This is a genomic window from Pseudonocardia sp. P-1, assembly GCF_058111925.1.
In genome coordinates, this window is the sequence record NZ_CM176614.1 from 3,781,038 (window position 1) to 3,836,792 (window position 55,755).

Sequence of the window (55,755 nt, forward strand, 5' to 3'; positions counted from 1 at the left end):
CGTGCCGCGGCAGAACAGCTCGACGTAGGCCTCCACGCCCGGGCCCTGCTCGACGTCGGGGTCCACCTGCACGGTGAAGCCCCGCACCACGCCGCGGGTGGTCAGCCGGTCCACCCGGCGTCGCACCGCCGACGCCGACAGGCCCACCCGCTCGCCCAGCTCGGCCCAGCCGGCCCGCCCGTCGACCCGGAGGAGGTCCAGCAGTCTGCGGTCGATCGCGTCGATCCCGTCCACGACGCCGGATGCTAGACCGGAGCGCGCGGAACCAGCGCCGAACCGGGACGGCACGCGCAGATCGTGCGCCCGAAGCCGAGAAACGCACGGGGTAGGCGCGCCATGCTGTGCCCATGACCTCTGTGCTGATGTGCCGCCCCGAGCACTTCACGGTGAGCTACCGGATCAACCCCTGGATGCGTCCGGAGCAGGCGACCGACACCCGGCTCGCGCTGGCGCAGTGGGAGACCCTGCACGCGGTCTACCGCGACCTCGGGTTCGACGTCCGGCTCGTCGACCCGCTGCCCGGGTACCCGGACATGGTCTACGCCGCCAACGGCGGCACCGTGATCGACGGGACCGCGCTCACCGCCCGGTTCCGGCACACCGAGCGCGCCGCCGAGGGGCCTGCGTACGGCGCGTGGTTCCGGGCCGCCGGGTTCGCCGTGCACGAGGCCCGCCACGTCAACGAGGGCGAAGGCGACCTGCTGCTCGTCGGCGACACCGTCTACGCCGGCACCGGGTTCCGCACCGACCCGCGCGGGCACGCCGAGGCCGCGGAGGTGTTCGGCCGCGAGGTCGTGTCCCTGCAGCTGGTCGACCCGCGTTACTACCACCTCGACACCGCGTTCGCGGTGCTCGACCCGGCCGGCGGGCCGGGCGCGGTCGCCTACCTGCCCGGCGCGTTCGACGACGCCTCCCAGGAGGTGCTGCGGTTCCGCTTCCCCGACGCGGTGGTCGTCTCCGACGACGACGCGGCGGTGCTGGGCCTGAACTGCTTCTCCGACGGGCGCACCGTCGTCCACGCGCCCCAGGCCGAGAAGTTCGCCGCCGACCTGGCCGAGCGCGGGTTCGGCACCGTCGGCGTCGACACCTCGGAGCTGCGCCGGGGCGGCGGCGGGATCAAGTGCGCCACGCTGGAGCTGCGGTCGTGACCGCCGTGGTCCCGGGCACCGACCCGCAGATCGCCCTCGCCGAGGAGTTCGGCGTACGGAACTACGCGCCGTTGCCGGTCGTGCTGTCCCACGGCGACGGCGCCTGGGTCACCGACGTCGACGGCGTCCGCTACCTCGACGCGCTGGCGGGCTACTCCGCGCTCAACTTCGGGCACCGCCACCCCGCGCTCACCGCGGCCGCGCACGCCCAGCTCGACACGCTCACCCTGACCGCGCGGGCGTTCCACAACGACCGGCTGCCGGCGTTCCAGCGCGACCTCGCCGCGCTGACCGGCACCGAGGCCGTCCTGCCGATGAACACCGGCGCGGAGGCCGTCGAGTCCGCGGTGAAGGTCGCCCGCGCCTGGGGGTACCGGGTGAAGGGCGTGCGGCCGGGGACGGCGCGGATCGTCGTCGCCGGGGGGAACTTCCACGGCCGCACGACGACGGTGGTCTCCTTCTCCGACGACCCGGTCGCCCGCGACGACTTCGGCCCGTTCACCCCCGGCTTCGACCGCGTCCCCTACGGCGACGCCGACGCGCTGGCCGCCGCGCTCACCGACGACACCGTCGCGGTGCTGCTCGAACCGGTCCAGGGCGAGGCCGGGGTGCTCGTGCCGCCACCCGGTTACCTGCGCGCGGTCCGCGAGCTCACCCAGCGGCGGGGCGTGCTGCTGGTCTGCGACGAGATCCAGTCCGGGCTCGGCCGGGCCGGGGCCACGCTGTGCACCGACCTGTCGGGGGTGCGCGCCGACCTCTACACCCTCGGCAAGGCGCTCGGCGGTGGGATCGTGCCGGTCAGCGCCGTCGTCGGGCGGCGCGACGTGCTCGGCGTGCTGCGCCTCGGCGAGCACGGCTCCACCTTCGGCGGCAACCCGCTCGCCGCCGCCGTCGGGTCCGCGGTGTGCGCGCTGCTGGCGACGGGGGAGTACCAGGCGCGGGCCCGTGAGCTCGGCGCGCACCTGGACGGGCGGCTGCGCGCGCTGCCCGGGCTCACCGCCGTGCGCGGGGTGGGGCTGTGGTCCGGCGTCGACGTCGACCCGCGGATCGGCACCGGCCGCGACGTGTGCGTCGCACTCGCCCGGCGGGGGGTGCTGGCCAAGGAGACCCACGGCGTGACCGTGCGGCTGTCCCCGCCGCTGGTGGTCACCCACGACGAGGTGGACGTGCTGGTGGACACGTTCGGGGCGGTGCTCGCCGACCTCTCCCGCGGGTAGGTGGCAGGCTGTCCGCCATGCCGACCCTCGTACTGCTGCGTCACGGTCAGAGCGACTGGAACGCGAAGAACCTGTTCACCGGCTGGGTGGACGTGCCGCTCTCCTCCCAGGGCGAGGCGGAGGCCCGCCGGGGCGGCGAGCTGCTGGCCGAGGCGGGCGTCGCGCCCGACGTCGTGCACACCTCGCTGCTGCGCCGGGCCATCTCCACCGCGAACATCGCCCTCGACGCCGCCGACCGGCACTGGATCCCGGTCAAGCGCGACTGGCGCCTCAACGAGCGCCACTACGGCGCGCTGCAGGGCAAGGACAAGAAGCAGACCCTGGAGCAGTACGGCGAGGAGCAGTTCATGCTCTGGCGCCGCTCCTACGACACCCCGCCGCCCGCGATCGAGAAGGGCTCGGAGTTCTCCCAGGACGCCGACCCGCGCTACGCCGGCGTCGACGCCCCGCTGACCGAGTGCCTGGCCGACGTCGTCGACCGGTTCCTGCCCTACTGGACCGAGGCCGTGGTGCCGGACCTGCGCGAAGGGAAGGTCGTGCTGCTCGCCGCGCACGGCAACTCGCTGCGCGCGCTGGTGAAGTACCTCGACGGCATCTCCGACGCCGACATCGCCGGCCTGAACATCCCCACCGGCATCCCGCTGGTCTACGACCTCGACGACGACCTGACGCCGACGAACCCGGGCGGGCGCTACCTCGACCCGGCCGCGGCGCAGGAGGCCATCGCCGGGGTGGCGAACCAGGGTCGCTGACCCCACCGCCCCCGCCAGCTGCACCCCCGGGGATGTCCCCAGGGTCACTTTCGTGGCTTAGAGCGCTACGAGAGTGACCCTGGGAGCACCCCGGGTCGGGTGGGGTAGGGGTTCGCTGAACCCACGGTGAACGGGGACCGAACAGTGTCGCGCGGAGGGGTCGCGGGCGTCACCATCCGGTGTCCTGCGCTGGTCAGAGGGTACCCCCGGCTGCCTACCATGCACCCGTGACCACGCTCGCGTGGCTGATCACGGCCCTCGCCCTGCTCCTCGGTCTCACCGCCGGGGCCGCACTGGCGCGACGGCCGTCGCACGGCCGACCCAGCCCCGGCACCGGCCGCCCCCCGGCGGACCCCGTGGCCGCCGATGGACCCACCCTCGGCGAGCTGCTGCACCGCACGTTCCGCCAGTCGAGCTCCGGGCTCGCCGTGGTCGGGGCCGGCGGTGAGGTGCTCCTGCACAACCCGCGGGCCGCCGCGCTCGGCGCCGTCGCCGGTGAGCGGCTCGACCCGCGCGCGCTCGCCGCCTGCCGGCGCGTGCAGGGCAGGGACCGGCTGCTCGCCTCCGGCGACTACACCGTCGACCTCTCGCCGCTGGACCGGACGCCCCGCGGCCCGGTCGCGGTGCAGGCCAGGGTCCGCTCCCTCGGCGACGGCTTCGCGCTGGTCGAGGCCGTCGACACCTCCGAGGTGGCCCGGCTGGAGGCGACCCGGCGCGACTTCGTCGCCAACGTCTCGCACGAACTCAAGACCCCGGTCGGCGCGGTCGCGCTGCTGGCCGAGGCCCTGCTCGACAGCCTCGACGGCCTGGAGCCCGCCGACGGCGGCGAGCCCGACCCCGACGCCGTCCGTGAGGTCCGCCGGTTCGGCGACAAGCTGCTGCGCGAGGCCACCCGGATGGGGAACCTGGTCTCGGAGCTGATCGCGCTGTCCCGGCTGACCGGCGCCGAACGGCTCCCCGCGCTGGCCGCCGTCGACGTCGACGAGATCGTCTCCGAGGCGCTGGCCCGCAGCCGCACCTCCGCCGAGTCGCACGCCGTCGAGATCACCGCCGACGAGACCTCGGGGCTGGTCGTCGACGGCGACCGCACGCTGCTCGTCACCGCGCTGACGAACCTGCTGGAGAACGCGATCGCCTACTCCGCGGCGGACTCGTCGGTGTCGGTGAGCCGCCGCTCGGTCGACGGCTCGATCGAGATCGCGGTGACCGACCGCGGCATCGGCATCGCCCCCGAGCACCAGCAGCGGGTCTTCGAGCGCTTCTTCCGGGTCGACCCGGCCCGCTCGCGGGCCACCGGCGGCACCGGTCTCGGCCTGGCGATCGTCAAGCACGTCTGCGCCAACCACGGTGGCGAGGTGCGGCTGTGGAGCCGTCCCGGCACCGGATCGACCTTCACCATGCGCCTGCCCGCCCGGATGGGCATCGGCGGCGCCCCCCACGGTGAGGCTGCCGCCGGCAGCTCCCCCCAGACCGCCGGAACCGGAGGATGAGATGACCAGGGTGCTGATCGTCGAGGACGAGGAGTCCTTCGCCGACCCGCTCGCGTTCATGCTGCGCAAGGAGGGGTTCACCACCGCCGTCGCGGCCAACGGCAACGACGCGCTGAGCGAGTTCGACCGCAACGGCGCCGACATCGTGCTGCTGGACCTGATGCTGCCCGGCATGAGCGGTACCGACGTCTGCAAGGCGCTGCGTTCCCGCTCCGCCGTGCCGGTGATCATGGTGACCGCCCGCGACAGCGAGATCGACAAGGTCGTCGGGCTGGAGCTCGGCGCCGACGACTACGTCACCAAGCCCTACTCGGCGCGCGAGCTCATCGCCCGCGTCCGCGCGGTGCTGCGCCGCGGGGGCGAGACCGGCGGCGAGACCGAGGGCGGCACCGGTGTGCTGGAGGCCGGGCCGGTGCGGATGGACGTCGAGCGGCACGTCGTGTCGGTCAACGGCGACGAGGTCGCGCTCCCGCTCAAGGAGTTCGACCTGCTGGAGTACCTGCTGCGCAACGTCGGGCGGGTGCTCACCCGCGCCCAGCTGATCGACCGGGTGTGGGGCGCGGACTACGTCGGCGACACCAAGACCCTCGACGTGCACGTCAAGCGGCTGCGGTCCAAGGTCGAGGGCGACCCCTCGACGCCCAAGCACCTGGTCACGGTGCGCGGGCTCGGCTACAAGTTCGACGTGTGAGCCAGGGGTTGCCCGACCGTCGATAACGGCTCGGTAACCTGATCGGGTGCGCCTGGCCGTTCTCGACGTGGGGTCCAACACCGTTCACCTCCTGGTGGTGGACGCCCACCGCGGTGCTCACCCGAAGCCCATGTCGTCGGAGAAGGACCAGCTGCGCCTGGCCGAGCACCTCGACCGCAGGGGAGCGCTGGGCCGCGACGGCGTGAAGGCGCTGCTGGAGAGCGTGCACCGGGCCCGGGACACCGCCCGGGCCGCCGGCTGCGACGACCTCCTGGCGTTCGCCACGTCCGCGCTGCGCGACGCGACGAACTCCGCCGAGTTCCTCGCCCGGGTGCAGCGCGAGACCGGGGTGGCGCTGGAGGTCCTGCCCGGCGAGGACGAGGCCCGCTGGACCTTCCTCGCCGTCCGCCGCTGGTGCGGCTGGTCGGCCGGGCGGCTGCTCGTGCTCGACATCGGCGGCGGCTCGCTGGAGCTGGCCGTCGGGCGCGACGAGACCCCCGACGTCGCCGCGTCGGTGCCGCTGGGTGCGGGCCGGCTGACCCGCGAGGCGTTCACCTCCGACCCGCCGTCGCGGGCGGAGGTCGCCGTGCTGACCGAGCGCGTCCGCGACGAGATCGCCCCCGTCGCCGGACGGCTGCGTGCCGCGGGGCGCCCGGACCGGGCCGTCGGCACCTCCAAGACCTTCCGGACGCTGGCCCGGCTCGCCGGTGCCGCGCCGTCCAGCGCCGGGCCGGGCGCCCGCCGCACGCTGACCGCGCAGGGCCTGCGCCAGCTGTCGGCGTTCATCACCCGGATGTCGGGTCCCGACCTCGCCGAGCTCGACGGTGTGAGCGCCAGCCGGGCGCACCAGCTCGTCGCCGGGGCGGTCGTCGCGCAGGCCGCGATGGACGCCCTCGGCGTGACCGAACTCGAGATCTGTCCGTGGGCGTTGCGCGAGGGAGTGATCCTCCGGCGCTTCGACATGCTCGATGGGACGAACGGGGACGACCGCTCGGCGCAGACATCCCCGGGCGGGCTTGGACCCTTGACAACACACAGGGCACGGTGGTCGTGATGAGTGTGGACAGCGGAGAGCCTCGCCAGCGGACGGTCGCGGAGCTCCTGGCCGCCAACGGCGGCCAGCAGCCCGGACGACGCCGCCGTCGTCGCGCCGCGGAGGACGACGAAGGGCCCGGCGCCCCGTCGCCCGCGGCACCCGCGCGGACGGACGTGGCGGCCCCGCCGCGACGCCCCGCGGTCGCCGACCGTGTCCGCCCGCCCGAGGGCGCGGGCGGGTTCGCCCCGCGCGGCGGCGACGGCCCGCCCCCCGTCGAGCACCCCTCGTTCCCGCCCGCGCGCCGCCCCGACCCCTCCGAGGGGCAGGCCGGGCGCGCACCGGAGCCGTTCGTGCCGAACGGCAACGCCCCGAACGGTGGTGCCCCCACGGCGGCGCTCCGAACGGCGGCAGCCCGAACGGTGGCAGCCCGAACGGCGGCAGCCCGAACGGTGCTGCGCCCCACGGGGCCACGGCCTTCGGTGGCGCCCCGAACGGTGCCCCGCCCCGCAGGCCGCAGGGCCCGCCCCCCGGTCAGTGGTCCGCGGGTCCCGGCCCGGCCCCGCAGGCCCGTCCGCTCCCGCCCGAGCCGCAGGGCCCGCCGAACGGCCGCCCCTACGGTCACGACGACGGCCCCGCCACCCAGGCCTGGGGTCCCCGCGACGCCCCGCGCCCGGGCGGCCCGTACGGCCCCCCGCCCGGCGCGGCCGACGACGGCCCCGACGAGATCCCCACCAGCCGGCTCGGCGCCCGCCGCCCGGCCCCCACGGCCGACGACGACGGCGGCCCGCCCACCCAGTTCGGCGCCCCGCCGCTGGACGACGAGCACGACGGCCCTCGTCCGCATCCGGCCGACGCGGGCCCGCCGACCGGCGCCTACGACCCGTACACCGACGACTACGACGACCGGCAGGGTGACGACGACCTGGGCCGTGACGACCGGGGCCACGAGGGTCGGGGCTACGACGCCGACCCCCGCTACGACGACCGCCACGGCCCCGCCGGGTACGACGACGGACCCGGCTCCGCCGACGGTGGCCGCACCGGCGTGCTCGCCCCCGAGCGCCCGCAGGACGACGACTACGACGACTACGAGGACCACGGCGAGCTCGCCGCCGGCGCCGTCGAGGAGGACGAGCCCCCGCGTCGCCGCTCCGGACGCCGCGGTGCCGTCACCGACAGCGGTGCGCAGCCGCCCGCGGGCCTCGACGGCGACACCCCGGCCGGTGCGGCCGGAACCGGCCAGGCCTGGGCGGTCGTCATCGCCCAGTGGATCGGCGGCGCCGTCGCCGGTGCGGCGATCTGGGTGCTGTTCCGCTACCTGTGGACCTCGCTGCCGATCGTGGCGCTGTCGCTCGCGGTCGTGCTGACCGTCGGGCTCGTGCTCGGCGTGCGGGCCCTGCTGCGCAACGACGACCTGAGGACCACGTTGTTCGCGGTGCTCGTCGGGCTGCTGCTGACCGTGTCCCCGGCGATCCTGGTGTTGTTGGACCGGTAACGATGAGCGACGGTGTGACGACTCGACGATTCGTGACACCGTCGCGCCCGTCCACCGCCGACCTGCCCGGGGCGGCACCCGTCGCGCTGTCCACGGCCTCGGTCTACCCGGAGGGCGTCGCCGCCGGGTTCGAGATCGCCGGTGAGCTGGGCTACGACGGCGTCGAGCTCATGATCTGGACCGACCCGGTCAGCCAGGACCCGCGTGCGGTCGAGCGCCTCGCGCACCGCCACGGGGTGCCGATCCTCGCCGTGCACGCCCCCTGCCTGGCCGTCACCCAGCGCGTCTGGGGGGCCGATCCGGTGCACCGGTTGCGCCGTACCGTCGAGGTCGCGGCCCGGCTCGGCGCACGCACCGTGGTGGTGCACCCGCCGTTCCGCTGGCAGCGCCGCTACGCCGGGGTCTTCGCCGACGAGGTCGCCCGCGCCCGCGAGTTCCACGACGTCACGCTCCCGGTCGAGAACATGTTCCCGGTGACCCGCGGCGCGATCAGAACCGTGCCCTACGCGCTCGGCCACGACCCGACCGAGGTCGGGTTCGGCGCCTACACCCTGGACCTGTCGCACACCGCCGCGGCCGGCGTCGACGCCCTCGACCTCGCCGGGCGGATGGGGGACCGGCTCACCCACCTGCACCTCACCGACGGCTCCGGTGCCCCGCGCGACGAGCACCTGGTCCCCGGCCGCGGGGCGCAGCCGTGCGCCGAGGTGTGCCAGCGCCTGGCCGACTCCCGGTTCGCCGCGGACGGCGGCACCGTCGTCCTGGAGGTGTCGACCCGGCGCTGCCGGACCCGGCAGGAGCGCACGGCACTGCTCGCCGAGTCGCTGCTGTTCGCCCGGCTGCACCTCACCCCGACGATGTCCGCCGCCGCCCCTACCCGTGGGTAACATGCCCGCATGAGCAGTACGACGGTCCGGCCCTTCGCCGACTCGCACGTGATCGAGCACCTCGGGGACGGCCGGTTCCGCGCCCGGCTCGACGGGACCTGGGCGATCGGGGACAAGGCCTTCGGCGGCCTGCTGATGGTCCTCATGGCCAAGTCCGGGCTGGCCCGCCTCGCGGCCGACGACGCCCCCGCGCCCGACCCGCTGGCCGTCGCCGTGGACTTCCTGCGCGCGCCCGACCTGGGCCCGGTCGAGATCACGACCGACCCGCTCAAGGTCGGGCGGACGGTGTCCACGGTCGCCGTGCGGCTGCACCAGGAGGGCAGGCTCATGCTGCACTCCACCGTCACCGCCGGCGTGCTGCCGACCGAGGCCCCACGCCTGGACGACGGCTCCGCGCTCGCCGTCGAACCGGACCCGGACGCGCTCGACCCGGCGTCGGCCGAGGGCGGCGCGCGCGGCCTGGCCGCCGCCTGCGAGCTGCGCTACCCGCGCGGCGCGCTGCCGTTCCTGCGCGGCGAGACCGGGCCGCCGGAGATGACCGGCTGGGTCCGCCCGCGCGGCGAGGAGCCGGACGTGTTGTTCGCGCTGATGGCCGGCGACATCCTGCCCCCGACCGTGTTCAACCTCGGCGGGACGTTCGGCTGGGCGCCGACGGTGCAGCTCACCGCGCTGCTGCGGGCCCGACCCGCCCCGGGCTGGCTGCGGGTCGGGTCCCGCTCGCGTGCGGTGTCGAGCCCGCCCGCCGGCGGCGGGGTGTCGAGCGCGCAGTTCGACGAGGACGTCACCGTCGTCGACGCGCGCGGCCGCACCGTCTGCCAGGCCCGCCAGCTCGCCCTGGCCCCGCTGGCCCGCTGAGGGGTTCCTACGCTGCCCCCATGACGAGGATCGCGGTACTGGGCGGGGGACGGATCGGCGAGGCGCTGCTCGGCGGGCTGCTGGCGGCCGGACGGGACGCCGGTGACCTGGTGGTCGCCGAGCGGTACCCGGCGCGGGCGCAGGAGCTGACCGCGTCGCTGGGGGTCACCGCGGCCCCGGTCGACGAGGCGGTGCGCGGGGCCGGGACGGTCGTCGTCGCCGTCAAGCCGCAGGACGTCGTCACGCTGCTCGGCGAGGTCGCCGGGGCGCTGGAGCCGGGCGCGCTCGTCGTGTCGCTGTGCGCGGGCCTGCCGACCTCGCTGTTCGAGGGCGCCCTGCCCGACGGCACGCCGGTCGTGCGGGTCATGCCGAACACCCCGATGCTGCTCGGCGCGGCGATGTGCGCGATCTCCCCGGGTGCGCACGCGACCCCCGCGCACCTCGACGAGACCGAGGCACTGCTGTCCACCGTCGGCGCGGTGCTGCGCCTGGACGAGGCGAAGCAGGACGCCGCGACCGCGCTGTCCGGCTCCGGGCCCGCGTACTTCTTCCTCGTCGCCGAGGCGATGATCGAGGCGGGCGTCGGGCTGGGCCTGACCCGCCCCGACGCGACCGAGCTGACCGTGCAGACCGCGCTCGGTGCCGCGCGGATGCTGCGCGAGACCGGCGAGCACCCCGCGGTGCTGCGGGAGAACGTCACCTCGCCGGCCGGGACGACGGCGGCCGCCCTGCGCGAGCTGGAGCGGCACGGGCTGCGTGCGGCCCTGGCCGACGCGGTCGCCGCGGCGCACGACCGCTCGGTGGCGCTCGGTCGCGGCTGACCCGGGCCGCCGGTACCTCGTTCAGCTCATCGTATGACGCAAAGTCACACGGACGCGCCGTGCTGTAGCACGATCGGGCCCCCTCTGGCGGACCGATCGTCACATCCGCCCCGGTAGACTGCACCTGCATCCCCCACCACCGGGCGAACCGGGGAACCCGTCTCGGGGGAGGAAGGCGGTGCCCCATGGCGGCGGAACGTCCCGAGCCCCTACGGCCGTCCCAGGTCCAGTTCCTGACGGTGGCCGAGGTCGCGTCGATGATGCGCGTCTCGAAGATGACCGTGTACCGGCTCGTCCACTCCGGCGAGCTGCCCGCCGCGCGGGTCGGTCGTTCGTTCCGCGTGCCGCAGCGCGCGGTCGAGGACTACCTGCGCAACGCCTACTTCGACGCGGGCTGATCCCCGGTGGGGTGAAGGCCGGTACGCCCGGGTAGACTGGTGAACCGGCTGCCGACCCCCACCGGTCGCATCGCGTCGTCGCCCCGCTCCGGCGGGCGTCGCCCGGCCCGCGCCTCGTGTCCACGTGCACGGATCGTGCGGGCGGCCCACTCCGAGGTCACCCGGTGGAGCGGTCGCTGACGATCTGCGTCGACACAGGAGGAGCACCCACATGGGCTCGGTCATCAAGAAGCGCCGCAAGCGGATGTCGAAGAAGAAGCACCGCAAGCTGCTGCGCAAGACCCGGGTGCAGCGCCGCAAGCTCGGCAAGTGACTCGCGCACCGGCCGCGCCCCCGCCTCCCCGCGGGTGCGCGGCCGGTGTCGTTGTGGCGGTCCGCCCCCCGGACGGACGCGTCGCGCACCTCACGTGTCCGCGTACCTGCCCGGTGTGACGGGGCGGGACTACGATCGGCACGATCTCGCGTCAGCACCCGGTGAACGGAGCTCCCATGGACCGGCCGACCCCGAACGTCGTGCTGGTCACCGGGGTCAGCGGCTTCCTCGGCGGGCACCTCGCGGCCCGGCTGGCGGCCGACCCGGCCATCGACCGGGTGCTGGGCGTGGACACCGTCCCCCCGCCCCGGGACCTGCTGAAGCGGATGGGCCGCGCCGAGTTCGTGCGCGCCGACATCCGGAACCCGCTCATCGCGAAGGTCATCTCCTCGGCGAACGTCGACACCGTCGTGCACGCGTCGCTCTCGGCCAGCCCCGCCTCGGCGGGCGGCCGCGCGACGATGAAGGAGATGAACGTCATCGGCACGATGCAGCTCCTCGCCGCGTGCCAGAAGGCGACCAGCGTGCGCCGGGTCGTGCTCAAGTCGACGACCGCGGTCTACGGCTCCAGCTCCCGCGACCCCGCCGTGTTCGACGAGGCCATCGGGGCCAAGGACCTGCCCTCGGGCGGGTACGCCAAGGACGCCGCGGAGATCGAGGGCTACCTGCGCGGGTTCAGCCGTCGCCGCCCGGACGTCACCACCACGGTCCTGCGGTTCGCCAACTTCATCGGCCCGCGGATGGACACCGTGCTGTCGCGCTACTTCGCGCTTCCGGTCGTCCCCACCGTGCTGGGCTACGACGCCCGGATCCAGCTGCTGCACGAGGAGGACGGCCTCGCCGTGCTCGAGCGTGCCGCCACCCACGAGCTGCCGGGCGTGTTCAACGTCGCCGCGCACGGGGTGCTGATGCTGTCCCAGGCCATCCGGCGCGCGGGCAAGATCGCCGTCCCGGTGCCGAGCGGCGCGGTCGGCCCGGTCAGCCGGGTGCTGCGCGGCGCGCGCGTCGTCGACTTCTCCCCGGAGCAGATGCGCTTCCTCAACTTCGGCCGGGTCGTGGACCTCACCCGGCTGATCGACGACTTCGGCTTCGAGCCGCGGTGGACGACCACCCAGGCGTTCGACGACTTCGTACGCGGCAAGGCGCTGGCGCCGGTGCTCGGCCCGGAGCGGATCGCCTCGCTCGAACGGGGCGTGCTCGGCCTGGCCCGGTCGCTGCGGTGACGGGTCGGGACGGCGGCATGCGGGCACGCGAGCAGGGACGGCCGGACGGCCGCGGTGGTACGACGAAGGGCGACGGCATGGCCGAGGCGCGGGTGATCCCGATCCGGGGCAACCGGGGGCCTGCCCGGCCCGCGCGGGCGGAGGAGCCGTCGCGGCCCGCGCCGGTCGCCTCCGCACCCGAGCCCGAGGACGACGAGGGCCCGGCCTGGGAGGCCGCGCTGGAGCAGGTCCTGGAGTTCCTGCGCCGCCGGCTCGCGGGCGACTACCCGATCGACGAGTTCGGGTTCGACCGCGAGCTCACCGACGCGATGGTGCTGCCCGCCCTGCGCCCGCTCTACAAGCGCTGGTTCCGCGTCGAGACCATCGGCACCCACCACATCCCCGAGACCGGTGGCGCGCTGATCGTCGCCAACCACTCCGGGACGCTGCCGCTCGACGCGGTGATGACGACCGTCGCGGTGCACGACGACCACCCGTCGCACCGGCACCTGCGGCTGCTCGGCGCCGACCTCATGTTCACCATGCCGGTCTCCGGCTCGCTGGCCCGCAAGGCCGGTGCGACGCTGGCCTGCAACCCCGACGCCGAGCGGCTCATGACCTCCGGCGAGCTCGTCGGGGTGTTCCCCGAGGGGTTCAAGGGCATCGGCAAGCCGTTCCGGGACCGCTACAAGCTGCAGCGGTTCGGCCGCGGCGGGTTCGTCTCCGCCGCGCTCCGCACCGGGGTCCCGATCATCCCGTGCTCGATCGTCGGCGCCGAGGAGATCTACCCCAAGATCGGCGACCTCGCACCGCTGGCCCGGCTGTTCGGCGCGCCGTACTTCCCGGTCACGCCGACCTTCCCGCTGCTCGGCCCGGCGGGGCTGATCCCGCTGCCGTCGAAGTGGTACATCGAGTTCGGCGAGCCGATCCGCACCGACGACCACACCCCGGCCGACGCCGACGACCCGATGCTCGTGTTCAACCTGACCGACCAGGTCCGGGAGACCATCCAGCACACGCTGTACCGGCTGCTGTCCCAGCGGCGCAACGTGTTCCTGGGATGATCCGGCGGCCGGACCCGCTGCGGTAACTCTGGTAGGCCGCCGGCGGACGGCTGCCCGCGCGGTACCGCGGGTGGGTGCTGCACGACACGACCTGCCGCACCTGGCACCTGCGCCACTTCGCGCGCACGGCGGCGGTGCTGACGCTGCTGTCGGTGCCGCTGGCGCTCGCCGTCCCCGGCCCGCTGTGGCTGCGGCTCACCGCCCTGCTGCTGGGCTGGCTGGTGTCGCTGCAGTACGCGCTGTTCGTGATGGAGGAGTCCGTCGAGCACCGCGTGACGAAGGCCGGCTACCCCGCGGGCACCGCCCGCGCGACGCGACGGGAGGCCACCGCCGACGAGCGGGCCGAGGCCGCCCGCCGCTACGCCGAGCGCTACCGCGGAGCCCCGCCGCCCTGAGCGGCCGGGCGGGTCAGCGCTTGCGGTAGGCCATGCCGGCCGCCACCGCCCCGGCGACGGCGCCCGCGCCGAGCACCGAGGGCACCCCGATCCGGGCGGCCTTGCGCCCGGTCCGGAAGTCGCGGATCTGCCAGTTGCGGGCCTTCGCGACGTCACGCAGCTCGGAGTCCGGGTTCACCGCGACCGCGGTGCCGACCGCCGAGAGCATCGGGACGTCGTTCACCGAGTCCGAGTACGCGGTGCAGCGACGCAGGTCCAACCCCTCCGACGCGGCCAGTGCGCGGACAGCGTGCGCCTTGGCCGGGCCGTGCAGGATCTCGCCGACCAGCCGTCCGGTGTAGAGCCCGTCGACGGACTCCGCGACGGTGCCCAGCGCCCCGGTCAGCCCGAGCCGCCGCGCGATGATGCGGGCCAGCTCGATCGGCGTCGCGGTGACCAGCCAGACCCGCTGGCCGGCGTCGAGGTGCATCTGGGCCAGCGCCCGGGTCCCCGCCCAGATCCGGTCCGACATCAGCTCGTCGTAGATCTCCTCGCCGAGCGCGACGACCTCGTCGACCGGACGGCCCGCGACGAACGACAGCGCGGTGTCGCGGTGTCCCGCGATGCCGCCCTTGTCCTCCCGGCCGCCGACCCGGAACTTGATCTGCTGCCAGGCGAAGCCGGCCATGTCGGAGGTGGTGAAGAACTTGCGCGCGGCCAGGCCGCGGGCGAAGTGGAAGATCGACGCGCCGACCATCATCGTGTTGTCGCAGTCGAAGAACGCGGCGGCGGTGAGGTCGGGCGGCGCGCCGTCCCCGCCCTCCGGGCCGTCGGGGTGGTCGTCGGCCTCGGCGGCGACGGCCGCGGCGGCGGAGGCCTGACCGGCCCGCTGCGCGGAGTCGAGGGCGGTCGCCCGCTCCAGCACCCCCGGCTCCTCGGAGAGCCCGGTGTGGGTGGGCGGGTGAGACTCGCGGGTCCCGCTCTGGTCGAGAGGGGGGACGGACCCGGGATCACTCACCACGGCGGCCTTCCTGGTGCGACGGCGTCTCGCGTCCCGAGGGGATCGGGGCGCGGCCCCAGCCTACTGCCGGAACGCGGGAGCGGGCCCGGCCTCCGGTACGTGACACATGTCGACGCACCGGGAACCGGGCCCGTACCCGTGGTGTCCGGAGCGGATCAGCCGAGGGTGACCGGGCCGAGGCCCGGCAGCAGCGGCGGGATCGTGATCGGCGGCAGCAGGCGGTCCTGCTCCGACGACGACTCCGACGAGCTGCCGGACCCGCTGTCGGAGGTGGTCGACCCACCACCGTTCAGCAGCGGCAGCCCGCCGCCCTGCTGCGCGGACCCCGAGGTGGTCGGGGCCTGCGAGGTCGAGGTCGCCGGACCGGAGGTCGGCGACGGCGACGGCGTGCCGGTCGCGGTCTCCGACGGCGTCACCGGCGCGGACTGCTCGACGGCCTGCGCCGAAGACGGCCCGCCCGCGGTGCGGCACTCGCCGGGCACCGGGCCGAGGTCGTCGACGGTGCCGCCGCTGTCCGCGGCGCAGCCGGTGCCGGCCCGCAGCGCCTCGGCCCGGGACAGCACCCGGTCCAGCAGGCGGATCGCCTCCGAGGTCTCCCCGCGGCTCTCGGCGGGCAGGTCGGACTGCAGACGGGTGATGCGCCCGGACTGGGCGGCCGCCCAGGTTCGCAGCTCGGCCAGGCGGGAGGTGTCCGCGCCGTCGGTCCCGGCGCCGGTCAGCATCAGCCTGCTGCCGGTGCTGGTGGCCCGGTCGAAGTCGCCCATCGCGGACGCGACCGCGTCCGGCGACGGCGGTGTGGACCGCGCGACCAGGCTCTCCAGCTCGTCGACCCGGGAGCGGGCCAGGTCGAGCTGACGGGCGGCCTCGGCCTGCTGGCCGACGGTGAACACCCCGCCGACGCTCTCGCTGGCGCGCTTCATGCCGTACATCGCGTCGCCGGGCAGGGCGTCGCGGCTGGCGGTCGAGGTCACGCCGGCGATCACCGCGAGCGCGGCGAACCCGCCGACGACGACGCCGAAGCGCTTGCGCACGCTCGGACGGCGGCGGTCCAGCATCCGGGCGCCGGACTGCGCCGGGCGGGCGGAGTCGTCGCGGCCTGGGCCGGCCTCGGCGTCGCGGGCCGGTCCGGCCGGGGCGCCCACCTGCTCCGGGTGGTCCGGGTGGTCCGACGGCAGCACGTGGCGGCCGCGGCGCGGACGGCTGCTGCGACCGGTCGGGTCGTCCGCGGCCGGGGCGTGCTCGCCGGCGGCGCGGCGGTTGGACACCGCGTCCCAGTCGAGGTCGTCGGCGATCGGAGGGCCGATCGGCGCGGTGAGGTCGGCCTGGTCGACGCGGTCGAACCGGTCGCCGAACGGGGACCCGCCGGACTGCTGTCCGACGCCCTCCTGGGCCAGCACCTCGAACAGCCGCGCCCGCATCCGGGCCGAGGCGTGCGGATCGGGCGAGAGATCACGCCGCGAACGGTCCAGCGCGGCGGCCAGCGCGATCTCGTGCGCCAGCTCCTCCGATGCAGGGGCACCCGCCGGCGCGCGGTCGAAACCGTCGTCGCCGGGGTACCCGTCGTCCCATGCCCTGGGCATGCCGTCCGTCCTCACTGCAGTCTCGCGCTGCTCGTCGGCGCGTGTGGCGCCGTCAGTGCGCGCCGGTCTGTACAACGACCGACCGCGGACGAGGTTACGGCCTTCCAACCGTTCACCGCATCGAGTAGTGCGTTCGGCGCAGTGATCGACACACCCTCTCGCGTTCCGGCTGATCCGGCGGCAGACCCGCTCACCGCAGACCGTCCGGGAGGAGCTGCGCGAGACGACGCACCGCGCGGTGCTGCAGCGCCTTGACCGCACCCTCGTTGCGGTCCATCAGCTCGGCGGTCTCGGCGACCGACAGGCCCTTGAGGAACCGGTACTGGATGCATTCGCGCTGGTCGGAGTTGAGCTTGGCGATCGAGGCCAGCAGCTCGTCGTTGGTCGCCATGTCGAGCACCTGCTGCTCGGGACCACCGGTGCTGGGCGACAGCTCGACGATCTCCGAGGTCGTCTGCTCCAGCCGGAACCGGCTGGACTTGACGTAGTCGAAGATCAGGTTCCGGGCGATGGTGACGAACCAGGCCCCGATGTCGCGGCCCTGGTAGCTGACCGAGGAGATCCGGCGCAGTGCCCGGACGAAGGTCTCCTGCGTCACGTCCTCGGCGAAGGACCGGTCACCCATCCGGAACAGCACGTACCGGTAGACCACGTCGTGGTAGCGCTCGTAGAGCTCGCCGAACGCGGCCGCGTCGCCGGCCTGGCAGGCCTCGACGAGGGCCCAGGAGCTGTTCGCGTCCTCGACGGCGCGGGCGGCCTCGTCGGCCGGGTCGGCCTCCGGGCGCTGCAGCTCCTGCGAGATCTGCGGTGCCTGTCGTGGCATCGGCATGTCCTGCTCGGTACGGCCGGGCGGACCCGACCGGGTGGTCCGGCCGTCCGGGCGGTGTAGGGCGGGGCCTGCGGGGTACGTGGGGGGAGCGTCGACCAAGGGAGCGGACGCGATCGGCCCCGTCGGCTGGGACGGTGCAGAGGTCGCTGAAGTCACGGACACCTCCCCGTCCGGCTGGGGGCGGACGGTGTCGGGTCTGTCCTGGCCGGGTTCGGGGGCCCGGGTCGGACGGACGGTCTCGGGGATGGTCTCGGAGCGCTGCTGTCGGAGCAGGCGGTGCGGTCGCATCGGCCGGGTCATGGATCCCGGGGGGTCGGACGGGGTACGGCTCGGCGGGCGACCCGGCCGGCGGGGACCGCCGGCGCGTCCCGCGCGGCGCGGCGCGGTGTGCGCCGTGGCGCGCTGGCGTCGAGCTGCATGCCACTCCCTCGGGTGAGTCGCGCGACGAACCGGCGGTTCACGCGTTGAACTTCATGTAGCGGCGGAGCATAGACGTCTGTCGAGTGGCGCAACGCACTCGCCGCCTCTCGTCGCGTGCCGTTCCGGCGAGCGGCCCGATACGCGCGGTGGACGAACCGTGCGCGAAGCGTGTCCGAATCGATACGTGGCGTACACAGCGGTGAGCGGTCCCTCGGGACACGACGGTCGTGGCCGGGTTTGGAACACTGGCGGCGACGCGTGCCGACGAGCCGACCCCGCCCCGGCGGGTCCGAGGATGGAGACCGCCGTGCCGAGTTCCGACCCCGTGCCGGGCCACCGTCCCGACCGTCCCGCCCACCTCGCCGACCTGGTGGCGCGCAACGCCTCCGAGCGTCCGGGCCACGACGCCGTCCGTGACCTGTCCGGCGCGGCGCCGCTCACGCTGACCTGGTCGGCGTTCGACGCCGCGGTCTCCGCCGAGGCCGCCCGGCTGCGTGCGGCGGGCGTCCGCCACGGCGACCGGGTCGCGATCGGCCTGCCCGACGGCGCCGACTACTGCGTGGCGCTGTTCGGCGCGCTGCGGGCCGACGCGGTCGTCGTACCGTTCGGCGCGGGCTCGGTGACCCGCGAGCTCGAGGTCGTGCTCGACCAGGCCCGGCCGGTCGCGGTCGTCGCCCGGCCCGACGACGCCGTCGCGGCCGGCTGCGCCGAGGGCGTCGGCGCGACGCTGCTGGGCCCGCCGGACCTGGCCGCCCCGGTCCCGGACGCCCCGGTCGACCGGGCTCCCGCCGACCCCGAGCGCATCGCGCTGGTCGTGTTCACCTCCGGCACCACCGGGCGCCCGCGCGGGGTGCAGCTGTCGCACCGCGCGCTGCTGGCCAACCGCGAGCAGGCGGGTGCGCTCCGCCCGGCACCGGTCAACGGGGTCGACCGGGTCCTGCTGGCGCTGCCCCTGTTCCACGTCTACGGCCTCGCCGCCGGGCTGCTGCAGGTCTGCTGGACCGGAGCGACCGTCGTGCTGCCCGGCCGGTTCTCCCCGGACCGGCTGGTCGAGACGGTCGTCGAGGAGCGGGTCAGCGTCGTCGCCGGGGTGCCGTCGATGTTCCGGATGCTGCTCGACCTCGGGCCCGAGCGGCTGCGCGCCGCGATGGCCGGGGTGCGGCTGTGCACCTCCGGCGGGGCGCCGCTGCCCGCGGGCTGGCTCGCGGACTTCCGTGCGGCGAGCGGGCTGGACCTGCACGAGGGCTACGGCCTCACCGAGGGCGGGCCCGTCGTCACCAGCAACGACCTGGGCCGACCGGCCAAGCCCGGCTCGGTCGGACAGGTGCTGCCCGGCGTCGAGCTGCGCCTGGTCGATGCCGACGGGCAGCCGATGGAGCGCAGAACCGCGCCGGAGCCCGAGCCGCGCGGTGAGGACCCGCTGGACGACCTGGACTACGACGACGGCTCCGACCCGTCCGACGACACCGGGCTGATCGCGGTGCGCGGGCCGAACCTGTTCTCCGGCTACTGGCCCGACGGCTCCGGCGGCCCGGGCGAGGACGGCTGGTTCGTCACCGCCGACGTCGGCTACCTCGACACCGACGGCGACCTGCACCTCGTCGACCGGTCCTCGGACCTGGTCATCGTCAACGGCTTCAACGTCTACCCGCGCGAGGTGGAGCAGGTCGTCGCCGAGCTGGACGCGGTGGCCGAGGTCGCCGTCGTCGGGGTGCCCGACGACCGGACCGGCGCCGCGGTCAAGGCGGTGATCGTGCCGGTCGCGGGCGCCGAGCTCACCGAGGAGACGGTCGCCGCGCACTGCGCGGCCCGGCTCGCCCGGTTCAAGCGGCCCGCGGTCGTCGCCTTCGCCGACGAGCTGCCCCGCACCCCGACGGGCAAGATCGCCCGAAGGACACTGGCGAGGATGTGAGATGCGGGTACGACTGCTGACCCGGGTGGGCTGCCACCTGTGCGACGACGCCGCCGAGGTGCTGGCCCGGGTGTGCGCCGAGACCGGCACCGGCTGGGACACCGTCGACGTCGACTCCGACGACGAGCTGCGCGCCGAGTACGGCGACCAGGTGCCGGTGGTGCTGCTCGACGGTCGTGAGCACGACTCGTTCCGGGTGGACGAGGAGCGCCTGCGCGCGGACCTGGCCCGGCCGTGAGCCCGGCCCCCGACGGTCCGGTCGCGACCTCGGACGGCCCGGCCGGCGGCGCCCCGGGTGCGGACCGCCCGCCGGTCCGCACCGCACCGGCGGCCCGCACCGCCCTGGCCGGGCTCGCCGCGGCCGCCCTGGGCGTCGGCGCGGGGCAGGCGCTCGCGCTGCTGGTCGCCCCGGCCGCCGGGCCGGTGAACGCCGTCGCCGAGCAGGTCGTGGCGCTCACCCCGCCCGCGCTGGCCGGCGCGGCGACCGTCGGGGCCGGGATCGGCAGCCGCCACACCGTCGTCGCCGGGGTGCTGGTGGTCCTGGCCCTGGCCGCGGCCGGGCTCGGCGCGCTGTCGCGCCGCTCGCCGTGGCCGGGGCGTGGGGGCTCGCGGCGCTCGGGCTGCTGGGTGTCGTCGCCGCGGCGACGGCGTCGGGCGCCGGTCAGCTCGACATGGTGCCGGCGGGTGCCGCGGCCGTCGTCGCGGTGACGGTCTTCCGGAGGCTGCACGCGCTGGCGGCCCGGATCCCCGCCCCGACCGCGGACGGGACGCTGCCCGACGGGCGGCCCGTCCGGTCGTCGCTGACCCGGCGGCGGTTCCTGCGCACCACCGCGCTGGCGGGGGCGGGCGGGGTCGTGCTGGGCACCGGGGCCGCGGTCGCCGCGCCCCTGCTGCCCTCGGGCCGGATCGGGCCCGAACGCGACGCGCTCACCGCCCGGATCCGGACGCTCGCCGCGCAGGGCCGCATCGCGCCCGCCCCGGCGCTGCCCGCCGGGGCGCAGGTGCCGGGCGCGGCCGCGTTCACCACCGCCGTCGACGACTTCTACCGGATCGACACCGCGCTGCGGGTCCCGTCGGTCGACCCGGCGTCGTGGAGCCTGCGGGTGCACGGACGGGTCGGGCGCGAGCTCACCCTCACCCTCGACGACCTGCTGGCCCGCCCGCTCGTCGAACGCTGGGTGACGATGGCGTGCGTCTCCAACGACGTCGGCGGCGACCTCGTGTCCACCACCCGGTTCACCGGGGTGGAGCTCGCGCCGCTGCTCGCGGCCGCCGCGCCCGACCCGGCGGCGGACCAGGCGCTGTCCACCTCCACCGACGGCTGGACGGCGGGCAGCCCGTCGTCGCTGCTGCTCGACCCCGGCCGCGGTGCGCTGCTCGCGGTCGCGATGGCCGGACCGGACGGCCCGGTCGCGCTGCCGCCCGAGCACGGCTTCCCGGTGCGGATCGTCGTCCCCGGCCTCTACGGCTACGTCTCGGCCACCAAGTGGGTCACCGACATCGAGTTCACCACGTTCGCCGCCCGCGCCGACTACTGGCGCGACCGCGGATGGGCGCCGCCCGGGCCGATGGAGACCGCCGCGCGGATCGAGTCGCCCGCCTCGTACGCGAACGTGCCCGCCGGCCGGGTCGTGGTCACCGGCTCCGCCTGGGCGGTGCCCCGGGGGATCCGCCGGGTCGAGGTCGGGGTGCAGGACGGCGGCGCGGCCGGGTCCTGGGTCACCGCGGAGCTCGCGCCGGTGCCGTCCGGCGGGGCCACCTGGCGGCAGTGGCGCGCCGAGCTGGACCTGCCGCCGGGCGGGTACACCCTGGTGTGCCGCGCCACCGACGGCGACGGCGTCGTCCAGACCGCCGAGCGCCGCTCCCCGCTGCCGGGCGCGGCGACCGGCCGGCCGACCCGCACCGTCACGGTGACCTGAGCGACGGTGACCTGAGCGACGGTGACCTGAGCGACGGTGACCTGGGCCTCGTCGCGCCGTCCCGGGCGGAGAGGTGTGTCACGGGCGGTCGCACGGTATGCGTGACGGTGGTGTCGTGGAGACCGACGTGGCGCTCGTCGCACGATGAGCGGTTCCTGCCCGTCGATCACCGGTAGCTCCAGGTCAGGGGCCCGGGCCGAGCACGGAGAGGACCAAGATCGCAACTTTGTGCGTGCCTTCACAAGCGGCTACCGTGGGTTCCCGTCGCCGGACCCGGTGGCACGGTGCCTCCGCGGCGCCGGGAACGCCGGGCCTCGTCCGTCCGCAGCCCGACCGGCCCGTCCGGCCGGTTCGCGGGCGTGCCACGAGCGCGCCGGCGACCGATATTTGCACACCCCCGACCGGAGCACGCCCAGTCTCGATGACCGACCGCCCGCGGATCAAGCCCCCGCGGGCCGGAGCGGGCACCGGGACCCGGCCGCCCGCGACCGACGCCCGAGGAGGACGGCCCGTGACCCTGCCGCCCGAGTCCGGTGCCACCGCGCCCGACGGCAACGGCGAGCGTCCCGCGCGCCCGGTGCCGGAGGCCACCGTGTCCCGGCTCGCGGTGTACCTGCGGGTGCTCGGCGAGCTGCGCGAGGCCGGGGTCGAGACGGTGTCGTCCGAGGAGCTCGCCGGTGCCTCCGGGGTCAACTCGGCCAAGCTCCGCAAGGACCTGTCCTACCTGGGTTCTTACGGCGTGCGCGGCGTCGGCTACGACGTCACCTCGCTGCAGGGACGGCTGCAGGGCGAGCTGGGCATGGACCACCGGCAGTCGGTCGCGCTGGTCGGCGTCGGCAACCTGGGTCACGCCCTGGCCGGCTACACCGGTTTCGCCGGCCGCGGCTTCCCGGTCAGCACCCTGTTCGACGTCGACGACGACCTCGTCGGCAGCGAGATCAACGGCATCCGGGTGCGGCACGTGCGCGAGATCCCCGAGGTGTGCGCCGATGGCGGCGTCACCATCGGGATGATCGCGACGCCGGGCCCGGCGGCCCAGAAGGTCTGCGACCTGCTCGTGGCGGCCGGTGTGCAGTCCATCCTCAACTTCGCTCCGGTGCTGCTGACGGTCCCGGACGACGTCGAGGTCCGCAAGGTGGACCTGTCGGTCGAGCTGCAGGTCCTCGCGTTCCACGTGGCGCGACGGCACACCGGTGCCGCCGCGGTGACGGACAAGACGAACGAATCGGTGGTGTCGTAGAGCCATGAGCGTCCTCGTGGTCGGCCTGTCGCACCGCAGCGCGCCGGTCGAGGTGCTGGAGCGCCTCGCGGTCGCTCCGGGTGAGGTGCCCAAGCTTCTCGAGGAGATGCTCGACCGCACGCACGTCGAGGAGGCGGTCGTCCTCTCCACGTGCAACCGGATCGAGATCTGCGCGGTCGTGGACGCGTTCCACGGCGGCCTCGGCGACGTCACCGACGTCCTCGGCACCCACGCCGGGTTCCCCATCGGCGAGCTGTCCGAGCACCTGTTCGTGCACTACGCGGGCTCCGCGGTCCAGCACCTGTTCGCGCTGGCGGCGGGCCTGGACTCGATGGTGGTCGGCGAGTCGCAGATCCTCGGCCAGCTGCGCGGCGCCTACGCGGCCGCGGACGCCGCGGGCGCCGTCGGCAAGGTCCTGCACGAGCTGGTGCAGCAGGCTCTGCGCGTCGGCAAGCGGGTGCACGCCGGGACCGGCATCGACGAGGCGGGCGCCTCGGTGGTGTCCGAGGCCCTGCGCGACGCCGACCGTGAGCTCGGCGGCGTCGGCCTGGGCGGCACCCGCGCCGTGATCGTCGGCGCCGGGGCGATGGGCGCGCTGGCCGCCGCGCACCTGCGTCGTGCCGGGGCGGGCGAGATCGTCGTGCTGAACCGCTCGGCCGAGCGCGGCGAGCGGCTCGTGGAGAAGGTCCTCGAGCACGCCGAGCAGGGCACCACCGCGCGCTACGCGCCGATGGACTCCCTGGCCGACGAGCTGCGCGACGCCGACCTGATGCTGGCCTGTACCGGCGCCATCGGGCACGTCGTCGACGTGGCCCCGGTCGCCGAGGCGCTGACCGGCCGCACCTCACCTCTGGTCGTGTGCGACCTGGGCCTGCCGCGTGACGTCGACCCGGCCGTCGGCGAGCTGGCCGGCGTGCGCATGGTCGACCTCATCACCCTGCAGCGTCGGCTGCTCGACACCGCCGACGGCGGCTCCGTCGCCGCGGCCCAGACGATGGTCGACGCCGAGGCCCAGCAGTACCTGGCCGGGCAGCGCTCGGCCGAGGTCACGCCGACGGTCACCGCCCTGCGCCGGCGCGCCTCGGAGGTCGTCGACGCCGAGCTGCTGCGCCTCGACTCGCGGCTGCCCGACCTCGACACCCGGGTCCGCGAGGAGCTCTCGCGGACCGTGCGCCGGGTCGTCGACAAGCTGCTGCACACCCCCACGGTCCAGGTGAAGCGCCTGGCCGAGGGGCCGGACGGGGACAGCTACGCCGCGGCGCTGCGCACCCTGTTCGAGCTCGACCCGCAGGCCGCCGCCGCGGTCGCCGCCCCGGTCCGGGGCGCCGACGCGAGCGTCGACGGCGGCGATGTGACCGCAGCCCTGAACGCCCCGCTCGGCCCCACGCCGTCGATCGGGTCCCGTCCCCCGGAGCAGATCCCGTGAGCGTCCTGAAGATCGGCACCCGGCCGTCGAAGCTGGCGGTCGCCCAGTCCACCACCGTCGCCGACCGGCTGATCGCCGCCGGGCACCCGTGCGAGCTGGTCACCATCTCGACCAGCGGTGACCGCTCGTCGGCGCCGATCCCGCAGCTCGGGGTGGGGGTGTTCGTCTCGCAGCTGCGCGACGCGCTCTACGCCGGCGAGATCGACGTCGCGGTGCACTCGTACAAGGACCTGCCGAGCGCACAGCCCGACGGGCTCACGATCGCGGCGGTCCCCGAACGCGAGGACGTCCGCGACGCGCTGGTCACCGGCGGTCGCGTGCTCGGCGAGCTGGGTCGTGGTGCCCGGGTCGGGACGGGGTCCCCGCGCCGGACCGTGCAGCTGCACGCGCTCGGCCAGGGCCTGGAGGTGCTGCCGATCCGCGGCAACGTGGACACCCGGATCGGGAAGGTGCGGTCGGGCGAGCTGGACGCGGTGGTCGTGGCCGCCGCCGGGCTGCGCAGGCTGGGCCGCGTCGACGAGGCGGACGAGCTGATCGACCCTCTGCAGATGCTGCCCGCGCCCGCCCAGGGTGCGCTGGCGATCGAGTGCCGCTCCGCCGACACCGACCTCGTCTCGGCGCTGCACGCGGTGCTCGACGACGCGGGCGTCCATCTCGCCGTCACCGCCGAGCGCGCGGTGCTGGCCGGGCTGGACGCCCGGTGCGACACCCCCGTCGGGGCGCTCGCCGAGGTCGTCTCCGACCTCGACGACGACGGCCGGGCGGTCGACCGCCTGTCGCTGCGCGGCGCGCTGGGGATCGGGGACATCGCGGGGGGCGACGTGGTGCGCGCCTCCGCCACCGGAGACATGGACGACGCAGAGAAGATCGGGGCCGCGGTCGCCCTCGAGCTTCTCGACCTGGGAGCCGAGGACCTGCCCCCCGCAGGTCCCGGTGGTCCCGCCAACCGCTGATTCGGGAGTTTCTTCAATGACAGGACCTGCCAACCCCTCAGGGCGGATCGCCTTCGTGGGCAGCGGACCGGGGGACCCGGCGCTGCTCACCGTGCGCGCCCGGGACGTGCTCGCCGGCTCGCCGCTGGTCATCACCGACCCGGACGTGCCGGAGGGCATCCTCGCCCTGGCCGCCGACGGCGCCGAGGTGCGCCCGGCCGTCGGCCAGCCCGCCGACATCGCGAGCGACCTGCTCACCGAGGCGGGCCAGGGCCGCTCGGTGGCCCGCCTGGTCTCCGGCGACCCGCTGACCAACGACGCCGTCGTCGCCGAGGCGATGGCCGTGTCCGCGTCGGGCACGCCGTTCGACGTCGTCCCCGGCGTCCCGTCCTCGACCGCGGTCCCGGCCTACGCCGGTGTCGCGCTCGGGTCGGCGCACGTCGAGGCCGACGTCCGCGCGGGCGTCGACTGGGCCGCGCTGGCCGCGAGCCCGGGCCCGGTCGTGCTGCACGCGACGAGCGCGCTGCTCGGCGACGTCGCCGCCGGGCTGACCGCCCAGGGCGTCCCGGACGAGACGCCGGTCGCGATCACCGCGGGCGGCACCACCTCCACCCAGCGGACCATCTCGTCGTCGGTCGGGCGGATCGCCGCCGACGGCGGCGACCTCGAGGGCGCGCTCGTCCTGACCGTCGGCGAGGCCGCCGGTCGTCGCGGCGAGCTGTCCTGGTGGGAGTCGCGCGCGCTCTACGGCTGGCGGGTCCTGGTGCCGCGCACCAAGGACCAGGCCGGCGTGATGAGCGAGCGGCTGCGGATGCACGGCGCCATCCCGGAGGAGGTGCCGACCATCGCCGTCGAGCCGCCCCGGTCGCCCGCGCAGATGGAGCGCTCGGTCAAGGGTCTCGTCGACGGCCGCTACCAGTGGGTCGTGTTCACCTCGACCAACGCGGTCAAGGCCGTCTGGGAGAAGTTCGGTGAGTTCGGCCTCGACGCCCGCGCCTTCTCCGGTGTGAAGATCGCCTGCGTCGGCCGCTCGACCGCGGAGAAGGTCCGCGAGTTCGGTATCGAGCCCGAGCTCGTCCCGGACATCGACGAGTCCCAGTCCTCGACGTCCGAGGGCCTGCTGGACATCTTCCCGCCGCACGACGACGTGCTCGACCCGGTCGACCGGGTGCTGCTCCCGCGCGCCGACATCGCCACCGAGACGCTGTCGGCCGGGCTGCAGGAGCGCGGCTGGGAGGTCGACGACGTGACGGCGTACCGGACCGTCCGGGCCGCCCCGCCGCCCGCGCCGATCCGCGAGGCGATCAAGACCGGCGGCTTCGACGCGGTGTGCTTCACCTCGTCGTCGACCGTGCGGAACCTGGTCGGCATCGCCGGCAAGCCGCACGCCCGCACCCTGGTCGCCTGCATCGGTCCGGCCACCGCGGAGACCGCGCGCGAGTTCGGCCTGCGGGTCGACGTGCAGCCGGAGGAGGCCCGCGTCCCGACCCTGGTCGACGCGCTGGCCAGCCACACCGCGAAGCTGCGCGCCGAGGGCAACCTGCCGCCGCCGAAGAAGGTGAAGGCGCGCCGCCGCTGAGCGGAGCGAAGGGCGCATCGGCACCGCCGCTGAGCGGAGCGAAGGGCGCATCGGCACCGCCGCTGAGCGGAGCCGTCGAGCTGCTCCCGTCGGGCCCCGTACCGCCTCCCGAGGTGGTGCGGGGCCGACGTGTGTCCGGGGCGGTCGTAGCCTGGTCCGCATGGGTTTCCCGGCGCAGCGTCCCCGACGGTTGCGGACCACCCCCGCGATGCGGCGGCTGGTCTCCGAGACAGAGGTCCGTCCGCGGCAGCTGGTGCTGCCGATGTTCGTCCGTGAGGGCGCGACGGAGCCGGTCCCGATCGGGTCGATGCCGGGGGTCGTCCAGCACACCCGCGACTCGCTGCGCAAGGCGGTCGCGGAGGCGGCAGCCGCGGGCGTCGGCGGCGTGATGCTGTTCGGGGTCCCCGAGCACCACGACGCGACCGGCTCCGGCGCCGTCGACCCGGACGGGATCCTCAACGTCGGCCTGCGCGACGTGCGCTCCGAGGTCGGCGACGACCTGGTCGTCATGTCCGACCTGTGCCTCGACGAGTTCACCGACCACGGGCACTGCGGCGTGCTGGACGCCGACGGCGGCGTCGACAACGACGCGACCCTGGAGATCTACGCCCGGATGGGCGTGGAGCAGGCCCGCGCGGGCGCCCACCTGGTCGGCCCCAGCGGGATGATGGACGGCCAGGTCGGCGTCATCCGCACCGCGCTCGACGAGGCCGGGTTCACCGACACCGGCATCCTCGCCTACACCGTCAAGTACGCCTCGGCGTTCTACGGCCCGTTCCGCGAGGCGGTGAACTCGCAGCTCAGGGGCGACCGCAAGACCTACCAGCAGGACGGCGGCAACGCCCGCGAGGCGCTGCGCGAGCTGGCGCTCGACCTCGACGAGGGCGCCGACATGGTGATGGTCAAGCCCGCCCTGGCCTACCTGGACGTCCTGGCCCGGGTGGCCGACGTCGCCGACGTGCCCGTCGCGGCGTACCAGATCTCCGGTGAGTACGCGATGGTCGAGGCCGCCGTCGCCCGGGGCTGGCTCGAGCGCGAGCGGACCATCATGGAGACGCTGACCTCGATCCGCCGCGCCGGTGCGGACGTGATCCTGACCTACTGGGCCACCGAGGCCGCGACCTGGCTCGACCGGGGCTGACACCGCTCACCCGGGCGCGTCGCCGGCCGGACTCACCCGGCGCTGCTCGGCTGCCCGGCGCTGTTCGGCCGGTCGGCCCTCCACCCCGACGGGACGCAGCGCGGACGCTGGGCGGGTCGGCGGCACACCCATCGGAGGCGGCGTCCACGGAGACCGTTCGCACGGTGACGGGTTTCCGCGGGGAAGAGGGGCGCCGGGTGCCGACCCCCGGGGTCACCTGTCCGCGAATTCGCTTACCGGGTAAGCGAATTCGCCGCACTCCCTGTGCCTCGACGAGACCGGGGCGCGACGCCGCGTCCCGGTTCCGGAAGAACGGCAACGCAGGGCCCGGCGGGGGCCGGCCGGGTGCCGGATCCCGCCGGGCGGTGCCGGGCGATCGCTCCGTGAGGGGTGAATCGCGGCGCCGGGTACCGCCGAACGTGGCAAACCGGACACCGGCCCGGCTACCGTGGAGCTCGTGAGCAGCAACCCGGGACAGCACGACGCCCCGCAGTACTACCGGCCCGGGCCGTCGACGGGGCACTACCCGCAGTACCCGCAGAACCCGTACCCCCACGGCTGGCACGGCGGCTCCACACCGCCGCCTGCCCCGCAGCAGGCACCCGCCGGGCCCGCGCCACAGCCGGGCACCACCGCACAGCCGGGCACCACCGCACAGCCGGGCACCACCGCACAGCCGGGCGTCGCGCCGCAGCCGGGGCCCGGGCAGCAGGCCGGGCAGGGTCCGCAGTGGAACGCCGTGTCGGGCTGGGGGCCGCCCCCGGCGGGGCTCGGCAGCGGGCCGCAGGGACGTCCGGCCCGGCCGCGTCAGGTGGTCACCGCGCTGGTCGCACTGATCGCGGCGGCGCTGCCGTTCGTCGTCACGGGCATCGGGTCGCTGTTCGTGACGTTCAACGAGTCCCTGCTCAACGACGCCGGGATCCCCCGTGGAGAGTTCGATGCCGCGCTCGCCCAGTCCGGGCTGACGATGGCGCAGTTCGGGGACGCTGTGCGGATCCTGGGCGTGGTCTTCGTCGCGATGGCCGTGATCTGGATCGTGCTGGCGGTAGCGGCGTTCCTCGGCGCGTCCTGGGCGCGGGTCGTGCTGATCGTGCTGCTGGCGCTCTACGGTCTCCCGCTGCTCGCGATCATGGCGACCAGCGGACAGCCGGTGTTCGCGGTACTCGTGATCGGCATCGCGGCGGTGGGCGTCACGCTGCTGTTCGGGCGCCCGGCGAAGGAGTGGTACGCCACCCGCAAGCTCGGGGCCGCGAGCCGGTCCTGACACCGGCTGCGAGACTGGGGACGTGAGCACCGGAAGCGCAGGGACCGCCGTGAGCAACCCGGAACCCGAGGAGTCCGCCCGCCTGTTCGAGCGGGCGACCGAGCTGATCCCGGGCGGGGTGAACTCCCCGGTGCGGGCGTTCAACTCGGTCGGCGGCACCCCGCGGTTCATGGTCTCGGGTGAGGGCTGCCGCCTCACCGACGCCGACGGCGCCACCTACGTCGACCTCGTCTCCTCCTGGGGGCCGATGATCCTGGGGCACGCGCACCCGGCCGTCGTCGAGGCGGTGCGGTCGGCGGCGTCGCAGGGGCTGTCGTTCGGCACCCCCACCCCGGGCGAGATCGACCTCGCCGCCGAGATCGTCGACCGGACCCCGGTCGAGCAGGTCCGCCTGGTCAACTCGGGCACCGAGGCGACGATGAGCGCCATCCGGCTCGCCCGCGGGATCACCGGCCGCACGGTGATCGTGAAGTTCTCCGGCTGCTACCACGGCCACGTCGACGCGCTGCTCGCCGACGCCGGCTCCGGGATCGCCACCCTCGGCCTGCCGACCAGCCCGGGTGTCACCGGCGCCCAGGCCGCCGACACCGTGGTGCTGCCCTACAACGACCTCGACGCCGTCCGCCAGGTCTTCGAGCAGCGCGGCGCCGACATCGCCTGCGTGATCACCGAGGCCGCCGCGGGCAACATGGGCGTGGTGCCGCCGGTCGAGGGCTTCAACGCCGGGCTGCGCGACCTGTGCCACGCGCACGGCGCGCTGCTGGTGATCGACGAGGTGATGACCGGGTTCCGCGCGTCGCGGCAGGGCTGGTTCGGCTGCGACGGCGTCGCGGGCGACCTCTACACCTTCGGCAAGGTCATGTCCGGCGGGCTGCCCGCAGCCGCGTTCGGCGGGTCGGCGCAGCACATGTCGTACCTGGCCCCGGCCGGGCCGGTGTACCAGGCGGGCACGCTGGCCGGGAACCCCGTCGCCGTCGCCGCCGGGCTCACCACGCTGCGCCACGCCGACGACGCCGCCTACGCCACCCTGCAGTCCCACGCCGACCGGGTCGGCGCGCTGGTCACCTCGGCGCTGGAGCGGGAGGGCGTCGCGCACACCCTGCAGTACGCGGGCACGATGTTCTCGCCGTTCTTCACCGACACCCCGGTCACCGGCTACGCCGGGGCCAAGGCCGCCGAGACCTGGCGCTACCCGGCGTTCTTCCACGCGATGCTCGACCACGGCGTCTACCTGCCCCCGAGCGCCTTCGAGGGCTGGTTCGTCTCCACCGCGCTGGACGACGAGGCGTTCGAACGGATCGAGACCGGCCTGGCCGCCGCCGCGCGGGCCGCGGCCGCCGCCACCCGTCCGGACGGGGCCTGAGCATGGGTGACCGGACCAGCCCGCCCGCGTCGGGGCCGGTGACCGTGGTGCACGTGCTGCGCCACGGCGAGGTGCACAACCCCGAGGGCGTCCTCTACGGCCGCATCCCCGGCTACCACCTGTCCGACCACGGCCGGGCGCAGGCCAAGACCGTCGCCGCGTACCTCGACGGCAACGACGTCGCCGCCGTCGTCGCGTCGCCGCTGCAGCGCGCCCAGGAGACCGCCCGCCCGATCGCGGACGCCCACGGCGTCGACATCCACACCGAGGAGGGCCTGATCGAGTCCGGCAACCTCTTCGAGGGCAAGCGGTTCGGGGTCGGCGACGGCGCGCTCAAGCGCCCGCAGGTGTGGCGGCTGCTGCGCGACCCGTTCACCCCGTCCTGGGGCGAGCCGTACCTCGCGATCGCGCACCGGATGCTCGGCGCCGTGCACGCCGCGCGGGCGCTCGCACCCGGCCGCGAGGTCGTGTGCGTGTCCCACCAGCTGCCGATCTGGACGCTGCGCCGCTACCTCATGGGGCAGCGGCTCTGGCACGACCCGCGCCGCCGCCAGTGCGCGCTCGCCTCGCTGACCAGCATCGAGTTCACCGGCACCCGGATGACCGGGCTGCGCTACGCCGAGCCGGCCGGCCCGAGCGGCGCGATGGTGACCGGGGCATGAGACGCCTGCTGCCCGCCCTGCTCGGGCTGCTGCTGCTCGTCGCCGGCTGCGGCGTCGGCCGCGACGCCGCGGGCGGAGGACCCGGCCAGGACTTCCAGTTCGTCGCCCCGGGCGGCCAGGTGCGCATCACCTACGACCCGCCGGAGAGCCGTCAGCCGATCACCGACCTGCGCGGCGAGAGCCTGCTGCGCGAGGGCACCCAGGTCGGCATCGGCGACTTCCCCGACACGGTGCGGGTCATCAACATCTGGGGCTCCTGGTGCGGCCCGTGCCGGACCGAGGCCCCCGAGCTGCAGGCCGTGGCCGAGGCGGCCCGGGGCAAGGCCGTCGTCCTCGGGATCGACGTCCGCGACGACCGGCAGGCCGCCCTGGACTTCGTGACCGACCGCGGCATCACCTACGACTCGATCTACGACGCGCCCGGCCGCACCCTGGCCCGGCTCGACGGCTACCCGCGCAACGTCGTGCCCTCGACGATCGTGCTCGACCGCGACGCCCGGGTGGCCGCGGTGTTCCTGGTCCCGGTCGGGAGCTCGGACCTGCTGCCGCTCATCACCCGGCTCGCCGCCGAGCCGAGGTCCGGTTCGTCCCGCTGACCCCGGGTGATCGCGCGGTCGCGCCCCGCCCGGTGAACTACACGCTGTAGAACCCGCCGCGCGGCACCCCGAGCAGGGCTTCTACCCTGGGGTGCGATGGACGCGACGACGACGCTGGCGATCTCGGGGCCGCTGCTGCTCGCAGTGCTGGTCTCGGTCGCCGCGGGGCTGGTGAGCTTCGCGTCGCCGTGTGTCGTCCCGCTGGTCCCCGGCTACCTCGCCTACCTCGCCGGGCTCGTCGGCGCGCAGTCCCCGCCGGTCACCCCTTCCGAGGCCACCGAGCGCGCCGCCGCCCGCCGGGGCGGGACCGCGGCCGCCCCCGAGGACGGCGTGCAGGACGGTGTCGCGGGTGCCGCCGCCGTGACCGCCGCGCCGGTCCGGGACGACGGCCGCTGGCGCGTCGCCGGGGCCGCGCTGCTGTTCGTCGGCGGGTTCACCGTCGTGTTCGGCGCGATCATGGTCGGCGTCGTGTGGCTGTCCGACGTCCTCATCGACAACGAGGCGCTGCTCCAGCGCATCGGCGGCGTCGTGATGATCGTGATGGGGCTGGCGTTCGCCGGGGCCGTCCCGGCGCTGCAGCGGGAGTACCGCTCGCACTGGACGCCGCGGCTCGGCCTCGCCGGCGCCCCGCTGCTGGGCGCGGTCTTCGGCCTGGGCTGGGTGCCCTGCATCGGGCCGACGCTGGCCGGGGTCGTCGCCGTCGCCGCCGGTACCGGGGGCGGCTCGGTGCGCGGGATCGTGCTGATCCTGGCCTACTGCGCCGGGCTCGGGATCCCGTTCGTGCTCATCGCGCTGGGCGCGACCCGGGCGGTGCGCGCACTGGGCTGGCTGCGCCGCCACACCCGGGCGGTGCAGATCGCCGGGGGAGTGCTGCTGGTCGGGGTCGGAGCGCTGCTGGTCTCCGGCCTGTGGTCCCAGTGGCTGGTCAGGCTGCAGGTGTCGATCGCCGGATTCACCCCGCCGATCTGATGAGCTCCCCGCCCGACGCCCCGCCGCAGCCGTCCGTGTCGACACCGGACGGCGTGCCCCCGTCGTCGCCGGGGCCCGGGCCGCTCTCCCGCGCGCTGGCGTTCCTGCGCAACACCTGGCGCGGGCTGACCAGCATGCGCACCGCGCTGGTCCTGCTGTTCCTCCTCGCGCTGGCCGCGATGCCCGGGGCCCTGCTGCCGCAGCGGTCGCTGAACGCGTTCCTCGTCGAGGACTTCTACCGCGACAACCCCGCCGTCGCGCCGGTGATCGACGCGGTCGGCGGGTTCGAGGTGTTCGCGAGCCCGTGGTTCGCCGCCATCTACCTGCTGCTGATGATCTCGCTGGTCGGCTGCGTGTTCCCGCGCACCGGCGAGTACCTGCGCTCGATCCGCCAGCCCCCGGTCATGACCCCGCGCAACCTGGCACGGCTGCCGCACCACGCCGAGGGCGACACGACCGCGGGCGTCGACGACGAGCTGGCCAGGGTGCGGCGGCTGCTGCGCGGCTGGCGCACCGTGGAGCGCACCGAGGACGACGGCTCCCGCACGATCTCGGCGGAGAAGGGGTTCCTGCGCGAGACCGGCAACCTCGTCTTCCACCTCAGCCTGATCGGCATCCTGCTCGGCCTGGCCGGCGGCAAGATGTACGGCTACGAGGGCGACGTCATCGTCCGCGCCGACGGCAGCGAGTTCTGCAACAGCTCCATCCTCGGCTACGACAGCTTCCGCGCCGGGCTGCGCGTCGACGGCACCGACCTCAACAACTTCTGCGTGAAGGTCGACCGGTTCGACGGCACCTGGCTGCCGAACGGCCAGCCGTCGACCTTCGGCGCCTCGGTCGGGTTCCAGACCGGGCAGGACGTCCGCGACGGCGTCAGCACCTGGCGCCCCGACGAGATCGCGGTCAACCACCCGCTGCGCACCGACGGCGACCGGGTCTACCTGACCGGCTACGGCTACGCACCGGAGTTCACGGTGACCTGGCCGGACGGGCAGAGCCGCACCGGTGAGGTGCAGTGGCGCCCGGTCGACCAGTCCGGCACCCAGCTGTCGGAGGGGGCGACGAAGTTCGAGCGCCCCGGCATCACCGACCCGGAGCAGCGGCGCACCACGCAGCTCGCCGTCACCGGGACGTTCGCACCGACCGGCGCGGTCGACCCCGAGGGCACGCTGGTGTCGGTGCACCCGGACCTGCGCTCGCCGACCGCCGACGTCGACGTGCTCCTCGGTGACCTCGGCATCGACGACGGCCGCGGCCAGTCGATCTTCAGCGTCGACCAGAGCAAGATCGACGACGGCGAGCTGCGCTCCGTCGCGACGGCGCGGCTCGGGATCGGCGACACCACACGGCTGCCGGACGGCACGGTCGTCCGGTTCGACGGTGTGACCCCGTGGGTGAACCTGCAGGTGGGCCACGACCCCGGCCAGTCCTGGGTGCTGGCCGCGGCGGTGCTGATGGTCGGCGGCCTCGCGCTGTCGCTGTCGGTCACGCGTCGCCGGTTCTGGGTGCGGGTGTCCCCGCGCGACGGCGGGGGCGGTCACATCGCCCTCGGTGGTCTGGCCCGGACCGACCGGGCAGGCTACGGCGAGGAGTTCGACCGGCTCGCGACCGAGCTGCTCGACCCGACGGACAAGAAGGACGGTTAACCCGAGATGCTCGTCGACCCGACCACCGCGATGTGGAGCGACCGCCTGTTCCAGGCGACGCTCGTCGTGCTGCTGCTGGCGCTGGTGTTCGCGTCGCTGGAGTACGCGGCCCGGCGCGTCGCGCGGGCCGCCGCCCGGCACGAGGAGCCCGCCCCGGTGGGGGCCGGGTCCACGGCGGTCGCGGCGCCCGAGGAGCCCCCGTCCGACGACGGCCGCCGCTCCCGTGCCGACCGCTACGGCCGGATCGGCATCTCGCTGATGGTGCTGGCGGCCCTGACCCACCTCGGGTCGATCGTGCTGCGCGGCTTCGCCGCCTACCGGTGGCCGCTGGGCAACATGTACGAGTTCACGTCGGCGCTGTGCCTGATGGCCGTCGGGGCGTGGCTGGTGCTCGTGCGCCGGCACCCGGGTCTGCGCCCGGCCGGGGTGTTCGTGCTGACGCCGGTCGTGCTGCTCATGTTCGTCACCGGCACCGTGCTCTACCTCGACGCGGCGCCCGTCGTCCCGGCCCTGCAGTCGTACTGGATCATCATCCACGTCACGACGATCACGCTGGCGTCGGGCCTGCTGCTCGTGCCCGGTGTGGCGAGCCTGCTGTTCCTGGTCAAGCGGAACGGGAAGCCGGCGTCGTGGGCCGCGAAGCTGCCGTCGGCGGAGTCGCTCGACCGGCTGGCGTACCGCGTGACGGTGCTCGCGTTCCCGCTCTACACCTTCGGCATCATCACCGGCGCGGTGTGGGCCGAGGCGGCCTGGGGCCGGTTCTGGGGCTGGGACCCGAAGGAGACCGTGGCCTTCGTCGCGTGGGTGCTCTACGCCGCCTACCTGCACGCCCGGGCCACCGCGGGGTGGAAGAACTCCGGTGCCGCGGCCTGGATCAACACGGCCGGCTTCGCCACGATCGTGTTCAACCTGTTCTTCATCAACATGGTCGTGGCCGGACTGCACTCGTACGCGGGGGTGTGAGGCGCCTCGACCACCGGGTTCCGCGCGGCTACCGTCGTTTCCCGTGAGTGAGAACGGTTCCGGCGAGCAGCCCGACGGGTCGGTGGGCCGCTACGTGCGGGAGCGCTGGGCCACGACGGAGTCCCCCGGCCGGTCCTTCGGACGGCGCAGGCGGACCGGCGGTGACGACGCTGCGGAGCCGGTTCCGGAGGCCGGCGCCACGCCGCCGCGGACCCCGTCGGCCGCCGAACGCGCCGCGTCGGCGCCCGCCCCGGGCCGCGCGGCCATCGGGACGCAGACCCCGCCGGCGGGCTCGGCGTGGGGCAGCGAGCTGCCCGAGATCGACGACGACCTGGTCGACGAGATCGACCCGTCCACCCCGCCGCACGGGATGGACCTGTCCGCCCTGCGCGAGACCCCGCGCCCGGCCTCCTCCGGCACCGCGACCGTCGCCGACCCCGACGACGAGCCCACCCCGGCCTCCGTGGGCGACCCCCGGCACCGCCGCGACGACGCGGCCCCGGACCCGGCCGTGCAGGACCACGGCCCCGACGACACCGGTCTCTACCGCGCCGCGGGTGCCGACCCCGAGCCGTGGTGGGCCGTGCCCGCCTCCGCGGTGCCCGACGACGACCCCGACGCGGACCTCATCTGGCGCGCCGACCGGTCCGCGGGCCGCGCGGCGGACGACACCGGCGACCGCGAGACGACTCCCGGGTACCCCGCGGACCGCGACACGCCCGCCGGGTACCCCCGGACGGCGATGCGGCCCCCGGGCAGTCCGCGGACGGTGACACCACGGCCCCCGGGCACCCGCCGGACGGCGGCGCCGCGGGCCCGGACCTCCCGGACCGCGCCACGGCCTCCCGGGACGAGTCCCCGGGCCGCACCGCCACCGCCGGGTACGACTCCCCGGGCCGCACCGCGGCCGCCGGGTACGACGACGCGCCCGTGTCCGCCGATCCGCCGCACTCCGACCCCGCCGCTCCGGCGCCCACGGATCCTGCGGGTCCGGCGCACGCGGGGCACGGCGGCCGCGCGGTGCGGGACGGGTACCCGTCCTCCGCCGGTCCGGCCCCGGAACCGGCGCCGGGCGAGGGCTCCGGCAACACGGGGCCGGCACGGCCCGCCGAGACCGCCCGGCGCCCGGCGACCGCGCGGGAGGACGGGGCCGCCGTCGCCGGGCCCGCCGCAGCCGGCAGCGACCCCGGCCGGGGGCCCGGACCGGCACCCCCGGACGGAGCGCTCCCGCGACGACCGGCGCCCCCGCCAGGGGAACGTCCCTGGCGCGCCGCCTGGGACGACGAGTCCGCGGAGACCGGGCCCCAGCGCACCCTCACCCCGCCGCGCGGCCGCCCGCAGACGGGGGTGAAGCGGCCCCGCTGGACGGCCCCCGAGGCGATCGAGGCCCGGGCCGCGCAGCACCGCCGCGGCGACGAGCCGCACGGCGGGCTGGACCTCGCGCCCTCGCGCACGGGGCACGGCAGCGCGGGCCGTCCGCCGACGAGCGGGTGGCGTCGCTGGGTCTACGTGCTCACCGGCGGCCTGGTGAACCCGGGGGAGAGCCCCGCGGAGCTGCACCGGCGCGACCTGGTGGCCCGCGCGAACCGGCCGCTCATCAGCTCGCACAAGATCGCGATGCTGAGCCTCAAGGGCGGGGTCGGGAAGACGACGGTCACCGCGACCCTCGGGGCGACGTTCGCGTCGCACCGCGGCGACCGGGTCGTGGCCGTCGACGCCAACCCCGACCGCGGCACGCTGAGCCAGAAGATCCCGCTGGAGACCACCGCGACCGTCCGCCACCTGCTGCGCGACGCCGACCGGGTCCGCCGCTACAGCGACGTCCGCGCCTACACCTCGCAGGGCGTGTCCCGGCTCGAGGTGCTCGCCAGCGAGCAGGACCCGGCGGTGTCGGAGGCGTTCAGCGAGGACGACTACCGGCGCGCGGTCGACCTGCTGGAGCACTTCTACAATCTGGTCCTGACCGACTGCGGCACCGGTCTGATGCACTCTGCGATGTACGGCGTGCTGGGGATGGCCGACCAGATCGTCGTCGTGTCGTCGGGCTCGATCGACGGCGCCCGCAGCGCCTCGGCGACCCTGGACTGGCTCGACGCCCACGGCTACGGGGCGCTGGTCCGCAACGCCGTCGTCGTCATCAACACCGTCTACCGGCGTGCCGGTGGCGGGGTGGACCTGGACCGCGTCGCCGAGCACTTCTCGGGACGGTGCCGGGCCGTGGTGAAGGTGCCGTTCGACCCGCACCTGGAGGAGGGCGCGGAGATCGACCTGGAGCGCCTGGAGGAGACGACCCGGACGGCGTTGCTGGAGCTGGCGGCGGCCGTCGCCGACGGCTTCCCGGTCTGATCCGGGGCCGCGACGGCCCCCGTCGCCGACCCGGATGTGACCGGAGACGCCGAAGGGCGGTCCGCCCGGTGGGTGGACCGCCCTTCGGTGAAGGCGTGTTGGGGGAGGTGCCGGCCGGCGCGACCCGCTCAGGGGCGCTCGGGCGGGTCCTCCTGGTTGCGCACCTTCTCGTCGAGCTCGCGCAGGAAGTCGGGGTCGTCGTCGGGGCCGGTCGCGCGCGGCTTCTCGGCCCGCTGGCCCGGCGACCAGGGGAACTCCGCGCGTGGGATGCGGTCGGAGACCACCTGTTCGGACCGCAGGGTCCGCACGAGCAGCACCGCGACCACGGCCGCGCCGGCGAGAAGGATCAGGAAGAACAACATCAGGCCACCTCCGCTGTCCAGCGTAGCGAAGGTGGCCTGACGTACGGGTGAAGTCGAGACCCTCACCCCATGTGTGCGCTCCGGGTCAGCGGAGACCGGTGTTGGCCTCGCTGGTCAGGTCGGCGAGCAGGCCGCGGACCTCGGACTCGCGGAACCGGCGGTGGCCGCCCGGCGTACGGATCGAGCCGATCCGGCCCGCCGAGGCCCAGCGGGTCACGGTCTTGGGGTCGACGCGGAAGAGCGTGGCCACCTCACCCGGGGTGAGGAGACGCTCGGGTGCCTGAGTCGGAGCTGCCATGGGGATCCTCCCGAAGTGCACGTGGAGTATGTGTCACGGTGCTCGCCGGAGGCATCCGGCCGGGTACCGCTCTCGGTTTCCGGGCCATCGTGACACCTCAGACCCCGGGTACTCGAACGGTGTTGTGTGAGTAAAGGGTTCTTAAAGGGCAAAGCCGGTGAACGACTCGAACCGGACAGGCGGGGACGCCCGGGGAGGGACCGCCGCCCGGGCGGGTGCCCGCGATCCGGACGTCCGGGGCGAGTCCGGGTGGAACCGGGCAGCCGCGGTCCGGCCGGTCCGGCCCGTACCCTGGGGACCATGACGTCTCCGACCCCGCCGCAGGCCGCGGCGCGGGAGCGCGCCGGTGAGCCCGGGCTGGCCACCACGGTGGCGCTCTACACGCTCGCGCGGCTCGGTCTGCTCGCCGTGATGACGGTCGTCCTCGCGCTGATCGGCGTGCCGTGGCTCGTCGCGCTGCTCGTGGCGCTCGTCGTCGCACTGCCGCTGTCGATGGTGTTGTTCCGCGGGCTGCGGGAGCGGCTGGACCGGGCGATCGCCGCGTCGACGGCCCGCCGGTCCTCCGAGCGGGCGTCGCTGCGGGCCCAGCTGCGCGGCGACGTCGGCCCGCCGCCGTCGCCGGACACGCCCGCCGCGCCCGCGTCCCCGGGCGCCCCCGCCGCGCCGTCCGCGTCGTCGACCGTCGCGGCCCCGCCTCCCACGGCCGGTGCGGACGGCGCCGAGGTGCCGGCCGGGTCCGACCCGGTCCCGTCGGAGGGCGACGGCCCGACCCGCTGACGGTCCGGGCCCGGTCCGACGTGGGGCGGGGCGGATCGACCCGGGGCGCGTCGGCCGGGGGTGTGCGGCGGTGGCGCCGGGATCGGTCAGCCGAACGCGAGCCCGACCGCCGCCGCGACGCCCCAGGCCAGCAGGAGCAGGCCGGTGTCCTTGAGGACCGGGATGAGCGCGGGGCCCTGTGCCCCGCCGAGCACGATCCGCACCGGCCGCACGGCGGCGGGCAGCGCGAGCAGCGCCACCAGCAGGCCCGGCCGGTCGAACGCGGCACCGACCGCGACGACGAACGGCACCAGCACCAGCGCGAGGTAGAGCATCCGGGTGCCGTGGTCCCCGAGCCGCACCGCGAGGGTCCGCTTGCCGACGACCCGGTCGCCCGGGATGTCCCGCAGGTTGTTCGCGACCAGCACCGCGCACGTCAGCAGCCCGACACCGGCCGCGGCCCCGACGGCGGCGGCGTCGACGCGCCCGGCCTGGGTCAGCATGGTGCCCAGGACCGCGACCGGGCCGAAGAACACGAACACCGCGACCTCGCCGAGCCCGGCGTAGCCGTAGGGCCGCGAGCCGCCGGTGTAGTACCAGGCGCCGACGATGCACAGCGCCCCGACGAGCAGCAGCCACCACTGGCCGGAGACCGCCGTGAGCACCAGCCCGGCGACGGCGGCGACCCCGAAGCAGGCGAACGCCGCGGCCTTCACCGTGGCCGGTTCGGCGGCCCGGGAGCCGACCAGACGCTGGGGGCCGACACGGTCGTCGTCGGTGCCGCGGATGCCGTCGGAGTAGTCGTTGGCGAAGTTCACCCCGATCACCAGCGCGACCGCCACCAGGAGGGCGAGCAGCGCGGAACCGGGGGCGAGGGCGCCCACGCCGAGCGCGGCGCCGGTCCCGACGAGGACGGGGGAGATCGCGGTGGGGAGGGTGCGCGGCCGCGCACCCTCGACCCACTCTGCCGTGGTGGCCACCCCGGCAACCTATCCCGCCGCGCCGCCGTCCGACGGAGCCGTCCCACGGCACGGCCACACCCCTGCGCCGGTCGCCACACCCGCTGCAACGGGTGTGCGGACCGGCGCAGGGGTGTGGCTGCCGGGCAGGACGGTCAGGAGGTGCCGGAGGGCGCCCGCTGGGCCGAGCCGGGGGTCACGCGGGCGGCCTGGTTGTCGCCGGTGGGGACGCCGGTCGCGGGTGTGGTCGCGGTGGTGGACCCGGGTGAGGGGGTGCCCGCCGTGGCCCCGCCGGCGGCCGGTGCTCCGGCTCCCGGCCCCGTCGCCGCGGACGGTGCGGACGGCGCGGACGGCGTCGAGGAGGACGGTGCCGGCGCGGACGGGGTGGCACCGGACGGTGCGGTGGGGACGGCCGGGGCCGGAGCCGGCGAGCCGCCGGCCGCGGCGGAGGCGTCGGGCACCGCGGGAGGCGCGGAGGTGCCGGGCGCCGGGGAGTTGCGGGAGTGCCGGGCGCCGGGGGGCCGCGGGAGTGCCGGGGCCGACGGAGCGGCGGAGGCGTCGGGCGCGGTGGGTGCAGCGGGCGAGGGTGCGGCGGGTGCGGACGGTGCCGCCGCGTCGCAGGCCGGGACGTCGCCCGGCAGCCCGGTGAACGCCGTCGCCGGGAGGTACTGGCCGTCGCCGATCCGGACGAACGCGCCGGAGGTGCACTGCACCGGCACCTCGGTGGCGTCGACGGCGATCCCGACCGACTCCGCGCCCGCCTCGGGCCGGGCGAGGATCTGGATGTCCGGTGTGCCCTCGGTGCGGATCGCGGACAGCCGCTGCGACCCGGTCCACAGGTAGTCGACCTGGACCTGCGAGTTGTCCTTCAGGCCGAGGACGTCCCAGAAGATGCCGTCGCCCAGGTCGATGCCCGCCGGGTTGGCGACCCGGCGCCCGAACTGGTCCTTGCCGCCGTTGTGCCCGTTGCGCGCGGCCGCGGCCTGCGGCACGCCCTGGGGCAGGTCCTTCCACATCTCCCGCTGGTTCGACGGGTTCCAGTAGTCGTCCTTGGTGTTCCACGGGCCGATGTCCCAGACCGGGGCGATCGCGCAGCGTCCGTTGGGGGCGCAGACCTTGACCGAGTAGTCGGTCTTGCCGTTGGCCGAGAGCGCCCGGCGTGAGGGCAGCGCGACGAAGCGGTCCCGGTCGACGATCTTGTGGCCGTTCGCGGTGGTGCCGCCGACGAGCCCCTCGCGGGTGGCGAACACCGAGTAGCTGCGCGGAGCGGCCTCGGTGACCGGCTCGCTCTCGGCGCCGGAGCCGGGCGTCGCGGTGAGGGTGAGCTCCCGGACGGTCGGGTCGGCCGCCCCGGTGGCGGTGAGGACCAGGCGTCCCTGCACCTCGGTGACGGCCTCCGGCAGCTCGGTGCGGGAGTCCTGGGCGGGGATCCACTCGGTCCAGCCGCCGCCCGCCCGCTTCCCGCGGACGTCGACCGACGCCGTCGAGCCGGGCGGGGTGTCCGCGACGAGCCGGGAGTCGACCTCCCGGGTCGGGGTGTCCAGGGTGCGCGGCGCGAGGGTCAGCAGCCCGGTCGGGACCACCTCGGCCGGGTCCGCCGAGGACTCCGTGTCCCCCTCGTCGGCCGGGGCCCCGAAGGCCGTCGACCGGTCGAACCGGGCCCCGTCGGGCGAGACGACGACACCGTTGCCGGTGCCCTCGCTCAGCTCCGGCTGCCACGTCGTGCCCGGCTCGTCGGCCATCGCCGGGACCGTGGCGGCGGCACAGAGCGCGCCGGTCGCGGCGAGCAGACCGATGGCCCGCAGCCCGGCCCGCGTGATGCTGCGCATGGACAACCCCCGCTGATCGCTGTGACTCGTGTGACGACGGGGAGCCCTGTGATGGGTGAGGGCTCTGTGTCGCCAGTGGTCGAAGCACACTCGATCTCAGGGGTGCGCGCAACGCACGCTGCGTGAACCAACTCCAAGGTGTGTACACGGATCGGGTGGTGGAGACCGTGACGCAACGCCGTGATCCGACTGCCCACCGTGACCGACAACTCCGCTGGGTGAGCGGTCAGGTGCGGCGTGCCCCCGCCAGGATCTCCGCGACGGCGGTGCGGTCGGGCTTGCCGATCCCGCGCTCGGGCACGGTGTCGGCCCGCAGCAGCAGCCGCGGCACGGCGGCCCGGCCGCACGCCGCGCGGACCGCGGCACACAGAGCGTGATCGTCCGGTGCGGCCCCGGAGGGCACCACGAGCGCGGCCACGATCTGGCCCCACTCGTCGTCGGGGAGGCCGACGACGCACGCCGCGCGGACGCCGTCGACCGCCAGGAGCGCCCGCTCCACCGCGGCCGGTGCGACCTTCTCGCCCCCGGTGTTGACGACGTCGTCGACCCGGCCCAGGACGGTCAGCGTCCCGTCCGGTGCGAGCGCGCCGAGGTCCCCGGTCCGGAACCGGCGGACGCCCCCGTCGGACACGAAGGCCTCCGCGGTCGCCTCCGGCGCCCCCAGGTACCCGCCGGCGACGACCGGCCCGCCGAGCACCACCCGTCCGTCGGCCGGGTCGAGGGTGACCTCGACGCCGTCGAGCGGGACGCCGTCGTAGACGCAGCCGCCGCAGGTCTCGCTCATCCCGTAGGTGGTGACCACCCGGATCCCCTCGGCGAGCGCGCGCCCGCGCAGCCGCGGGTCCAGTGCGGCCCCGCCGACGAGCACGGCGTCGTACCCGGCCAGGGCGTACAGCGGGGCACCGCCGTGGTCCAGGATCCGCGCCAGCTGGGTCGGGACGAGGCTGGTGTAGCGACGGGTGCCGTGCGCCATCCGCCCGGTGGCGCGGGCCAGGCCGTCGGGCCGGAAGCCGTCGCGGACGTCCTGGACCACGCAGGCCGTGTCCGCGAGCAGGGCGCGCAGCACCACCTGGACCCCGGCGACGTGCTCGGCGGGCAGCGTGAGCAGCCACGACCCCGGGCCGCCGAGGCGGGCGTGCGTCGCCGCGGCCGAGGCCCGCAGCGCGTCCGCGGTGAGCGCGACGTACTTGGGCTCCCCGGTCGACCCCGAGGTGGCGACGACGGCGGCGAGCCTGTCGGGCAGCTCCCCGGCCGCGGCGGCCCGCGCCACCGGCCCGGGCAGCGCACCCGGTCCGGCGGTGTCCGGCCCCGCGGAGCCCTGACCCGGGCCCGGCTCGGCCCGCACGGGCAGCACCGCGGGACCCGTGCCGTCCACGGCGGCCCGCAGCGCGGCCGCCAGCCGGGTCACCGACTCCGCGGAGCCGTCCACCGGAAGTGCACGCACAGTCATGCTGTCAACCCTGTCTGTCGTGACGCACGCAACCAGGAGCGGCGTCCGAACGGCGTCTTTCATCAGATTCGGGGAACGGTGTAGGGCAGGTGCAACGCGGGGGGGCCTCCACCCGACTCAGGGGGTGAGAGCGGCGGCGCACCCGCCCGCCGGTCACGGGTTCGAAGGAGCTCACCATGCCGTACACCGCCACCGCCGACGCGTCCCCGACCGGCAGCCCGCGCTCGCTGCGCTGCCGCCGGCCCGCCGGCTCCGGGCACCGTGCGGTCGCCGGCGAGCTCGCGGCCCTGGCCTTCGACGTGCCGTCCGGCCCGGTGACCCCGGCCCCGGCGCCGCAGCGCCCGGCGGTCGCCGTCCCGCAGCAGAGCGGCCCGCGGGCCGTCGTCGCGGCGCGGCCGGTCCCCGTGCCCCGGCCGCGCCCCGCCGCGGAGTGACGACCTAGTAGTGCCAGGGGGACTGGTGCTGCGGATCCTCTGCAGTACGCGGTCACCTGCTGGTCCTCTCTGGATCACCGATCTGACCTGCTAGTTAGCACTTCCCGGTCCCTCCCGATTCCTCCCGGGGTCCCCCGGGGTTTCGCTCTCTGCTGCTGCCCACGGGCTGCCCAGAGAGCGCGAGGGCCGCCCTCCTGACTGATCTACCCGCCTCCACAACAGGCGGGCCCGGACGCAGCGATTCAAGCGCTGGCCGGGCCCTAGATCAGCCCGAGGAGCTGACCCATGGCAACCCTAGCCACCGACACCACCCCCACCGACTGCATCCACGCGATGCTCACCGCGTCCCTCGACATCGCCGGGCGACGAGTCCACGTCGAATGGGCCGACCTCGGAGTCGACACCGCCTCGGTGTGGGACTCGCAGACCCGCACCCTGCAGATCGACCCCACGTGCACGGTGAGCGACGTGTCCCGTGTCCTGCGGGAGTTCGTCGAGCTGTGCAACGGACGCAGTGACGGGACTTGGGAGCACGTCCGCCCCCAGCTGCGGCTCGTCGAGACGGCCGGGCGGTGACCGCGATGAACACCCCGATCTTTGACCCGGCCGACGTCGCCCTCCTGGCAGCAGAGCTCCGCTGCCCCACCTGGTGCATCGCCGACCCCACCCACGGGATCACCGACGACGACATCCAGACCGCCGGCGGGATCTACCGGCACCACCGTGGCGTGGAGATCCTGGCGGTCGAGCGCCCGAAGTTCTCTCAGCATCCGGTCACGGTGCAGGTGGAGCAGTACGTCGACTTGGATCCGGCCGATGGGATCACGGTCGACGAGCCGGTGGTGTGCGTCCGCGGGGCCGGCGGGGCTGAGCCCGGTCTGACCGTCGCGGAGGCTGCCGCGTTGGCCCGGGCGGTCACCGTGGCCGTGACGGCGCTGGGCGGTGAGGTGTGATGCCGCGCCGCGCGTGGTTCCTGGCCGTCCTCGCTTACCTCGTGTCCGTGCTGGCCGTGGTGCAGGTGCAAACGGCGTCGATGCTGATCCTGCTGGCCGGGGCCGCGGTCATGGCCGTGGGCGCCTACGCGGTGACCCGCCGGGAGCGGATCGTGGGTGGTCGGCGGTGAAGCGGATCGTGCAGACCGTCCTGGTCCTGGCCGCGATCGGCTGCGCTCTGGTCCTGTCGGGTACCGCGACGGTGGCGCTGGCCGCCACGGTGAACGTGCCCGGGTGGGCGCATCCCGCCGCGGTGGGCATCGTCGAGGTCGTCGCGGTGACCGGGACGTGGTTGTGGGTGACCGAGCCGCGGCTGCGGTGGGAAGCCGCGACGGCGGTGGTGCTGGCGTCGGCGGTGTCCGGGTACGCCGGGGTGCACGCCTACGGCGCGTTCGGGTTGGTGGGTCCGGTCGGTGCGATCGTGACGACCCACCTCGTCGCGAGGGCGTGGATCGTGCCGGCAACCACCGGGCAGGGGCCGGTGGTCGACGAGGGTGCGGACACTGTCCGCACCCCTCACCCGGATGGAGTCCGGACTGTTCCGGAGCTGGACCAGGCAGAGCCCGGTGCAGATGACGACCGGCGTCAGCCGCCGGTCGTGGACCGGGCCGAGGCGTTGATCGCAGACGGTGCGGGCAGGCGCCGCCTGGCGAAGGAACTCGACATCAGCGAGCACCAGGCGCGGGAGCTGCTCGCCGGGCGCCGTAACGGTCAGGCGGTGCCGCGGTGAACGACGACATCGAGCTGGTGCCCGTCGACCCGGGCCCGGAACCGAAGACCGTGTACGCGACCGCGCTGTCGGTGCGGGACACCCAACGCCGGCCGATCGTCCCCGCCTACCTGCGGAACCGGGACGAGGCCCGTCAGCTCGCCCGGTGGCTCGCCCGGTTCGGCGCCCACATCACCCTCTACCACCTGACCCGGTCCCCGAAGTACGCGCTGCGGCTGGCGTGGTGGGCGCCCCGCGGGCTGATGCTGCTGCTGTTCCACGCCGGACAGTGGGTGTTCGACGCCGAAGCCGCGCCCCTGCGGGCGAACGCCGTCACCCGCGGCGAGATCAACGAGTACATGACGTTGTCGAAGCAGCGGAACCGGCGGGTGAAGCAGCGGGCGATCATCACCGGCGCGGTCGTGTCGGTGCTGGTCACCGGCGTGGTGGCGTTGTGGTGGGCGGGTTCTCCCGCCACGGTCGAGGTGCCGGGCGCGGGTGGGCGCCCGGTACCGGTCATGCAGCCCGCACCCGTGTGGATCGGGTGGGCGCAAACGGTGCTGCTGGTCGGGATCGTCGCCGCCCTCGGTCGGTACGGGCGCCCGCGGGACAGGCGGGTCACCGACCCCGCCACCGTCACCCCGTCCGCCCCGCCGAGGCTGTCCCCGGACGTGGTGACGCGGGCGCTGCAGGCGTTGGGTATCTCGGCGATGGGCGCCGGCCCGAAGGCGCAGGCTCCCGCGTTCGTCGCCCCGATCACCCGCGACGGGCCCGGGTGGCGCGCGGATGTGGACCTGCCCCACGGCGTCACCGTCGCCGACGTGATGGAACGACGGGACCGGTTGGCGTCGGGGCTGCGGCGGCCGTTGTCGTCGGTGTGGCCCGAGGCCGCGGCGGAGCAGCACGCCGGCCGTCTGATCCTGTGGGTCGGGGACCAGCCGCTGAACAAGGTGAAGGCCGCGGCGTGGCCGCTCGCCCGGGCTGGGGGCGTGCAGATCGTGGGCGGGGTGTTCCCGTTCGGCACCGACCAGCGGCAGCGCACGGTGAAGGTAAGCCTGGAGGAAACCAACGCGCTGATCGGGGCGCTGCCCGGTGGCGGGAAGACCGCCGCAGTCCGGGTCCTGGCGTTGGCCGCGGCGCTGGACGTGCACTGCGAACTGCGGATCGGGGAACACAAGGGCTCCGGGGACCTCGAGGCCCTGGAGCTCGTCGCGCACCGGTACTCCTCCGGGGTCGACGACGAAGCGCTCGCCGAGACCCTCGCGTCGCTGCGGGAACTGCTCGAGGAGGTGGGGCGGCGGGCGAAGGTCGTGTCGAAGCTGCCCCGCAACCTGGTGCCCGACAAGAAGGTCACCCCGGAGTTGGCAGCGAAGAAGGGGTCCGGGCTGCACCCGATCGTGCAGGTCATCGACGAGGCGCAGGAGCTGTTCACCCACCCCGACATGGGCAAAGAGGCCGGGGAGCTCGCCGAGCGGATCATCAAACGCGGACGGGCGTTCGCCGTCTATCTGGTCATCGCCACCCAGCGCCCGGACGCCAAGAGCGTCCCGACCGGGGTCAGCGGCAACGTCGGGCTGAGGTTCTGCCTGCGGGTCACCGGCCAGATCGAGAACGACCTGGTCCTCGGTACCAGCGCCTACAAGAACGGAATCAGGGCGACCACGTTCACCCCGTCCGACCGCGGGATCGGCTACCTCGTCGGGGCCGGTGACGACCCGCAAGTCGTCCGCACCTTCTACATCGACGGCCCCGCCGCGCAGAAGGTCGCCGAACGAGCCCGCGCCGCCCGCGAAGCCGCCGGCCTCCTGTCCGGGTACGCGCTGGGCGAGCGACCCGACGATGAGCGCACCCCGCCGGCCCGGCTTCTCGACGACCTGGCAGTGGTGTTCGCCCGGTGCGAGCGCTCCGACCGGGCGTGGTCCGAGGAGCTGTGCACACTGCTGGCCGAGCACCGGCCGGCGGTCTACGGCGGGTGGGACCCGGAGGCGCTCGGCGTCGCACTGCGCCCGCTCGGGATCGCAACCCGGCAGATCAACGTCACGGTCGACGGCGCCCGGGTGAACCGACGCGGACTGCACCTCGACCAGGTCCGCGAAGCGCTCGACCAGCGCGCCATCGGATCAAGCACCAGCTCGGGATGAAGCACCACGAGCCGCTACGTCAAGCGGCACCGCTAGCGGTCCAGTAGGCCGCTGACCAGCCCCGTAGCGCGTAGCGGGCACTCCAGCCCGCTACGCGCTGCCCTTCACCAGGACGGTTCTCATGCCCTCACCCGTACCCGCTACACACCTCATCCTCGCCGGCCGCTGCTCGGCGAGCTGCCTCCTCGCCGCGGCATCTTCGGGTGAGTGCGACTGCGTCTGTGGAGGCGAGTTCCACGCAGCGCTCCAGGGCGCGACGGTCCTCGTCAACCGCCCGATCACGGGTCCCGCTCGTCCGCTGCTCGCCGATGTCCTCGCGGTCCTCGGCGTGGACGAGCGGGCGCACTCCGAAGTCCTCCTCGCCCGCCTGGAAGCCCAGTGGCCCGAGAACTATGCGGGCTGGTCGCCCTCGTCCCTCGCCCGCGCGCTCACACTCGTCGGGGTGCGCACCCGGCAGCTGTGGCAGACAACCGCAGACGGGGGCGTGAACCGCCGCGGCGTGGTGCGCACCGAGGTCCTCGACGCCCTCGCCAACTCCAGCTCGGCCGCGTCATGACCACCCTGATCCTGCTAGCGCTAGGCGCCCTGGCCGTCTACTGGGCCGCGTGCGCGTTCTGGCCGTTCGCGGCCTGCCGCCGCTGCTCCGGAACCGCCAAGCTCAAGTCACCGACGGGGAAGGCGTGGCGCCCGTGCCCGCGCTGCGGGGGTACCGGCAGGCGGGTGAGGGTCGGCCGTCGCGTCTACGAAGCCCTCAGCGGCTCCTGAAAGGCCCACAGACAGCGGTACAGCTACCCTCAGCTGTCCCGCCCCCGGGGCTTACGTCCGCGTACGACTACCCCGGGGAACCGCCGTGAACGAACGAGACCGCCGCGCCGCCGACCGTCTCCGCGCCGAGCAGACCACCGTGCGCGACGCCGCCGGCGTCATCCAGCCGACGCCGGTGAACCTGAGCTGACGCCAGGGGCGACGCAGACTATCCGAACAGCCCCAGAGCGGCCTGTCGGCGGGTCACCCGGGCGACGCTTTCCGCGGTCAGCTCGTCGGCGCTGCTCTGGACATTGAAGTTGAACGTCTGGGTGCGCCCGCCTGTCGCTCTCGCAGCCGGTGTACCGAGGCCCCCGATGGACGCCTCCACGCGGGCGTTCATGCGGCTCGTGTCGAGGCCCGCCGCGAACGTCGGTGTCCCGGCGGCGGCCTTCGTGATGCGCTCCGCCTCGGCGATGACGTTGTCGGCGAGCCGGCGCATCTCCTGCGCCGGCTTGTCCGAGTCGAGGCCCTTCACGAACCCGGCGATGACGAAGTCACCGATGGACAGGAACGCCCGCGACGGTGACGCGATCCCCAGCGCGCTCTTGGCTGCTGCGATGGCCTGCCGGGCGACGTTCGCCGCGGCCGAGATCACTGAGGAGGCACCGGCGGCGATCGCCGACGCCAACGCACGGACAGCGTTCGATCCAGCGTTCTGCATGCCGGGAACAAGGGACGTGATGGCGTCCAGAGCTGCGCCGGCCATCTTGCCCCAGGCGGCGGCAACGTCCCCACCCCGGCCGCGACCCGGGACACATACCCGCTGACCGAGGTCTCGGCGGACAGGAAGATGTCCTGGCTGAGCCGGCCCAGGGCCTGGCCGATCTCGCCGGCGCCCTCGACCCACTTCCCGACCGCCTGCGACACACCATCTCCGACCGTGGACACGTACTGGCCCATCCCGGAAATCGCGCTCGACACGATGGAGGCGAACCCGGACGCGACAGACGCGACCGCCTGCGCCATCCCGGTTGCGATCGCCAGCGGGACCTGCGCGAAACCAGCCTGCACCGTCGCCAGAATCGTCGCGACAGCGGTTTGCACGGCGATGGTGATGGCCGCCATCGACTGCTGGACCGCCACCACGATCGACTGCATTCCGAGCTGGACGGACGCCACGATCTGCGTCATCCCTGCCACCACGGTCGCCTGGATCTGAGCCATGCCCAGCGTGACGGTGTTCTGCGCCATCAGCATGCCGTTGACGAAGGCCTGCTGGATCAGCGCGAACTGCGGTGTCAACGTCGCCGGCAGTGCCTGCAACGGTGTCGTGAACGCGAGCACGATCTGCTGCATCCCGAGAGTGACGGTGTTCTGCAACATCAGCATGCCGTTCACGAACGCCTGCTGCAGCGCCACCAGCTGCGCCAACATCTGCTGCGGCAGCGCAACCATCGGGTTCACGAACGCCAGCCGCACCAGTTCCATCTGCGCGCCCACCACCGTTGCGAGACCCGTCATCCCGGCCGTGAACGCCGCCTGGATCTGCGCGAAGGACTCGGTGACTCCCACGGGCAGCGCCGCCATCCCGGTCCGGAACGCCGTCTGGACGGAGGTGAACCCTGCAGTGACCGTCGTCGCCAGGCCAGACATGCCCGTCGTGAACGCGACCGACACAGCCGCCATCCCCGCCGTCGCCTGAGAACGCAGATCCGACAGTGCCGCCGTGAACGATGCCTGGATCTGCGCGAGGGGGCCTGCGAACCCTGCCGGGTCCAGGGTCAGCGAGAATCCGCCGGCGAGCCCAGAGGTGTCGACTCGAGCAAGACCGTCAGCGACGCCGCCCGCGACAGCGTCGGCGATGCTCTGCCGGGCCGGGTCCGCGTTGATCTCGACCTCAACCTGGGGCACGTCGTCGAAGACACCGTCCAACGCCTCCTGGAAAGCCTCCGACACGGCACCGGAGACCTTCTCCTTCAGGTCGCCCTCGTCGATCTCGACGGTGTACTCGTTGAGCCCGAGCAGCTCACGGAGCAGACCCGACGCGAGATCACCGGCGGGGCCGATCAGGTCAGTCCACTTAAACGCCTTGTCGAACAGGTCGACGAGCTTGATCGCGCCGGGCAGGAGATCCTTCGCGCCGACGCCCTTGCCGAACAGATCCTTCAGCTTCCACAGCTTCGACGCTGCTTTCATGCCCTTCCACACCGCGGCGGCGATCGCGCCACCAACGGCGACGGCGGCGATGTTGTCGCCACCCAGCGCAGAGACGATGTCCGCGATCCAGCCGGCGACGGTGGCGCCGTTCTCCACGAACCACGACAACCCGTCGATCAGCGCCGGCAAGGCGTCGACGATCTTCCCGATGCTGGCCTGGAAGTCGGCGCCCTGGAACACCTGCCCCAGCCGCTCGAACGCCTGCGTGATGGCCTCGATCGTGGAGTCGTCGACGTTGTCGAAGATCTCCCCGATGCCCTCGAACACTGCACCGGAGGCGCGGCCGAGACGTTCCCAGTCGAACCGGCCGAAGAACCCGGTCAGTGAGTCGACGACCTTCGAGATCCCCGGCGCCGCGCCGGCGAAGCCACGGATCCCGTTCTCGACGAGCCCGACGAACGCCCGGCTCAAACTTCCCAGCACGGACTCGAGGCCGGTGAACGCCCGAGAGATCGAGCCGTCACCGATGATGCGGCTCACCGAATCGCTGTAGGCGCGGCCGAACTCGTTGACCGCGGTGGTCAAGGCGTCGTAGCCGCCGGTCAGTTCCATCATCCGCAGCGTCGAGTTGACGATGTCGACGATGCCGGGGCCGATGTCGGTGATCGCCTTGTTGATGTTGCGGAAGATGTTCCCGAGCTGGTCGGCCCGGTTCATCGCGTTCAGCATGTCCGCGAGGCTCGATGCGACACCGTTGATCGACGTCGCGGTGCCCTTCAGCCCGTCGGTGAGAGTCCCCCGGACCAGACCGTCGAGGCTCTTGAAGACAGGGGTGAGTCCCTTCTCGAACACCCCGGATACCTGGCTTCTCAGCCGGTCGAACGCAGGTTCCAGCGACTTCGCGGCCTTCTTGATGCCGTCCAGCCCAGCAACGATCGCCCCGACCGGTGCCGCGGCCAACCCGAGCGCCGCGGGAACGGCCGCCACTGCGGTCGCTGCCGCCCCGAAAGCGGCGGTGATCCCGGCACCGCCAACCGCGACAGCGCCGGCCACACCGGCGACCTTGACGAACCCGGCCGCGATACCAGCCACGCTGCTCGCGGTCGACAGCGCCACCGAACCGAGCCCGGTCATCGTCGACAGCACAGACCGCAGCGGCCCCGGATCGGTATCGACCGAGACGCGGACCCGCTGGTTCCGCAGGGTGGCGAGCTCCGCGCGGAGCGCGGTGATCCCGCCGCGGTCCACGTCGACTGCGACCGGTACCGATGTGCCCGCCGCGCGGGTGGCCGTCTCGATCTGCGCACGCAGCCTCGCCGAGTCCAGATCGGCGTTGACGGTGACCTTCCGGTCACCGGTCATCGCGTCCAAACGGGCCAGGTCGCGGGCCAAGCCGGCGGTGTCGAGATCCACCGGGACATGGATGGTGGGCACGCGGATCGCTTCGAGCTCCGCGCGGAGCTGCGCCCGGTCGGCGTCGAACACGACGTCGACGTGGATTTCCTGGTCGCCGATGCCCTGCAGTTCGCGGCGGACACTGTCGCCGAACCCGTCAGTATCGGGAACGACCCGGACAGATACGCGCCCAACTTCACGGCCACCAGCCATACGGACACACCTCGAGGCGCAGAAGGAACCTGGCCGTGGTGTCGCCCGTCAGCGCCCGGTGCAGGACTCCCGGGTGAACCTGCGAATCGGCAACTCAACGCTGCCGAAAATCTGTGGAGATTCTACCGCATTACGATGCAGTCGGATAGCTCCGAGTCGCTTGCGGATTCGTCGTCTCCACCGCGACGAGCTGCCGCATTTCCTCGCGAAGACGCTCGATTTCCCCCTGCCAGAACTCCAGCACCTTCCGATCGGTCACCTCGCTGAACCGCGCGCCTGTAGCAAGAGCCAGCGCCGCGTCCTGAGCCTTCGACGAGGCCCGCCGGAGCAAGCTCTGCACCCGCCGCAGCTCCATCTCCGAAGTCCGCCGGCAGACCTCACCGCAGTACCGGGGCGGACGACCCACCCGACGCCGGGGAGCGAAACTCCTTCCGCAGCAGGCGCACTCGATCGTCTCGCTACCTGTAGTCATCTATTTACTCCACTCGTGTCGAAGTCAGCTCACGGGGCACGCATAGCCGGAGACGCTATGACGTACCGGTCGAGCCGCTTATAGGTAGGGGCATCCCCCGGGGGTGTGTCATTTCCAGGGCCGTCGCGCTGCGCTTCAGTTTCGATTCAATCGACGACTCTTTCAATGAAGCGCTTTTCGCGATGTGTTGCTTGATGATTCATTAGTATTACATGCGATGTGTTTGTGTTGCGTTTGTCGAGTTGAGCTGCGGCTGGAGCGTTGTGCTGTGTGTGGTGGTGTCGTTCCGCTGTCGCGTGTCTCGGAGTGTCGACGCCGGGGGACGGACGGGGGGCGAGTCCGGGTGGCGGGTGCTGCCGGGGTCGTTCGGGGGCTGAGGTCCCCCAGGTTCGAGGGGGTGGTGCTGTGCGCCCGGCGCAGCCCCCCGCGCAGGAGGTCGCGCGCGGTGCGGGGGCTTGGTTCCCGGGGTTGGTCCCTGCCGGACCCGAGAGGGTTCCTCCGGACCGGGTGACTTTGACGCCGGGCGCACAGCGGTCGGTGGGCTAGCTGGCGGTGTCGGGCCAGCGTGCGGTGCCGCGTTCGATCATGTGCTGGGCTTCGGCGGCGGTGACGGTTGCGCGGTGTCCTCGTCGGCTGCCGGACTGCAGGATGACGACGGCCTGTTCGGGCCGGCGGATGGTGTGGTCGAGCGACTCGATCTTCGCGGTGAGTTCGTCGGTGGTGGATCCGCGGGGGATGTCGACGCGGCGGGACAGCTGGACGGTGGTGGCGGCGGCGCCGAGGAGTCGGGCGATGAGGTGGTCGCGGTCGGGCTGGGCGATTCGGCGTTCGCCGTCGTCGTCGAGGGCGAGCCGGATTCCGGCGCCGGTCCACCCGCCGAGGGCGAGGCGCCATGCGATGCCGTTGTCGTCGAGGGCCTGGCCGGGGTCGTGCTGGGGGGCGCCCGCCGCTCGGGCTCGGCGGACGAGGTCGGCGACGTCGTCGGAGTGCCGGCCGATCAGCGTGGCGAAGCGGGCGACGGCGTCGATGGCCTGCTGCGCCGCTGCCTTGATCTCGTCGGTCGCGTTGGCGGTGGCGGCGACGTCGGCGCGGAGCTGGGCGAGGGCTGCATGCCGGTGCTGTTCGGCGGCGGCTTGGGCTGTCTTCTGGGCGGCTGCTTCGACGAGCTGGCGGTGGTCGTCGTGGGCGCGGGCCGCGGCGAGCTGGTCGGCGGTGATGTTCTCGCCGTCGAGCAGTGCGGCCTCGAGGTCGGCGGCGGTACGGGTGTCAGTCGTCATGGTCGGTCTCCTGGTCGTGCCGGTTGAGCCGGTCGGTGTGGGCGGCGAGGGCGTTGCGGGGGACGCGGGCGGCGAGCTCGCGCGGGTCGTCGGGGTCGTCAGACATCGGGGATCCGTTCGGTGGGGGGCTGGTTCGGTGCGGTCGCGTCGACCAGGTCGGCGCAGAGGTTGCGGATGTCGTCGGTGCTGTTGCTTCCGACGAGCACGCTGCACAGGAACAGGGCGGCACCGGTGAGGAGCTCGGCTGCGTCGCCTGTCTCGGCGGCAGCGCGGGCGTAGCGGGCGACTGCGTCGTGGTCGCCGTTGATCGCGCCGCAGCGGATCAGGAACGACAACGCGACGGCGGCCTTGGGGCTGATCGCGATGCGGTACTCAGACATCTGTTCTCCTTCGGGGGCCGCGGACCTCGCCGGCCCAGACCCCGGACGGGTCGGGGAGCTGGTCGGCGGCGGCGCGGCAGGCGGTGATGGCCTCGCATCGGTCGCAGAGGTCGAGGGCTGCGCTGTGTCGCGTCTGCTGGTCGTGGTCGGTTTCGCCGTGGCGGTGGTCGTCGAACAGTTCTGCTCGGCCGGTGCATGCGGCGCCGGCGACGGGTGGGAGGGCGGTCGCGGCGCGGATGAGCCGGTCGAGGCCGCTGTTGATCCGGCCGCTCATCGGGGCGCCCCGGAGTCCCGCCAGCAGGTGAGGTGTCGGACGACGCCGGTTGCTACTGCTCGTGGGCTGAGTGGGGTGCCGCAGTCGGCGCAGGTGGTGGGGTCGCGGCCGTCGACGGCGCGGAGGTTGACGGCCGGGGCCTGTGAGGCGAGCCAGGTTCCGGTGCGGCTGTTGAGGGCTTCGGCGCCGAGCAGGGATCGGGCGGTTGCGATGGCGGAGTCGGGCCCGGGCTGCGCGGCGGGGAGCGCGGCGCAGGACGGGTGGACGTCGCCGAGCATGGACGGCATCCCGCAGGCGCGGCAGCGGCGGGCCGTGCGTGGCCACAGGTGCCCGGCCTCGTCGGCGATTCGGGCGCTCACGCGACTCGTCCGGCTCGATAGCAGGCGGCGCAGGCGTCCGCACCGACTGGCACGTTTCGGCCGCACCCGAGGCAGACGGACGCCGCCTCCTGTGCAGTAGTGCCACCAGTGGTGCCGTGCGTGCTGGCTGGCACGACTGGCACAACTGAGCACAGTGAAGATCCACTAGCGTCGGATCGCCGCTGGTCAGGCACAGTTGTGCCAGCTGTGCCAGTCGTGCCAGCCCTACGTGCGCCTACGTCGGGGGTGGCACTCTGAGAGCCGCGCTCTTCGGGGAACGCGTCAAGGAGTTCTTCGAGGTCCGCCTCACGCTCGGGAGTCGGCTGCCAGACGGTGCGGATGGTCGGCCGGCCGCGGGCTCCTTCCTGGCGCTGCTCGACTTCGTATACCTGGCCCGTTTCGACCAGTTCGGCGACGAGCGCGTTGATCTGGTCTGCGGACTTGTTCCGGGCGAACACCCGCGACATCTCCGTCCGTGTGAGGCCCTGCTCGCCCGCTTCTTCCAGTGCGTTGGCGAGTTTGCCTAGGTCGCCGGGCGCGCTGTTGCTTCCGAACACGTGCTGGGCGCTGCGGATCGAGTAGGCGGCGCAAGCGAGGGCTGCGCGCAGGTGTGGCACCTTGATGTCGGGGCTTCGGTCGAGCAGCGCGAAGGTGAGGCCGAGCCGTAGAACGTAGGCAGAGGCCCGCGCGACGAGCTCCCCGATGACACCTTCGGGCTCCTGCGAGTTGATGCGCAGGTAGATGTCGCGCCAGTAGACGTCTGCCGCCGGGGTCCGTCGGATACGGGTCTTCCCGAGCTGACGGGCCCATCCGATTGCGTCGTGGAACTGGGCGGCGAGGTCGGTCAGGTCGGGCGGCTCTTGCTGGTCCGGGAGCAGCTTTGTGCGGTGCGCCCAGCAGTAGAGGAATCGGTTCGCGAGTCCGCCGGCCACGTCGATCTCGGTCAGTTTGATGCGCAGTTCGCGAGGCGTGACATGTCCGATGACCGCGAGGTGGGCGC

Annotated in this window: 58 protein-coding genes (2 of these 58 running past the window's edge); 40 read left to right on the forward strand and 18 right to left on the reverse strand. The window is 74.3% G+C overall.

Annotation, left to right across the window (positions count from 1 at the left end; translation table 11 throughout):
* Positions 1-225, reverse strand: partial view of an Lrp/AsnC family transcriptional regulator gene (locus AC0GKK_RS18595; protein ID WP_345640492.1) — the 5' portion only. Its footprint begins 207 nt before the window's first position; the window shows 225 of its 432 coding nt (coding positions 1-225); the start codon lies at positions 223-225; its stop codon lies beyond the left edge, outside the window.
* 122 nt (positions 226-347) lie between these two features.
* On the opposite strand from AC0GKK_RS18595, the gene ddaH reads away from it, so the two are divergent.
* The 15 genes from ddaH (at position 348) to AC0GKK_RS18670 (ending at position 13,764) form a co-directional block, all read left to right on the forward strand.
* The gene (gene ddaH / locus AC0GKK_RS18600) at positions 348-1,148 is read left to right on the forward strand and encodes a dimethylargininase (RefSeq protein ID WP_345640373.1); all 801 of its coding nucleotides are present in this window, start codon (positions 348-350) and stop codon (positions 1,146-1,148) included.
* On the forward strand, positions 1,145-2,365 hold the full coding sequence (rocD, locus tag AC0GKK_RS18605) for an ornithine--oxo-acid transaminase (RefSeq protein ID WP_489882216.1): 1,221 nt from the start codon (positions 1,145-1,147) through the stop codon (positions 2,363-2,365). The genes ddaH and rocD overlap by 4 nt, the downstream gene beginning before the upstream one ends.
* Positions 2,366-2,382: 17 nt before the next feature.
* The gene (locus AC0GKK_RS18610) at positions 2,383-3,117 is read left to right on the forward strand and encodes a phosphoglyceromutase (protein WP_167409998.1); all 735 of its coding nucleotides are present in this window, start codon (positions 2,383-2,385) and stop codon (positions 3,115-3,117) included.
* A 227-nt stretch (positions 3,118-3,344) separates the two neighbouring features.
* Positions 3,345-4,607 (forward strand): sensor histidine kinase, encoded by a 1,263-nt coding sequence (locus AC0GKK_RS18615; protein WP_489882217.1) that lies wholly within the window; start codon positions 3,345-3,347, stop codon positions 4,605-4,607.
* Between the two features lies 1 nt (position 4,608).
* Entirely contained in the window at positions 4,609-5,298 is a 690-nt protein-coding gene (locus tag AC0GKK_RS18620) for a response regulator transcription factor (protein ID WP_062398072.1), read from the forward strand.
* 46 nt (positions 5,299-5,344) lie between these two features.
* Entirely contained in the window at positions 5,345-6,352 is a 1,008-nt protein-coding gene (locus AC0GKK_RS18625) for a Ppx/GppA family phosphatase (RefSeq protein WP_489882218.1), read from the forward strand.
* Positions 6,353-7,379: 1,027 nt separating this feature from the next.
* On the forward strand, positions 7,380-7,829 hold the full coding sequence (locus AC0GKK_RS18630; RefSeq protein ID WP_489882219.1) for an Rv0497 family membrane protein: 450 nt from the start codon (positions 7,380-7,382) through the stop codon (positions 7,827-7,829).
* A 62-nt stretch (positions 7,830-7,891) separates the two neighbouring features.
* A complete protein-coding gene (locus AC0GKK_RS18635; RefSeq protein ID WP_350590870.1) occupies positions 7,892-8,716 on the forward strand; it encodes a sugar phosphate isomerase/epimerase family protein in 825 nt (274 codons plus the stop codon).
* Between the two features lie 9 nt (positions 8,717-8,725).
* Positions 8,726-9,571: a thioesterase family protein gene (locus AC0GKK_RS18640; protein ID WP_251786748.1), complete on the forward strand. Its 846-nt coding sequence runs from the start codon at positions 8,726-8,728 to the stop codon at positions 9,569-9,571.
* Positions 9,572-9,591: 20 nt separating this feature from the next.
* A complete protein-coding gene (gene proC, locus AC0GKK_RS18645) occupies positions 9,592-10,392 on the forward strand; it encodes a pyrroline-5-carboxylate reductase (protein ID WP_208818935.1) in 801 nt (266 codons plus the stop codon).
* A gap of 185 nt (positions 10,393-10,577) precedes the next feature.
* On the forward strand, positions 10,578-10,790 hold the full coding sequence (locus AC0GKK_RS18650; protein WP_062398062.1) for a helix-turn-helix domain-containing protein: 213 nt from the start codon (positions 10,578-10,580) through the stop codon (positions 10,788-10,790).
* A gap of 211 nt (positions 10,791-11,001) precedes the next feature.
* On the forward strand, positions 11,002-11,103 hold the full coding sequence (locus AC0GKK_RS18655) for a 30S ribosomal protein bS22 (RefSeq protein ID WP_010241351.1): 102 nt from the start codon (positions 11,002-11,004) through the stop codon (positions 11,101-11,103).
* A gap of 176 nt (positions 11,104-11,279) precedes the next feature.
* A complete protein-coding gene (locus AC0GKK_RS18660) occupies positions 11,280-12,326 on the forward strand; it encodes an NAD-dependent epimerase/dehydratase family protein (RefSeq protein ID WP_062398059.1) in 1,047 nt (348 codons plus the stop codon).
* Between the two features lie 77 nt (positions 12,327-12,403).
* The gene (locus tag AC0GKK_RS18665; RefSeq protein ID WP_062403815.1) at positions 12,404-13,369 is read left to right on the forward strand and encodes a lysophospholipid acyltransferase family protein; all 966 of its coding nucleotides are present in this window, start codon (positions 12,404-12,406) and stop codon (positions 13,367-13,369) included.
* A gap of 74 nt (positions 13,370-13,443) precedes the next feature.
* Entirely contained in the window at positions 13,444-13,764 is a 321-nt protein-coding gene (locus tag AC0GKK_RS18670; RefSeq protein WP_405414806.1) for a DUF5313 family protein, read from the forward strand.
* Positions 13,765-13,777: 13 nt separating this feature from the next.
* On the opposite strand, the gene AC0GKK_RS18675 is transcribed toward AC0GKK_RS18670, so the two are convergent.
* From AC0GKK_RS18675 to AC0GKK_RS18685, 3 genes are all read right to left on the reverse strand, one after another.
* Positions 13,778-14,668 carry an HAD family hydrolase gene (locus AC0GKK_RS18675; RefSeq protein WP_062398055.1) on the reverse strand — a complete coding sequence of 297 codons (891 nt, stop codon included), beginning with the start codon at positions 14,666-14,668 and terminating at the stop codon, positions 13,778-13,780.
* Positions 14,669-14,919: 251 nt separating this feature from the next.
* Positions 14,920-16,344, reverse strand: coding sequence for a DUF5667 domain-containing protein (locus AC0GKK_RS18680; protein ID WP_476652760.1), 1,425 nt, complete (start codon positions 16,342-16,344; stop codon positions 14,920-14,922).
* Between the two features lie 190 nt (positions 16,345-16,534).
* Positions 16,535-17,173 carry a sigma-70 family RNA polymerase sigma factor gene (locus AC0GKK_RS18685; RefSeq protein WP_062398051.1) on the reverse strand — a complete coding sequence of 213 codons (639 nt, stop codon included), beginning with the start codon at positions 17,171-17,173 and terminating at the stop codon, positions 16,535-16,537.
* 727 nt (positions 17,174-17,900) lie between these two features.
* On the opposite strand from AC0GKK_RS18685, the gene AC0GKK_RS18690 reads away from it, so the two are divergent.
* The 16 genes from AC0GKK_RS18690 (at position 17,901) to ccsB (ending at position 35,205) form a co-directional block, all read left to right on the forward strand.
* Entirely contained in the window at positions 17,901-19,505 is a 1,605-nt protein-coding gene (locus AC0GKK_RS18690; RefSeq protein WP_405414811.1) for an AMP-binding protein, read from the forward strand.
* 1 nt (position 19,506) lies between these two features.
* Positions 19,507-19,743, forward strand: a complete 237-nt coding sequence (locus AC0GKK_RS18695; protein WP_073576570.1) for a glutaredoxin family protein — start codon at positions 19,507-19,509, stop codon at positions 19,741-19,743.
* Positions 19,740-20,213, forward strand: a complete 474-nt coding sequence (locus AC0GKK_RS18700; protein ID WP_489882220.1) for a hypothetical protein — start codon at positions 19,740-19,742, stop codon at positions 20,211-20,213. The genes AC0GKK_RS18695 and AC0GKK_RS18700 overlap by 4 nt, the downstream gene beginning before the upstream one ends.
* Positions 20,177-21,424, forward strand: coding sequence for a molybdopterin-dependent oxidoreductase (locus AC0GKK_RS18705; RefSeq protein WP_489884036.1), 1,248 nt, complete (start codon positions 20,177-20,179; stop codon positions 21,422-21,424). Before AC0GKK_RS18700 ends, AC0GKK_RS18705 begins: the two co-directional genes overlap by 37 nt.
* Positions 21,425-21,935: 511 nt before the next feature.
* Positions 21,936-22,664 (forward strand): redox-sensing transcriptional repressor Rex, encoded by a 729-nt coding sequence (locus AC0GKK_RS18710; RefSeq protein ID WP_489882221.1) that lies wholly within the window; start codon positions 21,936-21,938, stop codon positions 22,662-22,664.
* A gap of 4 nt (positions 22,665-22,668) precedes the next feature.
* Positions 22,669-24,090, forward strand: coding sequence for a glutamyl-tRNA reductase (locus AC0GKK_RS18715; protein ID WP_405414819.1), 1,422 nt, complete (start codon positions 22,669-22,671; stop codon positions 24,088-24,090).
* Positions 24,087-25,043 carry a hydroxymethylbilane synthase gene (hemC, locus tag AC0GKK_RS18720; protein ID WP_405414822.1) on the forward strand — a complete coding sequence of 319 codons (957 nt, stop codon included), beginning with the start codon at positions 24,087-24,089 and terminating at the stop codon, positions 25,041-25,043. Before AC0GKK_RS18715 ends, hemC begins: the two co-directional genes overlap by 4 nt.
* Positions 25,044-25,059: 16 nt before the next feature.
* On the forward strand, positions 25,060-26,601 hold the full coding sequence (locus AC0GKK_RS18725) for a bifunctional uroporphyrinogen-III C-methyltransferase/uroporphyrinogen-III synthase (RefSeq protein ID WP_489882222.1): 1,542 nt from the start codon (positions 25,060-25,062) through the stop codon (positions 26,599-26,601).
* Positions 26,602-26,761: 160 nt separating this feature from the next.
* Entirely contained in the window at positions 26,762-27,742 is a 981-nt protein-coding gene (hemB, locus tag AC0GKK_RS18730; RefSeq protein WP_476652753.1) for a porphobilinogen synthase, read from the forward strand.
* Positions 27,743-28,199: 457 nt separating this feature from the next.
* Entirely contained in the window at positions 28,200-29,006 is an 807-nt protein-coding gene (locus AC0GKK_RS18735) for a hypothetical protein (RefSeq protein ID WP_489882223.1), read from the forward strand.
* Positions 29,007-29,028: 22 nt separating this feature from the next.
* A complete protein-coding gene (hemL, locus tag AC0GKK_RS18740; protein ID WP_405414829.1) occupies positions 29,029-30,369 on the forward strand; it encodes a glutamate-1-semialdehyde 2,1-aminomutase in 1,341 nt (446 codons plus the stop codon).
* A gap of 2 nt (positions 30,370-30,371) precedes the next feature.
* Positions 30,372-31,031, forward strand: a complete 660-nt coding sequence (locus tag AC0GKK_RS18745) for a histidine phosphatase family protein (RefSeq protein WP_178375916.1) — start codon at positions 30,372-30,374, stop codon at positions 31,029-31,031.
* Positions 31,028-31,627, forward strand: coding sequence for a TlpA family protein disulfide reductase (locus AC0GKK_RS18750; protein WP_062398027.1), 600 nt, complete (start codon positions 31,028-31,030; stop codon positions 31,625-31,627). The genes AC0GKK_RS18745 and AC0GKK_RS18750 overlap by 4 nt, the downstream gene beginning before the upstream one ends.
* 96 nt (positions 31,628-31,723) lie before the next feature.
* The gene (locus AC0GKK_RS18755) at positions 31,724-32,596 is read left to right on the forward strand and encodes a cytochrome c biogenesis CcdA family protein (RefSeq protein ID WP_476652750.1); all 873 of its coding nucleotides are present in this window, start codon (positions 31,724-31,726) and stop codon (positions 32,594-32,596) included.
* A complete protein-coding gene (resB, locus tag AC0GKK_RS18760) occupies positions 32,596-34,242 on the forward strand; it encodes a cytochrome c biogenesis protein ResB (RefSeq protein WP_405414834.1) in 1,647 nt (548 codons plus the stop codon). Before AC0GKK_RS18755 ends, resB begins: the two co-directional genes overlap by 1 nt.
* Before the next feature lie 6 nt (positions 34,243-34,248).
* The gene (gene ccsB, locus AC0GKK_RS18765; protein ID WP_100878773.1) at positions 34,249-35,205 is read left to right on the forward strand and encodes a c-type cytochrome biogenesis protein CcsB; all 957 of its coding nucleotides are present in this window, start codon (positions 34,249-34,251) and stop codon (positions 35,203-35,205) included.
* A 90-nt stretch (positions 35,206-35,295) separates the two neighbouring features.
* Here the strand turns inward: ccsB and AC0GKK_RS18770 are convergent, their stop codons facing one another.
* On the reverse strand, positions 35,296-35,658 hold the full coding sequence (locus AC0GKK_RS18770; RefSeq protein ID WP_489882224.1) for a hypothetical protein: 363 nt from the start codon (positions 35,656-35,658) through the stop codon (positions 35,296-35,298).
* Positions 35,659-36,552: 894 nt separating this feature from the next.
* Here AC0GKK_RS18770 and AC0GKK_RS18775 point away from each other — a divergent pair.
* A complete protein-coding gene (locus AC0GKK_RS18775; RefSeq protein WP_489882225.1) occupies positions 36,553-37,551 on the forward strand; it encodes a MinD/ParA family ATP-binding protein in 999 nt (332 codons plus the stop codon).
* A gap of 128 nt (positions 37,552-37,679) precedes the next feature.
* Here AC0GKK_RS18775 and AC0GKK_RS18780 read toward each other — a convergent pair whose 3' ends face one another.
* A complete protein-coding gene (locus tag AC0GKK_RS18780) occupies positions 37,680-37,913 on the reverse strand; it encodes a hypothetical protein (RefSeq protein ID WP_489882226.1) in 234 nt (77 codons plus the stop codon).
* An 85-nt stretch (positions 37,914-37,998) separates the two neighbouring features.
* On the reverse strand, positions 37,999-38,211 hold the full coding sequence (locus AC0GKK_RS18785) for a BldC family transcriptional regulator (protein WP_073576557.1): 213 nt from the start codon (positions 38,209-38,211) through the stop codon (positions 37,999-38,001).
* 300 nt (positions 38,212-38,511) lie between these two features.
* Here AC0GKK_RS18785 and AC0GKK_RS18790 point away from each other — a divergent pair, with 300 nt between their 5' ends.
* Positions 38,512-38,988: a DUF4229 domain-containing protein gene (locus tag AC0GKK_RS18790; RefSeq protein ID WP_489882227.1), complete on the forward strand. Its 477-nt coding sequence runs from the start codon at positions 38,512-38,514 to the stop codon at positions 38,986-38,988.
* A gap of 86 nt (positions 38,989-39,074) precedes the next feature.
* On the opposite strand, the gene AC0GKK_RS18795 is transcribed toward AC0GKK_RS18790, so the two are convergent.
* The 3 genes from AC0GKK_RS18795 to menE all read right to left on the reverse strand — a co-directional run bounded on the left by AC0GKK_RS18795 (position 39,075) and on the right by menE (position 43,205).
* Entirely contained in the window at positions 39,075-39,947 is an 873-nt protein-coding gene (locus AC0GKK_RS18795; RefSeq protein ID WP_405414844.1) for a 1,4-dihydroxy-2-naphthoate polyprenyltransferase, read from the reverse strand.
* 134 nt (positions 39,948-40,081) lie between these two features.
* Positions 40,082-41,755: a DUF8814 domain-containing protein gene (locus AC0GKK_RS18800; RefSeq protein WP_489882228.1), complete on the reverse strand. Its 1,674-nt coding sequence runs from the start codon at positions 41,753-41,755 to the stop codon at positions 40,082-40,084.
* Positions 41,756-41,981: 226 nt separating this feature from the next.
* On the reverse strand, positions 41,982-43,205 hold the full coding sequence (gene menE / locus AC0GKK_RS18805) for an o-succinylbenzoate--CoA ligase (protein ID WP_489882229.1): 1,224 nt from the start codon (positions 43,203-43,205) through the stop codon (positions 41,982-41,984).
* A 176-nt stretch (positions 43,206-43,381) separates the two neighbouring features.
* On the opposite strand from menE, the gene AC0GKK_RS18810 reads away from it, so the two are divergent.
* From AC0GKK_RS18810 to AC0GKK_RS18840, 7 genes are all read left to right on the forward strand, one after another.
* On the forward strand, positions 43,382-43,639 hold the full coding sequence (locus tag AC0GKK_RS18810; protein ID WP_251786733.1) for a hypothetical protein: 258 nt from the start codon (positions 43,382-43,384) through the stop codon (positions 43,637-43,639).
* Between the two features lie 285 nt (positions 43,640-43,924).
* Positions 43,925-44,215 (forward strand): hypothetical protein, encoded by a 291-nt coding sequence (locus tag AC0GKK_RS18815; protein ID WP_489882230.1) that lies wholly within the window; start codon positions 43,925-43,927, stop codon positions 44,213-44,215.
* 5 nt (positions 44,216-44,220) lie between these two features.
* On the forward strand, positions 44,221-44,592 hold the full coding sequence (locus AC0GKK_RS18820) for a DUF6907 domain-containing protein (protein WP_489882231.1): 372 nt from the start codon (positions 44,221-44,223) through the stop codon (positions 44,590-44,592).
* The gene (locus AC0GKK_RS18825; RefSeq protein WP_489881846.1) at positions 44,592-44,762 is read left to right on the forward strand and encodes a hypothetical protein; all 171 of its coding nucleotides are present in this window, start codon (positions 44,592-44,594) and stop codon (positions 44,760-44,762) included. The genes AC0GKK_RS18820 and AC0GKK_RS18825 overlap by 1 nt, the downstream gene beginning before the upstream one ends.
* Entirely contained in the window at positions 44,759-45,361 is a 603-nt protein-coding gene (locus tag AC0GKK_RS18830) for a hypothetical protein (protein WP_489882049.1), read from the forward strand. Before AC0GKK_RS18825 ends, AC0GKK_RS18830 begins: the two co-directional genes overlap by 4 nt.
* Entirely contained in the window at positions 45,358-47,481 is a 2,124-nt protein-coding gene (locus AC0GKK_RS18835; protein WP_489882048.1) for an FtsK/SpoIIIE domain-containing protein, read from the forward strand. The genes AC0GKK_RS18830 and AC0GKK_RS18835 overlap by 4 nt, the downstream gene beginning before the upstream one ends.
* A gap of 121 nt (positions 47,482-47,602) precedes the next feature.
* On the forward strand, positions 47,603-48,037 hold the full coding sequence (locus AC0GKK_RS18840) for a hypothetical protein (protein WP_489882047.1): 435 nt from the start codon (positions 47,603-47,605) through the stop codon (positions 48,035-48,037).
* 417 nt (positions 48,038-48,454) lie between these two features.
* On the opposite strand, the gene AC0GKK_RS18845 is transcribed toward AC0GKK_RS18840, so the two are convergent.
* The 8 genes from AC0GKK_RS18845 to AC0GKK_RS18880 form a co-directional block, all read right to left on the reverse strand.
* Entirely contained in the window at positions 48,455-48,883 is a 429-nt protein-coding gene (locus AC0GKK_RS18845) for a hypothetical protein (RefSeq protein WP_489882232.1), read from the reverse strand.
* A complete protein-coding gene (locus AC0GKK_RS18850; RefSeq protein ID WP_489882233.1) occupies positions 48,880-51,993 on the reverse strand; it encodes a phage tail protein in 3,114 nt (1,037 codons plus the stop codon). The genes AC0GKK_RS18845 and AC0GKK_RS18850 overlap by 4 nt, the downstream gene beginning before the upstream one ends.
* A gap of 130 nt (positions 51,994-52,123) precedes the next feature.
* Positions 52,124-52,348, reverse strand: a complete 225-nt coding sequence (locus AC0GKK_RS18855) for a hypothetical protein (RefSeq protein ID WP_253067960.1) — start codon at positions 52,346-52,348, stop codon at positions 52,124-52,126.
* A gap of 659 nt (positions 52,349-53,007) precedes the next feature.
* Positions 53,008-53,742: a hypothetical protein gene (locus AC0GKK_RS18860; RefSeq protein WP_489882234.1), complete on the reverse strand. Its 735-nt coding sequence runs from the start codon at positions 53,740-53,742 to the stop codon at positions 53,008-53,010.
* Between the two features lie 98 nt (positions 53,743-53,840).
* Positions 53,841-54,122: a hypothetical protein gene (locus tag AC0GKK_RS18865; protein WP_489882235.1), complete on the reverse strand. Its 282-nt coding sequence runs from the start codon at positions 54,120-54,122 to the stop codon at positions 53,841-53,843.
* Entirely contained in the window at positions 54,115-54,396 is a 282-nt protein-coding gene (locus tag AC0GKK_RS18870; RefSeq protein WP_489882236.1) for a WhiB family transcriptional regulator, read from the reverse strand. Before AC0GKK_RS18870 ends, AC0GKK_RS18865 begins: the two co-directional genes overlap by 8 nt.
* Entirely contained in the window at positions 54,393-54,755 is a 363-nt protein-coding gene (locus AC0GKK_RS18875) for a hypothetical protein (RefSeq protein WP_489882237.1), read from the reverse strand. The genes AC0GKK_RS18870 and AC0GKK_RS18875 overlap by 4 nt, the downstream gene beginning before the upstream one ends.
* Positions 54,752-55,755, reverse strand: the 3' end of a protein-coding gene (locus AC0GKK_RS18880; protein WP_489882238.1) for a DUF3987 domain-containing protein. The gene runs 1,351 nt beyond the window's last position; the window shows 1,004 of its 2,355 coding nt (coding positions 1,352-2,355); its start codon lies off the right edge, out of view — the gene reads right to left on this strand; it ends in the stop codon at positions 54,752-54,754. Before AC0GKK_RS18880 ends, AC0GKK_RS18875 begins: the two co-directional genes overlap by 4 nt.

What these genes read in the sequence shown, in the direction of transcription:
- AC0GKK_RS18725 (WP_489882222.1), top strand. Translation starts at nt 25,060, where the DNA reads ATGACAGGACCTGCCAACCCCTCAGGGCGGATCGCCTTCGTGGGCAGC.
- AC0GKK_RS18650 (WP_062398062.1), top strand. Translation starts at nt 10,578, where the DNA reads ATGGCGGCGGAACGTCCCGAGCCCCTACGGCCGTCCCAGGTCCAGTTC.
- ddaH (WP_345640373.1), top strand. Translation starts at nt 348, where the DNA reads ATGACCTCTGTGCTGATGTGCCGCCCCGAGCACTTCACGGTGAGCTAC.
- AC0GKK_RS18640 (WP_251786748.1), top strand. Translation starts at nt 8,726, where the DNA reads ATGAGCAGTACGACGGTCCGGCCCTTCGCCGACTCGCACGTGATCGAG.
- AC0GKK_RS18865 (WP_489882235.1), bottom strand. Translation starts at nt 54,122, where the DNA reads ATGTCTGAGTACCGCATCGCGATCAGCCCCAAGGCCGCCGTCGCGTTG.
- AC0GKK_RS18870 (WP_489882236.1), bottom strand. Translation starts at nt 54,396, where the DNA reads ATGAGCGGCCGGATCAACAGCGGCCTCGACCGGCTCATCCGCGCCGCG.
- AC0GKK_RS18665 (WP_062403815.1), top strand. Translation starts at nt 12,404, where the DNA reads ATGGCCGAGGCGCGGGTGATCCCGATCCGGGGCAACCGGGGGCCTGCC.
- hemB (WP_476652753.1), top strand. Translation starts at nt 26,762, where the DNA reads ATGGGTTTCCCGGCGCAGCGTCCCCGACGGTTGCGGACCACCCCCGCG.
- AC0GKK_RS18790 (WP_489882227.1), top strand. Translation starts at nt 38,512, where the DNA reads ATGACGTCTCCGACCCCGCCGCAGGCCGCGGCGCGGGAGCGCGCCGGT.
- AC0GKK_RS18785 (WP_073576557.1), bottom strand. Translation starts at nt 38,211, where the DNA reads ATGGCAGCTCCGACTCAGGCACCCGAGCGTCTCCTCACCCCGGGTGAG.
- AC0GKK_RS18825 (WP_489881846.1), top strand. Translation starts at nt 44,592, where the DNA reads ATGCCGCGCCGCGCGTGGTTCCTGGCCGTCCTCGCTTACCTCGTGTCC.
- AC0GKK_RS18800 (WP_489882228.1), bottom strand. Translation starts at nt 41,755, where the DNA reads ATGCGCAGCATCACGCGGGCCGGGCTGCGGGCCATCGGTCTGCTCGCC.
- AC0GKK_RS18620 (WP_062398072.1), top strand. Translation starts at nt 4,609, where the DNA reads ATGACCAGGGTGCTGATCGTCGAGGACGAGGAGTCCTTCGCCGACCCG.
- AC0GKK_RS18715 (WP_405414819.1), top strand. Translation starts at nt 22,669, where the DNA reads ATGAGCGTCCTCGTGGTCGGCCTGTCGCACCGCAGCGCGCCGGTCGAG.
- AC0GKK_RS18610 (WP_167409998.1), top strand. Translation starts at nt 2,383, where the DNA reads ATGCCGACCCTCGTACTGCTGCGTCACGGTCAGAGCGACTGGAACGCG.
- AC0GKK_RS18655 (WP_010241351.1), top strand. Translation starts at nt 11,002, where the DNA reads ATGGGCTCGGTCATCAAGAAGCGCCGCAAGCGGATGTCGAAGAAGAAG.
- AC0GKK_RS18855 (WP_253067960.1), bottom strand. Translation starts at nt 52,348, where the DNA reads ATGGAGCTGCGGCGGGTGCAGAGCTTGCTCCGGCGGGCCTCGTCGAAG.
- AC0GKK_RS18680 (WP_476652760.1), bottom strand. Translation starts at nt 16,344, where the DNA reads ATGCCCAGGGCATGGGACGACGGGTACCCCGGCGACGACGGTTTCGAC.
- AC0GKK_RS18755 (WP_476652750.1), top strand. Translation starts at nt 31,724, where the DNA reads ATGGACGCGACGACGACGCTGGCGATCTCGGGGCCGCTGCTGCTCGCA.
- ccsB (WP_100878773.1), top strand. Translation starts at nt 34,249, where the DNA reads ATGCTCGTCGACCCGACCACCGCGATGTGGAGCGACCGCCTGTTCCAG.
- AC0GKK_RS18850 (WP_489882233.1), bottom strand. Translation starts at nt 51,993, where the DNA reads ATGGCTGGTGGCCGTGAAGTTGGGCGCGTATCTGTCCGGGTCGTTCCC.
- AC0GKK_RS18705 (WP_489884036.1), top strand. Translation starts at nt 20,177, where the DNA reads ATGGTGCCGGCGGGTGCCGCGGCCGTCGTCGCGGTGACGGTCTTCCGG.
- AC0GKK_RS18810 (WP_251786733.1), top strand. Translation starts at nt 43,382, where the DNA reads ATGCCGTACACCGCCACCGCCGACGCGTCCCCGACCGGCAGCCCGCGC.
- AC0GKK_RS18860 (WP_489882234.1), bottom strand. Translation starts at nt 53,742, where the DNA reads ATGACGACTGACACCCGTACCGCCGCCGACCTCGAGGCCGCACTGCTC.
- menE (WP_489882229.1), bottom strand. Translation starts at nt 43,205, where the DNA reads ATGACTGTGCGTGCACTTCCGGTGGACGGCTCCGCGGAGTCGGTGACC.
- AC0GKK_RS18820 (WP_489882231.1), top strand. Translation starts at nt 44,221, where the DNA reads ATGAACACCCCGATCTTTGACCCGGCCGACGTCGCCCTCCTGGCAGCA.
- AC0GKK_RS18745 (WP_178375916.1), top strand. Translation starts at nt 30,372, where the DNA reads ATGGGTGACCGGACCAGCCCGCCCGCGTCGGGGCCGGTGACCGTGGTG.
- AC0GKK_RS18815 (WP_489882230.1), top strand. Translation starts at nt 43,925, where the DNA reads ATGGCAACCCTAGCCACCGACACCACCCCCACCGACTGCATCCACGCG.
- proC (WP_208818935.1), top strand. Translation starts at nt 9,592, where the DNA reads ATGACGAGGATCGCGGTACTGGGCGGGGGACGGATCGGCGAGGCGCTG.
- AC0GKK_RS18660 (WP_062398059.1), top strand. Translation starts at nt 11,280, where the DNA reads ATGGACCGGCCGACCCCGAACGTCGTGCTGGTCACCGGGGTCAGCGGC.
- AC0GKK_RS18750 (WP_062398027.1), top strand. Translation starts at nt 31,028, where the DNA reads ATGAGACGCCTGCTGCCCGCCCTGCTCGGGCTGCTGCTGCTCGTCGCC.
- AC0GKK_RS18840 (WP_489882047.1), top strand. Translation starts at nt 47,603, where the DNA reads ATGCCCTCACCCGTACCCGCTACACACCTCATCCTCGCCGGCCGCTGC.
- AC0GKK_RS18780 (WP_489882226.1), bottom strand. Translation starts at nt 37,913, where the DNA reads ATGTTGTTCTTCCTGATCCTTCTCGCCGGCGCGGCCGTGGTCGCGGTG.
- AC0GKK_RS18695 (WP_073576570.1), top strand. Translation starts at nt 19,507, where the DNA reads ATGCGGGTACGACTGCTGACCCGGGTGGGCTGCCACCTGTGCGACGAC.
- resB (WP_405414834.1), top strand. Translation starts at nt 32,596, where the DNA reads ATGAGCTCCCCGCCCGACGCCCCGCCGCAGCCGTCCGTGTCGACACCG.
- AC0GKK_RS18685 (WP_062398051.1), bottom strand. Translation starts at nt 17,173, where the DNA reads ATGCCGATGCCACGACAGGCACCGCAGATCTCGCAGGAGCTGCAGCGC.